Here is a 54599-nt window from a genome sequence, read left to right on the forward strand (position 1 = left end):
TGGCCCTCGGCCATGACCTGCTGACCCACGTCGATACGGCGCAGCCCGCTCGCCCCGGCCCAGGAGGACTCCCGCCACGGCTGGAGCTCGCGCTCCTTGTCGCGCTGATACGCCAGCGGGTCGTCGCCGTTCGCCTTCACGGTGTCCCGCCCGGGAACGACGATCAGCGTGAAGTCGCCGCCGGTGTAACGGACTTGACCGACGTCGTTGATGGGTCGGCGCTGCCAGGTCCTGTCGACGGCCGTCTGGAATCCCTCGGGGTCCTTACGCAGCGTATAGCCGTTCGGCAGGTTCCCGGCCGGCGCGGAGGTCTGGGGCTGCTGAGCGCCGGGGCTGGTGGTGCGGGTCGTGGACGGGGTGGTCGAGGGCGGGGTGTCCGGGCCCGTACGGTCCGGGCTCGGACCGGCCGCCGACGGACGCCCGCCGCCCTTGCCCTGGGGCTGGTTCTGCTGTTGCTCGGACTTCGGCATGAACAGGACGGCGTACGCGATCGCGGCGACCAGGAGAAGCAGTATCAGCAGCAGGAGGGTGCGGCCGAGCGACCGCGGCCCGCGCCGCTCCCGGTCGCCCCGGGCCTTCTTGTGGCGGTGGCGGCCGTGCACCACTTCGGCCGAGCCCGCGCGGCGTTTGCGCACGAGCTCGCCCCGGCGGCGTACGACCGGCAGCCGGGTGCCGTCCACGGGGCTCGACGGGACCGGCACGACGTCCATTCCAGCCTCGGGCTCGGGCGCGGACCGTACGAGCGAACGCAGCCAGCCGCGCAACTCCTCGAAGTCCGGGCGCTCCGTGGGGTCCTGGCGCAGCAGTGACTCGACGACGGGGCGCAGCGGCCCGCACTCCTCGGCGAACGCCGGCGGCTCCGCGCATACGAGCTGGACCAGCTCGACCGCGCTCTCCTCGGGGTAGGGGGCGTGGCCCTGCACCGCCCGGTAGAGCAGCGCGCCCAGAGCCCAGAGATCGGTGGCGGGGCCGACGGGGGCCGCCAACTGCCAGTTCTCGTGGACGGGTCCGGCCTGCTCGGGGGCCCACCGCTCGGTGACGGCCCCGACGACGGCGATACGCGCCTGCCGGGCACGCTCGGCGGCGAGCGGCGTTGCGGGGCCGCGGTAGGCGGGGGTGCTGCCGCTCGCGACGATCTCGTCCCACCGCCCGGTGGGCGCGGGGGCACCGGCAACGACGGGCTGCCGCTGGGCGTCGGCCCGCAGGGCTTCGCGCCCGGCACCGCCGTGGTTCCAACTCGTTGTGCTGCTTGTGTTGTTGCTTGTGTTGTTGCTTGTGGCGGGGGTGGTGCCGGTGCGGGCGCTGGGAAGCGCGGGCCGCGTGGCGGGCCGGGGGGCGTACGGGTCGCCGGCGGCGCGGTCGCGGGCGGCGCGGGGCTTACCGTCCGGGCCCACCTGACGGGCGCCGTACGGCAGTTCAGGCGTTGGCCGATGACCGGCGGGCCCGCCACCGGCCGGGAGGGGGCGTGGGCCGTCGTTTCCCGGGAACGGCCCGTCGTGCCACGTCCCCGCCAGCCGGGCGTGGCCGGGTCCGGGCGGCCCGCCCTGGTGCCAGCCGCCCTCGATCTCGTCCTCGTCGATCTCGTCGTCTTCGGTGTCGTCCACATTGAGGACCGGGCCCAACTCGCCCGGCCCCCTGGCCCACCAGTCCGGGTCGAAGCCCGCCTGCACCGGACGGTCCCCCGTGTCGCCGGAGCCGTCGCCCTGGCGCTGGTCCTCGCTGACGCGGGCCGCGGCCCGGGCACCGGCGCGGTACGCCGCGATCGCGCCCGCCCTGGCTGCCCGGACGTCCGGCACGCCGGTCGCTGCACCGGTTCCGGCGCCGGGCAGCGCGGGCGGGGCGGCGGGGGCGGCCGGCAGCTCGGGCTCCCCCGACGGGCCTTCGTACACCGACGGGTCGTACTCCAACGGGCCTTCGTACACCGACGGGTCGTACCCCAACGGGCCTTCGTACTCCGGCGGCTCTTCCGCGTGTTCGTCCGGCGGGCCCGGCACCGGGGCGTACCCGCACAGTGCCTCCTCCGCCGCGCCCGAGGCCAGCCCGGTCAGCACCACGCGCCCGTCGTCGCAGACGAGCACCGTACGGACGGTGATGTTCCGGTGGGTCCAGCCGTGCGCATGCAGCACGCGCAGCGCGGTGAGCACGTCGGAGGCGACCTCGGCCGCCCGGTAGGGACTGAGCGGCTTTTCCGCGAGAAGCGCCGCCAGCGGTCGCGCCGCGACACGTTCGCTCACTATCCAGAGCGAACCGCCTTCCGCGAAGACGTCGAAGACCTGGTCCAGGCGCGGGTGGTCGGGGATCTGCGCGGCCGTCTGGGCGGCCTCGACGGCCCGCCGCACCGCCGGGTCCGTGGGCCTGCGCGTCGTACGCCCCTGAGTCTGCCGCGGTACCGCAGCGCCTGCCAGGCCGTCCGCGTCGACGACCTCCGCGTCCACGACCTCCGGCAACGGCACCTGCCGCACCAGGACTTCCTGCCCGCTATAGGTGTCGAAGGCGCGGGTCTCGACCAGTTCGTACTCGTCGGAGGGCGGCAGGGGCAGACGGTAGCGGTCGGCGAGCACCCTTCCCGCATAGTCGTCCACAACGCCTCCCCACGAGCGTGCTGTCCCCAGGCCGGTCCGTCCCGGAGGTGTCGCAGCCGAGCCGTGGCAAACCGTCAATTCCGGTCATTTGACGGCCCCTTACGGCCTCATACGACCCCTTGCGGCTGCCTACCGTCCGCGAGCTCTCACGATACGTGGCCTTGCTCAGTCCTTGGGCTTGAATGTGGCGAACGCCGTCTTGCGCAACGTCTCGCACTCCGTGCTCTGCCACTCGCTCGCCTTGCACGTGATCATGATCGAGTAGCCACGCTCGGCGTCCACCTTGAAGCCCCTGTTGAGGACCCGTACCCGCTGACCGCCCTGATTGCGCTCGAACTGCCAGTCGGCGACCGTCGGATAGCCGTTGTAGGCGACCTTCCTGATCCCCAGGTGCTTGTAGCCGCTGCTGCTGGCGCGGGTCCCGGCCACCGCGGCGGTCCAGGCGGCGGCCGCGTCGTCCCTGGGGCTGCCGTTGAAGTCGACCTGAATGCGCGGGAACCCGCCGTTCCCGCTGAAGATCCCGCCGGAGTTCTGGCCGGCGATGCCGGTCAGCTTGAAGCCCTTGGGCATCGCCATCGTGAAGTGGAACTGGTCGTTGGAGACCAGGGCGTACCCGGCCGGCATCCCGTCACCGCCCGCCGCGGGCTCATTCGTCTTGGGCCCGCCGGACGGTTGCCCACTGCCCGCACTCCCTCCGCTCCCTCCGCTCCCGTTGGCAGAGTCGTCGGTCCCGGTGTCCTTGCCCTTGTCCGGACCGGCGCCCGTGTCCTTGCCGCTTCCGCCGTTCGCAGCTCCGGCCGAAGCGGTCTTGTCGTCCTTGGTCTTACCCTGGCTGCCCTTGTCGTTGTCGCCCAGGGTCAGGAAGAGCACCGTGGTCAGCACGGCGAGCGCGGCGACAATCGCGATGATCACCAGGGTGCGGCGGGGCACCACATCGGTGAGCGGCGCCCGCACCGGCGCGGGTCGCGCGGCGGGCGTCTGCGACGCGGGCCGAGGCTTCGGTTCGGGCTTCGCAGCCGCCGCGGCATTCCGTACGGAGCGCAGCGCAGCGCGCACCCGGTCGGCGGCCGGATCCTTCGGCTTCGCCTGCGGCGGTGCGGGGGGAAGCGGCGGCAGCGGTATGGCGCGTGTTGCATCCGGCGCCGGTTCGGGCTCGACGGGCCGCTCCGGCTCCTCGGGCGCGTAGAGGACGTTGGTGAGCAACGCCCGCGCGCCCGCGTCGTCCAGCCGCTGATCGGGATCCTTGACGAGCAGGCCGTAGATGACCTCCTCCAGCGGGCCCGCGTTCTTCGGCGGGTCGAGCGGCTCGGTCATCACTGCGGTCAGCGTCGCGATGGCGGAACCCTTGTCGTACGGCGGGCTGCCCTCGACGCTCGCGTACAACAACCCGCCCAGCGACCACAGGTCCGCGGCAGGGCCGGGCTTGTGACCGCGGGCGCGCTCCGGCGAGATGTACGAGGGGGCGCCGACGAGCATGCCGGTCGAGGTGATCGACGGGTCGCCCTCGACCTGCGCGATGCCGAAGTCCGTGAGCACGACGCGCCCGTCCTCGGCGATCAGCACGTTGGACGGCTTCACATCGCGGTGCAGGATGCCCTCGCGGTGCGCGGAGCGCAGTACGTCGAGGATCGCGAGCCCGACCTCGGCGGCCCGCCTCGGCGTCAGCGTCCCGTCCTCGCGCACGGCTTCGGCGAGCGACTTGCCCTCGACGAGCTCCATGACGATCCACGGGCGGTCGTCCTCGTCGACGACGTCGTACACCGTCACCGCGCTGGTGTTGCGGATCCGGGCGATCGCCTTGGCCTCGCGCAGCGTACGCGTGATGAGCCGGCGCTTTTCTTCCTCGTCGATGCTGTTGGGGAAGCGGAGCTCCTTCACCGCGACCGTACGGCCGAGGGTCTCGTCGACGGCCCGCCAGACGGTGCCCATGCCGCCGCGACCGAGCACGCCTCCGAGCCGGTACCGCCCTGCGAGCAGCCGTCCGTCGGTCTCCGGCCCGGAACTGCGCCCCGCCGCGCCCGCCTTGACGGCACCCTGCCCGGCCCCTCGCCCGGCGCCTGCCCCGGCCCCGGACGCGACGCCGCCCGCTGAGCCGCTGTCAGCGGCCTTCGCAGACACCGGACCCGCAGCCCCGCCCGACTTCCCGCCCGTCTTCTCAGCCCCAGCTCCGGCCTCGGACCGGACACCGGACCCGCGCTCGGGGTCGCCTCCGGAACCAGCGTCGGCCTTGGACCCGGCCCCGGCCTTGGCCCCGGCTCCGGCCTCGGCGCCCGGGGCGGCAACCCCTTCGGCCTCACCCCCGGCCCCGCCTCCCGAACCAGAATCCGCGTCTCGCTCAGCGCCCTCCGCGGACTGCTTACCGGACCCGGCCCCCAACTCCTGCGACGTGGGCTCCTTGCGCTCCTTGGGCTCCTCGGCCGATTCCCGCTGGGGCTCCCGCGACTGCTCCGCCTCCGACATGCGTCCCCTCTGCGATCCCTGATCTTCGCCCGCGCCTGCCGCTTCCCGCGCGATGCGGAACCCGCCCTGGCAGAGCTTCCATTGTCCCTTACTCCGGAACGGGCGTTTCTCCCGGGTCCGCCGTCCGCCGGCGGGTCCGGGAGGTTGGGACCACCCACAATGCCACTACTCGGGGTAAAGCTCACCGCCTCACTGGTCGCAACCCTGCCCAGCCACGCGGATTCGGACCGGCGTCAGGAGCAGAGGAGGACCAGGACCCGGCCGGGACCAGGGCCAGACCGGCGCGGGGATCAGAGCGGGGCCGGGCGCCGGGATCAGAGCGGCACGATGTCCGGCGCCCCCAGCCGCGCCGCGTCCGCCGTCAGGTCGTCCGGCTGCCGTTGCGACTCGCGCTCCGCCTCCACCCGCTTCTCGTAGTGCTCAACTTCCTTCTCTATCTGCTCCTTCTCCCAGCCGAGCACCGGCGCCATCAACTCCGCGCACTCGCGCGCACAGCGCGTCCCCCGGTCGAACGTCTCGATCGAGATCCGGGTCCGCCGCGTCAGTACGTCATCGAGGTGTCGCGCCCCTTCGTGCGACGCCGCATACACGATCTCGGCCCGCAGATAGTCCTCCGCACCCCCGAGCGGCTCGCCGAGCTTCGGGTCGTCGGCGATCAGCGCCAGCACCTCCTCGATCATCGAGCCGTACCGGTTCAACAGATGCTCCACGCGCACCACATGAAGCCCCGTCCGTTCCGCGATCCTCGCCCGTGCGTTCCACAGCGCGGCGTAGCCCTCGGCGCCGACCAGTGGCACGTCCTCCGTGACGCAGTCCGCGACTCGCTGGTCGAGCCCGTGCACCGCCTCGTCCACCGCGTCCTTCGCCATCACCCGGTACGTCGTGTACTTGCCGCCGGCCACGACCACCAGGCCCGGCACGGGATGCGCCACCGTGTGCTCGCGCGACAGTTTGCTGGTCGCTTCCGACTCCCCGGCGAGCAGCGGCCGCAGCCCCGCGTACACCCCCTCGACGTCGTCCCGTGTCAGCGGGACGGCCAGCACGGAGTTGACGTGCTCCAGCAGATAGTCGATGTCCGCGCTGGACGCCGCCGGATGGGCCTTGTCGAGGTCCCAGTCGGTGTCGGTCGTCCCGACGATCCAGTGCCGCCCCCAGGGGATGACGAACAGCACCGACTTCTCGGTCCGCAGGATCAGCCCGGTCGACGAGTGGATCCGGTCCTTGGGCACCACCAGATGGATGCCCTTGGAGGCGCGCACATGGAACTGCCCGCGCTCCCCGATCAGCGCCTGGGTGTCGTCCGTCCACACCCCGGTCGCATTGACGACCTGCTTGGCCCGGACTTCGTACTCCCCGCCGGCCTCCACGTCCTGCACCCGCGCGCCGACGACCCGCTCGCCCTCCCGAAGGAAGCCGATCACCCGGGCCCGGCTTGCGACCTGGGCGCCGTAGCTCGCGGCCGTCCGCACCAGCGTGGCCACATAGCGGGCGTCGTCCATCTGCGCGTCGTAGTACTGCAACGCTCCGACCAGCGAGTCCCTCTTCAGGCAGGGCGCGACCTGCAGTGCGTGCCGGCGCGACAGATGCCGGTGGACGGGCAGTCCTCGCCCGTGCCCCGACGACACCGACATCGCGTCGTACAGCGCGACGCCCGATCCGGCGTAGAGCCGCTCCCAGCCCTTGTGCTGCAGCGGATACAGGAACGGCACCGGCTTCACCAGATGCGGCGCCAACCGCTCCAGCAGCAGCCCGCGCTCCTTCAGCGCTTCCCGTACGAGTGCGAAGTCCAGCATTTCCAGATAGCGCAGCCCGCCGTGGATGAGCTTGCTCGATCTGCTCGAGGTGCCCGACGCCCAGTCACGGGCCTCGACCAGACCGGTGGAGAGTCCTCGCGTCACGGCGTCCAGCGCGGTCCCGGCTCCGACCACGCCCGCGCCCACCACCAGCACGTCCAGCTCACGCTCGGCCATCCTGGCGAGCGCCTCAGCACGCTTTTCGGGTCCCAGTGTCGCTGTCCTCACTGCTGCCTCCCGTCGCCCCCGTGTGTCCCCTGCGGTCGGGCTCACAACATCGATTCTGTCCGCAGTCGACGACTTCAGCCACCGCCTGTGGATAACACTCGGACAGCCACAAGCCTGCAATACGGCATATCGGTCATATTTACGCCTAGTCTGACATTGCGCTTGCTCGTTCTGCCCACAGGGCTTGCGCTCTCTGTCTCCTCCGGCTAAGGGAAGGACGGCCTACGCCATGCCCGCAGATCTCGCTGTCATCGGACTCGGTCATCTCGGCCTGCCCCTCGCCCAGGCCGCCGTAACCGCCGGCATCGAGACCATCGGCTACGACACCGACCCCCGCCATCTCACGGAACCGGCGGCGGGGCGCACCCCCGCCGACATCCGCCGCATGCTCTCCGGAGGCTTCAGGACCGTCACCGACCCGGCCGAGCTGGGCCGCGTACGGACCGCCGCCCTCTGCGCCCCCACCCCCCTCGGCGAGGACGGCAACCTCGACCTCACAGCACTCGCCGAGGCCGCCCGCGCGCTCGCCGCCCGGCTGCGCCCGCACACCACCGTGCTGCTCGAATCCGCCGTCCAGCCCGGCACCACGGAAACCTTCCTCCGCCCAATCCTCGAAGAAGGCTCCGGACTGCGGGCGGGCCGCGACTTCCATCTCGCCTACTCCCCCAGCCGCGTCGACCCGGGCAGCCGCACCCACGGCTACGCCAACACCCCCAAGGTCATCGGCGGCCTGACCCCCGCCTGCACCGAATCGGCCGCCGCCTTCTACGGCCGCCTCACCGACAAGGTGGTCCGCGCGCGCGGACCGCGCGAGGCCGAGACCGTCAAGGTCCTCGAGACGAACTTCCGCCACGTCAACATCGCCCTGGTCAACGAGATGGCAGTGCTCTGCCACGACCTGGGCGTCGACCTCTGGGACGTCATCCGCTGCGCCGAGACCAAGCCCTTCGGTTTCCAGGCCTTCCGCCCCGGCCCCGGCGTCGGCGGCCACGGCGTCCCTCTCGACCCCAACTGCCTTCCGCACACCGGACGCACCCCCGGCCACCCGCTGCGGATCGTCGGCCTCGCCCAGGAGATCAACACGCGGATGCCGCAGTACGTCATCCAGCGCTGCGCCACGCTCCTCAACGAACACGGCAAATCGGCCCGCGGCGCGCGCGTGCTGCTCCTCGGCATCACCTACAAGCCGGACCTCCCCGACCTCGAGAGCTCCCCCGCCACCGAGATCGCCCGCCGCCTCATGGACCTGGGCGCCACCGTCAGCTACCACGACCCGTACGTCCCCGACTGGCGCGTGCGCGAACTGCCCGTCCCCCGGGCGGACTCCCTCTACGAGGCCGCCGCCAGCGCGGATCTGACGGTGCTGCTCCAGCACCACCGCACGTACGACCTCCAGGGTCTGGCGGTCAAGGCCCAACTCCTGCTCGACACAAGGGGAGCCACCCCGGCCGGCGCCGCACACCGCCTCTGAGCGAACACAACAGCCCGATAACTCGCTGCGGCACTGTCGGACCCGACTGCTAGTCTCCGGGATCTCCGCTCGCACGCTCGTGCGATGCATTTGTCCCTGGGGGAATTTCCACATGAGCCAGCCTGTCCCACCGCCGACCGGCAACCCGTTCGCCGGCGCCGACGCCCCGTACGCCCCGGCCCCGCCGCCGGCCCCCGTCCGTGACAACGTCGGGCTCGGCATCCTCGCCGCCTTCGCCGCCGCGCTGGTCGCCGCGGGCGCGTACGGCGGCATAGGCGGTGCCATCGAGCGCGAGATCGGCTTCGCGGCCGTCGGCGTCGGCTTCCTGGTCGGCTTCGCCGCCGCCAAGGTCGGCGGTCGCAACCCCGTGCTGCCCATCGTCAGCGCGGTGCTCGCGCTGGGCGCCGTCTACCTGGGCCAGCTGGTCGCCATCGCGGTCATCTTCACAAAGCTGGGCGACCTCTCGTTCACCCAGTACTTCTTCGACAACTTCAGCGACCTGACGAAGGTGTGGAAGGAAGCGGCGGACCTCATGTCCTACGTGTTCCTCGCTGTCGGCGCGGCCGCCGCGTTCGCGGGCGCCAAGAAGGCCAACGGCTGATCCAGCACGCGAAGGGGCCCCGCACCACCCGGTGCGGGGCCCCTTTCGTACGCAGCGGCGTCAGCGGCGGTGCTGCGAGTCCGCCACCGTCACCTCGACCCGCTGGAACTCCTTGAGCTCGCTGTAGCCCGTCGTCGCCATCGCCCGGCGCAGCGCGCCGAAGAAGTTCATCGACCCGTCCGGGCTGTGCGAGGGACCGGTGAGGACCTCCTCGGTCGTGCCCACGATGCCCAGGTCCACCAGCTTGCCTCGCGGCACGTCCTCATGGACCGCCTCCATGCCCCAGTGGTGGCCGCGCCCCGGGGCGTCCGTCGCGCGGGCCAGCGGGGAGCCGATCATCACCGCGTCCGCGCCGCACGCGATCGCCTTCGGGAGGTCGCCCGACCAGCCCACACCGCCGTCCGCGATGACGTGAACGTACCGGCCGCCGGACTCGTCCATGTAGTCACGGCGGGCCGCGGCCACATCCGCGACAGCCGTCGCCATCGGGACCTGGATGCCCAGGACGTTGCGCGTGGTGTGCGCGGCGCCGCCGCCGAAGCCGACCAGCACGCCCGCCGCGCCCGTACGCATCAGGTGCAGCGCTGCCGTGTAGGTGGCACAGCCGCCCACGATGACCGGCACATCGAGCTCGTAGATGAACTGCTTCAGGTTCAGCGGCTCCGCGGCGCCCGAGACGTGCTCGGCCGAGACGGTGGTGCCGCGGATGACGAAGATGTCGACGCCCGCGTCCACGACGGCCTTCGAGAACTGCGCGGTGCGCTGCGGCGAGAGCGCGGCGGCGGTCACCACACCCGAGTCGCGCACCTCCTTGATCCGCTGCCCGATCAGGTCCTCCTGGATCGGAGCCGCGTAGATCTCCTGCAGACGGCGGGTCGCGGCGCCCTCGTCGAGACCGGCGATCTCCTCGAGCAGCGGCTGCGGGTCCTCGTACCGGGTCCACAGACCCTCGAGGTTCAGTACGCCCAGACCGCCCAGCTCACCGATGCGGATCGCGGTCTGCGGGGAGACCACCGAGTCCATCGGAGCGGCCAGGAAGGGCAGCTCGAAGCGGTAGGCGTCGATCTGCCAGGCGATCGAGACCTCCTTCGGGTCCCGGGTGCGCCGGCTCGGTACGACGGCGATGTCATCGAACGCGTACGCCCGGCGGCCGCGCTTGCCGCGCCCGATCTCGATCTCAGTCACGTTGTGTGGCCTTTCCGTTCTTCTCGGCGCTACTGTCTGCCGCTTCCAGTATCCCCGACACACATGTCAGGGGCGGCCCCGGGAACCGGGACCGCCCCTGGCCACGCGTGGACTACTTCCTGCTGTAGTTCGGCGCCTCGACCGTCATCTGGATGTCGTGCGGATGGCTCTCCTTGAGCCCCGCCGACGTGATCCGTACGAATCGGCCGCGGTCCTGCAGCTCCGGCACCGTCCGGCCACCGACGTAGAACATCGACTGCCGCAGACCGCCGGTCAGTTGGTGCACCACCGCGGAGAGCGGGCCGCGGTAGGGCACCTGGCCCTCGATGCCCTCGGGCACCAGCTTCTCGTCGGAGGCGACGCCCTCCTGGAAGTAGCGGTCCTTGGAGAAGGAGCGCTGCTCGCCACGGGACTGCATCGCGCCGAGTGAACCCATGCCGCGGTAGGACTTGAACTGCTTGCCGTTGATGAAGAGCAGCTCGCCCGGCGACTCCTCGCAGCCCGCGAGCAGCGAGCCGAGCATCACCGTGTCCGCGCCCGCGACCAGCGCCTTCGCGATGTCGCCGGAGTACTGCAGACCGCCGTCGCCGATCACCGGGACGCCGGCCTCCTTGGCGGCGAGCGAGGCCTCGTAGATCGCCGTGACCTGCGGAACGCCGATGCCGGCGACAACGCGGGTCGTACAGATGGAGCCCGGTCCGACGCCGACCTTGATGCCGTCGACTCCGGCGTCGATCAGCGCCTGCGCGCCGTCGCGCGTGGCGATATTGCCGCCGATCACATCGACGCCCGAGGCGTTCGACTTGATCTTGGCGACCATGTCTCCGACCAGCCGGGAGTGGCCGTGTGCGGTGTCGACGACGATGAAGTCGACACCCGCCTCGATCAGCGCCTGGGCCCGCTCGAAGGCGTCGCCCGCCACACCGACGGCCGCGCCGACGAGCAGCCGCCCCTCGTTGTCCTTGGCGGCCATCGGGTACTTCTCGGCTTTGACGAAGTCCTTGACCGTGATCAGGCCCTTGAGCACACCGGCCTCGTCGACCAGCGGAAGCTTCTCGATCTTGTGCCGGCGCAGCAGCTCCATGGCGTCCACGCCGGAGATCCCGACCTTGCCGGTGACCAGCGGCATCGGGGTCATGACCTCGCGCACCTGGCGGCTGCGGTCCGACTCGAAGGCCATGTCGCGGTTGGTGACGATGCCGAGCAGCTTGCCCCCGCGGTCGGTCACCGGGACACCGCTGATGCGGAACTTCGCACACAGCCGGTCGGCGTCGGCGAGCGTCGCGTCCGGGTTCACCGTGATCGGGTCGGTGACCATGCCGGACTCGGAGCGCTTGACCAGATCGACCTGGTTGGCCTGGTCGGCGATGGAGAGATTGCGGTGCAGGACGCCCGCGCCACCCTGCCGGGCCATGGCGATCGCCATCCTGGCCTCGGTGACCTTGTCCATGGCGGCGGACAACAGCGGGATGTTCACCCGTACGTTCTTCGAGATGTACGAGGCGGTGTCGATCTGGTCGGGCGCCATGTCCGACGAGCCCGGCAGCAGCAGCACATCGTCGTAGGTCAGCCCGAGTGTCGCGAATTTCTCGGGCACTCCGTCGACGTTGGTCATGACACCTTCCCCAAATGGCCTTGATCGGTGCGGATGTCCATGCTAACGGGCTTCACACCCGTCTCATTCCACGATCAAGATCACTGGCCAGGTTTGTGCGTTCGTACGTACGCGGCTCGCCGTGCGCATCACTGCCCGGCCAGCGCGCGCAGACGGCTGAGCGCCCGGTGCTGCGCGACCCGTACCGCGCCGGGGGACATGCCCAGCATCTGCCCGGTCTCCTCCGCGGTCAGCCCCACCGCGACCCGCAGAACCAGCAGCTCGCGCTGGTTCTCCGGGAGGTTGGCGAGGAGCTTCTTGGCCCACTCGGCATCCGAGCTGAGCAGCGCGCGCTCCTCGGGGCCGAGGGAGTCGTCGGGGCGCTCCGGCATCTCGTCGGACGGCACGGCGGTCGATCCCGGGTGCCGCATGGCGGCTCGCTGCAGATCGGCGACCTTGTGCGACGCGATGGCGAAGACGAATGCCTCGAAGGGCCTTCCGGTGTCCTTGTACCGCGGCAGCGCCATCAGCACGGCGACACAGACCTCCTGCGCGAGGTCCTCCACGAAGTGACGCGCGTCGCCCGGCAGCCGGCTGAGCCGGGCGCGGCAGTAGCGCAGCGCGAGCGGATGGACATGCGCGAGGAGATCGTGCGTAGCCTGCTCGTCGCCGTCGACGGCAAGATGAACGAGCGCACCGATGGCCCCTTGGGCAGTCGCAGCCTCGTCCTCGCGCATCGGTCCATGGTGCCTTGACGGCTGAGACTCCGTGGCACCGCGTCCAATGTTGTGCACCGAAGCGTTATGAGTAGGTGCGCCGGAACTCATCTCCTGCGCCCTCCCCTTCCGCTCGACCGACTCGTCCCCGAGGTCCTCCACCCCTCAAGGATGCGGCATCGCGAGGGAAACGGATGCCGATTGGCTTCCATCACCCCGCCCACCCGACGGCGGGCGGGGTTCGTCCTACCCCCGCGGCAAAGCACTCGAGGGACCTAGCGGACCAGGCCCCAGCGGAATCCGAGCGCCACGGCGTGCGCCCGGTCCGAGGCGCCCAGTTTCTTGAAAAGACGCCTGGCGTGCGTCTTCACCGTGTCCTCCGAGAGGAAGAGCTCACGGCCGATCTCGGCGTTCGACCGTCCGTGGCTCATGCCTTCGAGCACCTGGATCTCTCGCGCGGTGAGCGTGGGCGCCGCGCCCATCTCGGCCGAGCGCAGCCGCCGCGGGGCGAGCCGCCAGGTCGGATCGGCGAGCGCCTGGGTGACGGTCGCGCGCAGCTCTGCGCGCGAGGCGTCCTTGTGCAGATAGCCGCGGGCGCCGGCGGCGACCGCGAGCGCGACGCCGTCCAGATCCTCGGCGACGGTGAGCATGATGATCCGGGCGCCGGGGTCCGCGGACAGTAGTCGGCGGACCGTCTCGACGCCGCCCAGACCGGGCATGCGTACGTCCATCAGAATCAGGTCCGAGCGGTCGGCGCCCCAGCGGCGGAGGACTTCCTCGCCGTTGGCCGCGGTCGTCACGCGCTCGACGCCGGGCACGGTCGCAACCGCCCGACGAAGCGCCTCTCGGGCAAGCGGGGAGTCGTCGCAGACGAGGACGGATGTCATGGCCGCCCTCCGCAGCTGATGCGCGTCACCTTGAGCCTCCAGGCTGGGTACGTTTCGTCACCTGTGCGGTTGAACGCTGTCGGACATGTGCCCGACCGCTTCTTCTTTCAACCGCTTCCGCACTCTCAACGACGGTCACTCGAAAGAGTTACGGGTGGGACTGCCGCCTTCAGCACTCTATGTGAGGGGCCGTGCGCGGAGCAGAGCACCGCAGGTCACGAGTCCTTCACCCGGAAGCTATGCCCCATTTAGCGCCTTTTCTTCCCTTTTTGTGGCGTATGTGGCTAGATTCGCAATGAGTCATATTTACATCTACTAAGACAGTAGATGTACGGTCGTGAGGCACGTGCGGGTGCCGGATCGGCTCGTACCCCGCTCGTGTTCGACCTGACCTGTATCCACTCAGCACGGTTTCAAGGGGACATGCGCTATGGCAGATTTCTCCCGCCTTCCCGGACCCAACGCCGATTTGTGGGACTGGCAGCTCCTCGCAGCCTGCCGTGGGGTGGACAGCTCTCTCTTCTTCCACCCCGAGGGTGAGCGGGGCGCTGCACGAAGTGCGCGCGAGAACTCGGCGAAAGAGGTCTGCATGAGGTGCCCAGTACGCGCGGAGTGCGCGGCTCACGCGCTGGCGGTGCGGGAGCCGTACGGCGTGTGGGGCGGACTGACGGAGGACGAGCGCGAGGAGCTGATGGGGCGCGCGCGGCATCGACTGATTCCCGCAACCAGCGCGGGAGGCACGCCGCGGAGCTGATCCGCGAGGTTCGGGAGATTTCGAAGAAACGTTCCTGCACCACCCCCGCCCGATCCCGGACAGGGGTGGTCGGGTTTTAGCGGTGCGCCGCCAGGGTCAGCTGTTCGAGCGTGGCCGCGACCGCGGGGACCTGGGCCAGGTCCGGGAGCGTGAGCGCGACGATCTCGCGGTGCAAGGACGGCTCGACGGTCACGGTGCGCGCACCCTTGGGCCGCACCGACTCCATCGCGAGCTCGGGCAGCACCGCCACGCCGAGACCCGCTCCCACCAGGCCGATCACGGCCGGATAGTCGTCGGTGGCGAAGTCGATGCGGGGGGTGAACCCGGCTTCCTCGCAGACCTCGACCAGCTGGCGGCGACAGCGGGGGCAACCCGCGATCCAGGGCTCGTCGGCGAGATCGCCGATGGTCACCGTTGCCGAATCGGCGAGCCGGTGGCCCTCGGGGACCAGCCCGACGAGGCGGTCGGTGAGCAACGGGCGGACGATCAGGTCGTCCCACTCCGCGGCCGTCGCGCCGTACCGAAAGGCCAGCGCCACATCGCAGTCGCCCTCGCGCAGCATCTCCACCGAGCGCGGCGGCTCGGCATCGACGAGGGAGACCCGGGTGCCCGGGTGGGCCGCCCGCAGAGCGGCGAGCGCGGCCGGCACGAGGGTGGAACTGCCGCTGGGGAACGACACGAGCCGGACCCGGCCGGCCCGCAGACCGGCGATGGCGGCGATCTCCTCCTCGGCCGCGGTCAGCCCGGCGAGGATGCCCGACGCATGGCGTACAAGTGCCGCTCCCGCCTGGGTCAGGCGCATTTCACGGCCCGTACGGATCAACAGCGGGGTGCCCGCCGAGGTCTCCAGTGCCTTCATCTGCTGGCTGACGGCGGGCTGGGTGCAGCCCAGCCGGCGCGCGGCGGCGGAGAACGAGCCGGTGGCGGCTACGGCACGCAGAACTCGGAGATGACGGGCTTCGATCACGCTCCGAATATAAGGGGCCCTTGGGGGGAACCCTGATTATTGGGTAGTTCGTTTGAGAGCCGGGGGGTTAGCGTGCTGTCCATGAAGCTTCTGACCGTGAATGTGGGCCGGGCCAAGACCGTCGGGTACACCGACGCACCGGGCGGCGCGACCGGCATCGACAAGAGGCCGGCCGCCGGGGCCGTACGGGTGACGGACCCGGGCCCCAAGGGCGAAGGGGCCAGCGGTTTGGCCGGGGACGCGGTCTGCGATCTGCGTCATCACGGCGGCACCGACCAGGCGGTGTACGCCTTCGCGCGAGAGGATCTCGACTTCTGGGAGCGGGAGTTGGGCCGCCCCCTCGCCAACGGCGCGTTCGGGGAGAACCTCACGACGAGCGGGCTCGATGTGAGCGGGGCCAGGATCGGCGAGCGCTGGCGGATAGGCGGCGAGCTGGTGCTGGAGGTGACGAGCGGCCGCGTTCCGTGTCGTACATTCGCGAGCTGGCTGGGCGAGAAGGGGTGGGTCAGGCGCTTTACGCAGCAGGGCGCGCCCGGCGCGTATCTGCGCGTCATCGAGCCCGGCGAGATCCGCGCGGGCGACGCGATCGAGATCGTGCACCGGCCGGACCACGAGGTGACGGTCGATCTGTCGTTCCGGGCGGACACCACCGAGCGGACGCTGCTGCCCCAGGTGCTCGCGGCGGGCGACGCGCTCCACCCCGAGCAGCTCAAGGACGCCCGGGAGTACGTGGCGAAGTACGGCGCGTAGGGGAAATCTCTTAGGCGGTAAGGGCTTTGATTCGTGGGGCGGCTGGGGGCCGTCCCCGATGTCCCCCCGAGCGGCTCACAGGACGCTCGTTGTATGTCTCGGCTCAAGCACGTTCTCAACGGCAAGGGCACGAAGATGGACCGGATCGAGAGACGGTCACCCGGGGCACCGCCGAAACCTGGACCGTACGCAATGAGCACGGGACTCCGCACAACTTCCATGTGCACGATGTGCAGTTCCGAGTGCTGGAGGTGGACGGCAAGCAGCCGCCTCCGGAGCTGCGCGGCGCCAAGGACACGGTGTTCGTGCCGCCGCACAAGACGGTCAAGCTCGCGATGCGCTTCGACGGGCCCGGTGCGTGCACCGCGCTCACACACGGGGCACTAACGTGCCGCCTATGACGACTGCACTGATTACGGGAGCGACCGCGGGGATCGGCGCCGCGTTCGCCCGGCGGCTGGCCGCCGAGGGACACAACCTGGTGCTGGTGGCCCGCGACACCAAGCGGTTGCAGGAGCAGGCCACCGAGCTGCACGACCGACACGGCATCGAGGCGGAAGTGCTGACCGCCGACCTGTCGCAGGACGACGGGATCGGGGCGGTCGCGAAGCGGCTTTCCGACCCGAAGAGCCCGGTGGATCTCCTGATCAACAACGCCGGGTTCGGGAACAAGGGGCGCTATCTCGAAGTGTCCATGGCCGACGAGCTGACGATGCTGAAGGTGCACTGCGAGGCGGTGCTGCGGCTCACCTCGGCGGCTGCGGAGTCGATGCGCGAACGCGGGCGGGGCGGGGTGGTGAATGTGGCGTCGGTGGCCGCGTTCGTGCCGCGCGGGACGTACGGCGCTTCGAAGGCGTGGGTCGTGCAGTTCACCCAGGGAGCGGCCCGGGATCTGGCGGGGTCGGGGGTGCGACTGATGGCGCTGTGCCCCGGTTTCGTACGCACGGAGTTCCACCAGCGGGCCGGGATGGGGACGGACAACATCCCCGGGTGGATGTGGCTGGACGCGGACAAGCTGGTGTCGGCGGCGCTGGCGGACCTGGCCCGTGGGAAGTCGCTGTCGATCCCGGACCCGCGGTACAAAGCTCTGATGGGTGTGGTGAAGCTGGCGCCGCGCGGGCTGCTCGGCGGCATGACGTCCAGGACAGGCCGGAAGTACGGTCCGCAGTAAGGGCATTGCGGCTGCCGTCGGGGGCCGGGTGGTGTGACCGGTCTGCCCTGCGACTTCGGCAGCAGCGGCGAGGGCAAGGGTGTGGATGGGTGCGGACGGGTGCGGGCTCTGGTTCAGCGAGGCTCGCCTTCGTCTCCCCGCAGCGCCGCTGGAAGGCCGGCCTGACCGCCGGCAGCCTCAGTGACCTCAAGCGACATACGAGGAGCTCGGTTTCCACCATGCACCACGCCACTGACAATCGCCCCGCGGACAACCCCGGCGAGCGCCCCGACCAGCCAGGCGCGGAGCGTCCCGCACTGCTGCTCGCCATGGGCCCGGGCATCGCCGAGCGCCTGTTCGCCGACCGTCACCGCGACCGCCTCACCGCACTCGCCCGCACCGACCCGCAGCTGATCGCCCACGACCTCGCCGCCCCGACGTTCCCGGTCGCCGCCGCGCTCGCCGCCGCCGAAGTCCTGCTGACCTGCTGGGGCGCACCCCCGCTCACCGCCGAAGTCCTCGCCGGCGCACCCCGGCTGCGTGCCGTCGTGCACGCCGCGGGATCCGTCAAGCACCACATCACCGACGCCTGCTGGGCCCGCGGCATCGCGGTGACCTCGGCCGCCACGGCAAACGCCCTGCCCGTCGCCGAGTACACGCTCGCCGCGATCCTCTTCGCCGGCAAGCACGTCCTGCGCTCGGCCCAGCGCTACGAGCGGCTGCGCACCGACCACGACTTGTGCGAGTTCGACGACGCCGGCAACTACCGCCGGACGGTGGGCATAGTGGGCGCGTCCCGGATCGGCCGCCGGGTGATCGAACTGCTGCGCCCCTTCGACGTGCAGGTGCTGCTGTACGACCCGTACGTCACCGACGCCGAAGCGGCGGAACTGGGCGTCGTACGCACCGAGCTGGACGAGCTCTGCCGCCTCAGCAGCATCGTCACGGTCCACGCTCCGCAGCTGGCGTCCACTCGCCACATGATCGACGCGCGCCGGCTCGCGCTGCTGCCGGACGGCGCGACCCTGATCAACACCTCGCGCGGCTCGCTGATCGACGAGAACGCGCTGCTGCCGGAGCTGGTTTCTGGCCGGCTGCACGCCGTACTCGATGTTACCGACCCCGAACTCCCCGCCGCCGACTCGCCGTTGTACTCCCTGCCGAACGTCCTCATGACCCCGCACATCGCCGGTTCGCTGGGCAATGAGCTCCACCGGATGGCGGACCAGGCCCTCGACGAGCTGGAGCGCTACACCCAGGGTCTGCCCTTCGCGGACCCGGTCCATCCCGAGGCGCTGAATCACTCGGCCTGAGCACTGAGTCCGGACCAGCTCACCCTGAACCCTCAAAAGCCACATACATCACTAAAATGGATGCATCCCACCCCAGCCCGGGAGGCACCATGAAATTCGTACAGATAATCGACTGCAAGACCGAGCGGTTCGACGACGTGGACCGCCTCATGGACCAGTGGGTCGAACAGACCCGGGGCAAGCGGACCGCCACCCACAGCCTCGTCGGCAAGGACCGCGCCGACGGGTCGCACCTCGTCGAGATCGTCGAATTTCCGTCGTACGAAGAGGCGATGAAGAACTCCAAGCTGCCGGAGACGGACCGGATCTTCCGGGAGATGGTGGCACTCTGCGACGGGATGCCCACCTTCACCGACCTCGATGTGGTCCGCGACGAACAGTTGAACCAGTCAACCTCTCGCCGCTTCTTCCACGAGATCGCGACCGGGGGCAACCTCGACGCCATCGACGAAGTGTTCGCGGCCGACTACGCCGACCACGACATCATGAAGGAAGAGGACACCCTGGTCGGGTCCGACGTCATCCGCGGCGATGTCAGCGGATGGCGCGCGGCCTTCGACTTCACCTTCAGCCTGGACAGGCAGATCTGCGAGGGCGACGACGTCGCGACGCTGTGGACCTGGACCGGCACCCATCAGGGCGACTTCATGGGCATCGCACCCACGGGCAAGCAGTGCACCATGACCGGCACCACGATCTTCCGGTTCAAGGACGGCAAGATCCAGGAAGGCTGGTGGCACTTCGACATCCTCGGCCTGATGCGGCAGCTCGGCGCGACGGGTCAGTAGAACGGGTCGGAAGCACGGGGTCAGTGAAGGGGCCGGAAAAGCGCCCGGCCGGACACCTGACCGGACGCCCGCCCCGACGACGAAGGCCCCCGTCCCCGCCGAGCGGCGGGAGCGGGGGCCTTCACACGTCGTGCGACGTCAGTGGCTGTGACCGTGGCCGTGGCCGTGGCCCGCGTCGGCCTCTTCCTCGGCCGGCTTCTCGACGACCAGGGTCTCGGTCGTGAGCAGCAGCGAGGCGATGGACGCGGCGTTCTCCAGCGCCGAGCGCGTGACCTTGACCGGGTCGATGACGCCGGCCTTCACCAGGTCGCCGTACTCGCCGGTCGCGGCGTTGAAGCCCTGGCCCGCATCCAGCTCCGCCACCTTGGAGGTGATGACGTAGCCCTCGAGGCCGGCGTTCTCGGCGATCCAGCGCAGCGGCTCGACGACGGCGCGGCGGACGACCGCGACACCGGTGGCCTCGTCGCCGTCCTTGCCGAGGTTGCCCTCGAGGATCTTGGCGGCGTGGACGAGCGCGGAGCCACCACCGGAGACGATGCCCTCCTCGACCGCGGCGCGGGTCGCGGAGATGGCGTCCTCGAGACGGTGCTTCTTCTCCTTCAGCTCCACCTCGGTGGCGGCGCCGACCTTGATCACGCACACGCCGCCGGCCAGCTTCGCGAGGCGCTCCTGAAGCTTCTCGCGGTCCCAGTCGGAGTCCGTGGACTCGATCTCGGCCTTGATCTGGTTGATACGGCCAACGACATCCTCGTGGTTGCCGCCACCGTCGACGATGACCGTGTCGTCCTTGGAGACGGTCACGCGGCGGGCGGTGCCCAGCACGTCGAGACCGGCCTGGTCGAGCTTGAGGCCGACCTCCTCGGCGATGACGGTGGCACCCGTGAGGGCGGCCATGTCACCGAGCATCGCCTTGCGGCGGTCGCCGAAGCCGGGGGCCTTGACGGCCACCGCGTTGAAGGTGCCGCGGATCTTGTTCACGACCAGGGTCGACAGGGCCTCGCCCTCGACGTCCTCGGCGATGATCAGCAGCGGCTTGGAGCCACCGGCCTGGATGACCTTCTCCAGCAGCGGCAGCAGGTCCTGGATGGAGGCGATCTTGCCCTGGTGGATCAGGATGTACGGGTCGTCGAGGACGGCCTCCATACGCTCCTGGTCGCTCACCATGTACGGGGAGAGGTAGCCCTTGTCGAAGGCCATGCCCTCGGTGAAGTCGAGCTCCAGGCCGAAGGCGTTGGACTCCTCGACGGTGATGACACCGTCCTTGCCGACCTTGTCCATCGCCTCGGCGATGAGCTGGCCGACCTGCTGGTCCTGCGCGGAGAGCGCGGCGACGGCGGCGATGTCGGCCTTGTCCTCGATCGGGCGGGCGGTGGCGAGGAGCTCCTCGGACACTGCCTTGACCGCGGCGTCGATGCCCTTCTTCAGGGCGGCCGGGGACGCGCCGGCTGCGACGTTGCGCAGGCCCTCGCGGACCAGCGCCTGGGCCAGCACGGTGGCGGTGGTGGTGCCGTCACCCGCGATGTCGTTGGTCTTGGTCGCCACCTCCTTCACCAGCTGGGCGCCGAGGTTCTCGTACGGGTCATCGAGCTCGACCTCACGGGCGATCGTGACACCGTCGTTGGTGATGGTGGGGGCGCCGAACTTCTTGTCGATGACGACGTTGCGGCCGCGGGGGCCGATCGTCACCTTCACCGTGTCGGCAAGCTTGTTGACGCCGCGCTCGAGGGCGCGACGGGCGTCCTCGTCGAACTTCAGGATCTTCGCCATGGGAGCTTCTCTGTCCTCTCAAACGAACTGCGCCCCTGACCGCCCGGCTACATCAGTGCGGGGGCCAGGGGCGCAGATCAAACAACTTCGGGTGCGGAGTCCTCTGGGGATGCCCCCCAGACCCCCGACCTACTTCTCGATGATCGCGAGTACGTCGCGAGCCGAGAGGACGAGGTACTCCTCGCCGTTGTACTTGACTTCGGTGCCGCCGTACTTGCTGTACAGCACGACGTCGCCGGTCTTGACGTCGAGCGGCAGACGCTCGCCGTTCTCGAAGCGACCCGGGCCCACTGCGAGGACGACGCCCTCCTGGGGCTTCTCCTTCGCGGTGTCCGGGATGACCAGGCCAGAGGCCGTGGTCTGCTCGGCGTCGAGCGGCTGGACCACAATGCGGTCCTCGAGCGGCTTGATGGCAACCTTGGAGCTGGCGGTCGTCACGATCCGACCTCCCCCTTCGGAGATCTCACGGGGTTAACTGTCTGAGGTGGCGACCAGGTGGATCCGTCGTCGCGGGTGCCGGACCTGCCCGTCGCTGTGTTGGCACTCTCCAGTGGGGAGTGCCAGACCTGAGACTATGACTGCGATTAGCACTCGGTCAAGCGGAGTGCCAATTCAACGGCGCGCGCCGCTCTGATCCCGGTACGGAAAACGTCGCGCCCGACCCATTGGTTCCGCCATCGCTCAACGGCGTACGCCCACTGGTTCCGTACGCCCAGACCCCGGGGGCACCAGGGTTCAGACGTAGTCCTCCAGGCGCGCCACCGCGTACCCCTGCTCCTGAATACGGCGCAGCAACCGTGCCGCCGTTCGTGCGTCCGCCCGCACGATCTCGCCGGGCCGCAGCTGTTCGCCCTCCGCGTACTCCCGCCCCAGGACCATCGCGCGGACCCCGCAGTCGGCCGCCGCCCGCAGCGTGTCCTCGTTGTACGCGCCCTGCGGCGGGCGGAAGAGGCGGACCTGACGCCGTCCGCAGATCTCGGCGCGCTGCCCCTCGTACGAGAGCGTGCGCAGGTCCGGTTGCCCGGCCGCGCGGAACACGCTGACCGGCAGCTTCAGTTCGCCCGTCATCCGTACGAACTGCGGATCGCGCGCCGCGCGCTCGTCGAAGGTGAGGAAGACGACCTTGTCGCGGATGGGCACCCGGTCCACCACGGACGGCTCCGAGAGGCGGCGTGCGGGCGGCTTCGGCGCGGCGGCCAGCGGCCGCGCCAGCCCCCACCGCCGATGGGCGGCGCCCGGAGCACCCGCGCCCGGCGTGACCTGTTGGGCGGCCTTGCGCCCGAGCCGCTCGATCGGGTCAACCGACTGCGCGCATCCCGCGGCGAGAAACGCACCGGCCGCCAGCACTCCGGCCAGCAGCCGGTGCGCCTGCGTCATACGTAGTCCTCCAGCTTTGCCACGGCGTAGCCCCTGCCGGTGATCGTCTTCATGACATTCCGGATCATGTCGGGCATGCTGCCCTTCCAGTCCGCGGGGCCGCGGAAGTGGGTGAGGATGATGTCGCCGGGGTGCAGGTCCTGGTCCCACTCCCGCCACTCCATGTGATCGGGAAACGCCTCCGCGGCCCACAGGGGCACGGCCTTCACCCCGCACGACTGGGCGGCGCGCAGGGTCTCCTTGTTGTAGTTGCCGTACGGCGGGCGGAAGAGCGGAGGCCGCTTGCCGTACCGCTTCTCGATCTCGGCCTGCTGGCCGCAGATCTCCCGCTCCTGCTCGGCGTAGGAAAGGCCGGGCAGATAGCGGTGGTTGAGGGTGTGGTTGTGCAGCGAGACGCCGCTGTCCTGCATCTCTTTGAAGTAGCCGTAGTTGTCGCTGATGACGTAGTCGCTGAGGAAGGCGCTGTACGGGATCTGGAGCTCGCTCATCATCTGGAGCAGGGCGGGGTCCTTCTCCGAACCGTCGTCGATCGTCAGGAAGACGATCTTCTCCTTGACCGGCACGGTAGTGAAGACGGGTGGCAAGGACTCGCCGTCTTCGACCTCGAAGCCCTTACGGGTGGTGATCTCAGGCTTGGCGTCGGGGGGCTGGGGCGCGGCGAGCGGGGTCTCGTCCAGGCCCCACTTCTTGGCGGCGACGGCCCGTTCGGCCTGAGTGCGCTCGACCTCCTCCATGTACGTGGAGAGCGCGCCGGCCGCGCCGGGCTCCTGGCCCGGGGCGGGGCGCGCGCCGCCGGAAGGTTTCGGGGACTCGGCCGCACATGCGGCGCCAAGGGCGGCGACGAGGAGCACGGCCAGGACTGCACGACTCCGTCGCGCCCGTTTTTTCTCATTTTGTGTTACTAGCTGCATGGCGCTGGATCTTGTCAGCACGGACCCGTACGGCCCGGCCGACACCGCCACCGCGGGCGCACCATCCCCCGCCTGGCCCACAATGGGCCGGGTGAACGACCTGGATCCCCTCGCCTCCTTTGCCGCACTGCTCACCGAGGAGGGGCGGGCGCTGTTGGACTCCCTGGACGCCTACGACCCGGCGCAGGAGCTGGCCACGGCCACCCGGCTGCGCCGCGAGCACCCGGCGGCGCTGGTGTCGGCGGCGCTGGGGCAGGCGCGGCTCCGGCAGCGGGCGGTCGCGAAGTTCGGGGCCGAGGACGCGCGGCGGATGTTCTTCACGCCGAACGGCGTCGAGCAGGCGACCCGCCGCTCCGTCGCCTCCTACCGCGCCGAGCGCTTCGCCGGTCTCGGCGTACGCAGCGTGGCGGACCTGTGCAGCGGGATCGGCGGCGACGCGATCGCACTCGCCCGGGCCGGGATCCGGGTACTTGCGGTGGACCGGGACCCGCTGACGGCGGTGGTCGCACGTGCGAACGCCGACGCGCTGGGGCTGGCGGAGCTGATCGAGGTCCGCTGCGCGGATGTCACGGAGGTCGACACGGCCGCGTACGACGCGGTGTTCGTGGACCCGGCCCGGCGGGGCGGCCGCGGCCGCATTTTCGACCCGGAGGCGTACTCCCCGCCCCTGTCCTGGGCGATCGGCGCGGCCCGCACCCGCCCGCACGCCGCGCTCAAGATCGCGCCCGGCATCCCGCACGAGGCCGTCCCCGAGGACGCCGAGGCGGAGTGGATCTCGGACGGCGGCGACGTGAAGGAGGCGGTGCTCTGGTTCGGTACGCGACCGGGCGCGATTGCCGCGACGCTGCTGCCGGGCCCGCGCTCGCTCACCGGCGCCGGCCTGCCCGACCCGGCGGTGCGGGAGGTGGGCCGCTTCCTGTACGAGCCGGACGGCGCGGTCATCCGCGCGCATCTGGTCGCCGAGGTCGCCGAGCAGCTGGACGGCGGGCTGATCGACGAGACGATCGCGTACATCACGGCGGACGAGCTGCGGGCGACCCCGTACGCGACGGCGTACGAGATCACCGATGAACTCCCCTTCAACCTGAAGAGGTTGAAGGCGCTGCTGCGGGAGCGGGGGGTTGGCATCCTGACGGTGAAGAAGCGCGGCTCGGCGGTGGAACCGGAAGAGCTGCGCCGCAAGGTGAAGCCGCAGGGGCCGAACGCGGCGACGGTGTTTCTGACGAGGGTGGCGGGTGCGCCGACGATGCTGATCGGGCGGCCTGCGTAACTCAGGCCGTATCCACCTTCCGTCTGCAACTGCTCTGCTGGGCATTGTGGACCGCGCTCAGCGGTGCGCGCCGTCCCCCACGACCGTCGGCGACCCCGCCCCCACCAGCCGTACCGCCCACCGGTAGTGGCTCACCGCCTTCGCGACACCGATCAGGCCCGTCAGCCAGAGGATGAAACCCAGGCCCATCATCAAAGCGACGTCCGCATACGTCTCCCGCCCGGGCTCCGCCGTCGCCGGAATCACGAAGCACATCCACAGCCCCAGCGCGCCCAGCAGAAGCGACGGTACGAACCAGAGCAGGCTCTGCCCAGGCGCCCGCAAACCTGCGTCGCGCAGGGGGTCACGCTCCAACGACGACCACTGGACGAGCCGTTCACGCACCAGCTTGTCGCGACGGATGCCGAACCCGATCGCGACCCCGGTCGGGATCATGCACGCGGCACCGATGCACGCGAAGATCCCGCCGAACAGGTGGCTGAGCGGGTCGATGCTCTCCTCGAAGGCCGCCAGCGCGGCGCTGATCAGGCTCCACCCCGCCGCGAAGCCCGCCACAGTCAGCCACAGCAGCAGCAGTCGTGGCACCCCGATGCTCAGCCGGGCCAACTCGCCCATCGCCCGCGCCCGGTCGGCGAGCAGAGCCTCACGGTCGGGCCAGGCCCGTATCTCGACGGGCGGCGGAGGGGGAGGGATCGGGTTGCGACGGGACATGCTTACGAGGCTATCGCCAGGTCGGTCGGCGAACTCATCGAGCTCCTCGCACTTCGGGCTAGGACTCGGACGCGGAGCCGGACGGAGAGTCGGACGCGGAGTCGGGCTCGGACGCGGGCTCGGGCTCGGGCTCGCAGTCGGGTTCTGGTTCGGTGCGTGAGGCCCTTTCCAGCAGCAACTCCTTCTCCCGTGCGTTACGGGTCAGGGACGCCGCCCGTTCGAACTCCGCCCGCGCTTCCGCCCGTCGGCCCAGCCGCGCCAGCAGATCCCCGCGCACGCTCGGCAGCAAGTGGTACTCCTTCAGCGCGGGCTCATTGGCCAGCGCGTCCACCAACTCCAGGCCCGCCGCCGGGCCTTCGGCCATCGAGACCGCGACCGCACGGTTCAGCTCCACGACCGGGGACGGGGTGAGTGCGGCGAGCTGCCGGTACAGCGTCGCGATCGCCACCCAGTCCGTCTCCTCGTACGTCACCGCCTGCGCATGGCAGGCGGCGATTGCGGCCTGGAGGGCGTACGGTCCGTTGCCCGCCCGCTGCAGCGCTGCGAAACCGCGCCGGATCAGCAGCTGGTTCCAGCGGGTCCGGTTCTGGTCGGCGAGCAGTACCGGCTCTCCGTCGGGTCCGGTCCTGGCGGCCGTGCGCGACGCCTGGATCTCCATCAGCGCGACCAGGCCGTGGACTTCGGGCTCCTTGGGCATCAGGCCCGCCAGCACGCGGCCGAGCCGCAGTGCGTCCTCGCACAGTGCCGGGCGCTGCCAGTCGTCGCCCGCGGTCGCGGAGTAGCCCTCGTTGAAGACGAGGTAGATGACTTCCAGCACCGACGAGAGGCGTTCGGCGCGCTCCGAGCCGTACGGCACTTCGAAGGGAACGCCCGCCTTGGCGAGCGCGCGTTTCGCGCGGACGATGCGCTGGGCGACGGTCGGCTCCGCGGCAAGGAAGGCACGCGCGATCTCCTCCGTCGTAAGACCGCCCAGCAGCCGCAGCGTGAGCGCGATCCGCGCATCGGTGGAGAGCACCGGATGGCAGGCGGTGAAGATCAGCCGCAGCAGGTCGTCGTCGATGTCGTCACCGGCAGCCGGGTCCGACGGCTCCGGCGGCGGTACGTCCTCCAGGGCGCGCCCGACCTCCGCCAGCTTGCGTGCGTACGTCTCCCGACGGCGTACGAGATCAATCGCGCGGTGCTTGGCGGTGGCCATGAGCCAGGCGCCCGGCTTCTCCGGAACGCCTGACTCCGGCCACTGCTCCAGCGCGGCGACCAGAGCGTCCTGCGCGAGCTCCTCGGCGATGCCCACGTCCCTCACGATGCGTGTGACACCGGCGATGATCCGCGCCGACTCGATTCTGAATACCGCCTCCACCGCGTTTGCTGCCGTCACGGGCACTCATGAGAGCACTCCCGCAGCCCGGCGGCAAACGTTTCATCCCTCGGCGATCTCGCGGATCTCGGAGGTGATGTTCCAGTGCTCCTCGTGGACCTGCAGGAAGCGCTTGGTCCATTCGAGGACCTCGGCCTTGTCCTTGGCCTGGATGATCGCGTACCCGCCGACGACCTCCTTGCTCTCGGTGAAGGGGCCGTCGATGACGGTCAGCTTTCCGCCGGACCAGGTGACGCGGGTGCCCTGCGAGGTCGGAGTGAGCCCGTTGGTGTCGAGCAGGACTCCGGCCTTGGTCATCTCCTCGATCAGCTTGCCCATCCGCTCCATGAGCTCGGGGCTCGGGCCCCCGGCGGGCATCTCGTTCTCATTGACGCGGACCATGGTCAGGTAGCGCGGCATGGTGACTCCTCGTACTGGACAGCGGGGCCGTTCCCCGCCTCTCACCCCTGCGTCGAACGGAAGACGGCTGGATCGACATCCGCCGGAAGATTTCTCGGCCGATTCTCCGGAGAATTGTCCGGAGAACTTTCCGGAGTGGCCACCGGACGGCTCAACCCAGCTCAGGACGGCTCAGGAGGGCCAGGAGGCTCAGGACGGCAGGGTCTCCAGCGACTCGAACCGCCAGCGGTGCACCGCCCGTGTGATCAACTCGGCGTCCGGCTCCGGGATTTCGGGCAGATCGGCACCGTAGACCGCATCCCACCAGGTGATCACCAGCACCCGGTCGCCAGGAGCCCGGAACGTCTCGCGGCGCACCGGCTCATGCGCCAGCTCCTGGGCCCGCGCCCATTCGAGCAGCTCGGCGCCCCGGCCCTGCACGGCCCGGGCCTCCCACATCAACGCGACCGTCATGAGTAGAGGTTGTCCTTGCTGATCTCGTGCACGTGATCGTGATCGTGGGTGGGGGCGTGGGCACTTCCCGGCACATGCGGATCCGTCACCGGAAGCGACGAGTCCGCCGACAGCTCCCAGTCGGAGGCCGGCCGGTTCCGCGCCACCATCTCCGCCCCGAGCGCCGCCACCATCGCGCCATTGTCCGTGCACAGCCCCGGCCGCGGTACCCGCAGCCGGATCCCCGCCCGTTCGCAGCGTTCCTGGGCCAGCGCCCGCAGCCGCGAATTGGCAGCCACGCCGCCGCCGATCATCAGGTGGTCGACGCCCTGGTCCTGGCAGGCGCGCACCGCCTTGCGGGTGAGCACATCGACGACCGCCTCCTGGAACGATGCCGCCACATCCCGTACGGGCACCTCCTCGCCCGCCGCCCGCTTGGCCTCGATCCAGCGGGCGACCGAGGTCTTGAGCCCCGAGAAGGAGAAGTCGTATGCCGGGTCGCGCGAGCCGGTGAGGCCGCGCGGGAACGCGATCGCCGCCGGGTCGCCCTCCCTCGCCAGCCGGTCGATCACCGGACCGCCCGGGAAGCCCAGGTCAAGGACGCGCGCGATCTTGTCGAAGGCCTCGCCCGCCGCGTCGTCGATCGTGGCGCCCATCGGCCGTACGTCAGATGTGATGTCCGGCGCGAGCAGCAGGGACGAGTGGCCACCGCTCACCAGCAGCGCCATCGTCGGCTCGGGCAGCGGTCCGTGCTCCAGCTGGTCGACGCAGATGTGCGAGGCCAGGTGGTTCACCCCGTACAGCGGCTTGTTCAGCGCGTATGCGTACGCTTTCGCGGCCGAGACCCCGACCAGCAGCGCGCCGGCCAGGCCCGGCCCCGCCGTCACCGCGATCCCGTCCAGATCGCGTGCCGAGACGCCCGCGTCCTTCAGGGCGCGCTCGATGGTCGGAACCATCGCCTCCAGATGCGCGCGTGACGCGATCTCGGGCACCACGCCGCCGAACCGGGCGTGCGTGTCCACGCTGGAGGCGATGGCGTCCGCGAGGAGGGTCGTACCGCGGACGACGCCGACGCCGGTCTCGTCGCAGGAGGTCTCGATGCCCAGTACGAGCGGTTCGTCAGCCATCAGTTAAGTCTCTGTTCCTTGTACGTGGAGCCGCATGACGAGGGCGTCGACATTGCCCGGCTGGTAGTAGCCGCGGCGGAATCCGATGGGCTCGAAGCCGAAGCGCTCGTACAGCTTCTGGGCCCTGGTGTTGTCCACGCGCACTTCGAGGAGCACCTCGTCGCACTCGAAGGCGGTGGCGTGCTGCAGCAGGTCGGTCAGGAGCCGGGAGCCGAGTCCCGTTCCCCACTGGTCGCGGGCGACGGCGATCGTCTGTACGTCTCCGAGACCGCCGGCCGCCGCGAGGCCCGCGTACCCGACGATCTTCCCGTCCGCCTCCGCCACCACATAGCGGCGGGTGGCGCGCGGGCCACGCGCATGGGCGAGTTCGGACCAGAACATCCCGGCCGACCAGGCGTCCTCCGGGAACAGCGCGTGCTCGAGCGCGAGCACATGTTCCAGGTCCCACCAGCGCATCTCACGCAGCACAGCAGTGGGTCGTCCGGATGGCCGTTCGGCCGGTCGTCCGGTCAGGCGTTCGGCCGGTTGTCCGGTCAGTCGTCCGGTCGGTCGTTCGGTCGGTCGTTCGGTCGGTCGTTCGGTCACTTCGGCGTGACCACCTTGTAGTTCTTCGGCACCTGGGCGTCCGGCCGGCGCAGATACAGCGGCAGCGGCGGCAAGAAGTCGTCCCCGGCGGCCAGTTTCTCGGCGGCCAGCGCGGCGAGCGCCCCGGCCGAGACATGCTCGGGCCCGCGGGCGTCCGGAAACGTCTCGGGGTAGAGCAGCGCACCGGCACCGACCGCGGGCAGACCCGCGACCTGCTCGGCGATGTCGGCGGGCCGGTCGACGGCGGGCTCGCTCACGCGGCCGCGGGCGGATTCGTACCGCGCCCAGTACACCTCCTTGCGGCGTGCGTCCGTCGCCACCACGAACGGCTCCTCCAGACCGGAGGCGTACGCCAGCCCGTCCAGCGTGCACAGCCCGTACACCGGAACGCCCAGCGCCGAGCCGAAGGTCGAGGCCGTGACCAGTCCGACGCGCAGCCCGGTGTACGGACCGGGGCCGACTCCGGCCACCACGGCGGTGACGGCGTCGAGCTTCACCCCGGCCTCGGCCAGGACGCGGTCGATGGCGGGCAGCAGCAGTTCTCCATGCCGGCGGGCGTCGACGCGACTGGACTCGGCGACGACGGAATTGCCGTCGTGGAGGGCGGCGGTGACGGCGGGCGTGGCGGTATCAACGGCGAGCAAGAGCACGCAAACAGCCTACGGCTCCGGCACCCGGGCACGGTGCCGTGTCCGAGGGTGCGGCTGCTGCTACCGTCACCACGGAGACGTACTTTCGAAAGGTGGGAACGGTGTCACGGAGCAGCTCGGGACTCGTGGCCGGGCTCACGGCGGCAGCTCTGGCCGCCGTCGGTTTCCTCGCCTACCAGGCGTCGGCGAGCGCCCCCGACCAGCTCGGCAAGGCCAACACCCCCAGTGCGGTCCCGTCCGCGAATGCCTCCGGCGACCCCAAGCACAAGTCCAAGAACCCGCTGGCGCTGCCCGCGAAGTCGGGCGCCGGCGAGCGCGTCGTGTACTCGCTGTCCGAACGGCGCGTGTGGCTGGTGGGCGAGAACGGGAAGCTGACGCGGACCTTCGGGGTCATGCCGTCGACGGTCAGCCCGCCGCCCGGTGTGTACGCGGTGACCTCACGGTCCGGCAGCGTCCCCGGGTCGGACGGGGTGCGGATCGAGCATGTGGTGCGCTTCGCGAGCGTCGACGATGTGTCGGTCGGCTTCAGCGCCGCGGTCAACGGGTCGATGGCGAGCCCGAACCCGCAGAAGAAGACCGGCGGCGTGCGGATGAAGCGGGCGGACGGCGACGCGATGTGGGAGTTCGCGTCGATCGGCTCGAAGGTCGTCGTCGTCCCGTAGCCGGCAGCCAGTAGCCCTTGGCTCGTGTCCCTTGGCTCGTGTCCCTTGGCTCGTGTCCCTTGGCTCGTGTCCCTTGGCTCGTGTCCCTTGGCTCGTAGCTCCCAGGACTACGCGGCGTCGCGCCGGGTTTCACGCTCCTCGGAACGCCGTTCCTCACGGGGCGGAGTGGAGACCGCACTGGCCGCCGCGCACGACGCCAGAAGATCGCGCATCGACAGGGGCGGCGGCGTCAGCGCCCGCGGCCGCACCTGCGGCTGCTGCCGTGGCTGGGATTCGCGCTCGGATGCCGACATGGACGCCTCCTGGGCTCCGGGGGCAGTCGTGGTTAGGCAGACCTAACCTGCTCGATACCATGTGAACACGCCCGGCACTGCCCGCGCAACATTTTGCCGACGTCTTGTCGGAACGTACACACCTACGGCATACACACACGCCGGTGCAGTACGGCTCAGGCCCCCATCGCCGTCAGGTCGACCGTCGCCCAGCGCGCGCCGAAGCCCGTCAGGGTGACCTCGCGGCGGTCGTCGTCCGTGTCGCCGACCTTCCGGTGGATCAGCACCTGCAGCCGGTCGTCCGAGAGGTCCTCGACCTTGCCGACGCCCCACTCCACGACCACCACCGATTCGGGCAGCGAGACGTCGAGATCGAGGTCCTCCATCTCGTCGAGGCCGCCGCCCAGCCGGTACGCGTCCACATGCACAAGGGCAGGGCCGCCGGTCAGCGAGGGGTGGACGCGGGCGATGACGAAGGTCGGGGATGTGACGGCGCCGCGGACCCCGAGGCCCTCGCCCAGGCCGCGGGTCAGCGTCGTCTTGCCCGCGCCGAGCTCACCGGTGAGCATGACCAGGTCGCCGGGGCGCAGCAGCTTCGCGAGCCGGCGACCCAACTCCTGCATCTGCTCAGGAGACTCGACGCAGAGACGGGCGGCGCTGGTGGCGTGAGCGTCGCCGGTCGAATCGTTGGCGCCGGTCGAGTCGTTGGCGCCGGTCGAGTCGTCGGCGCCGGTCGAGTCGTCGGCGCTGATGGCGTGGGTGGCGCTCTCAGCCGCCGGGCTGTGCGGTGCTTCCATACGGGCCAACGTTAGCCGGTGCCGGGACCGCGCCGACCCGGGCCAGCAGGTCGGCCAGTCGGTCCGTGACGGCCTCCGGGTGCTCCAGCATCACCAGATGCCCGCCGTCCGGCACGATCACCAGCTCCGAGTCCGGCAGCATGTCCGCGATCGCCTCGCTGTGCGAGCTCGGGGTCACCAGATCCTTGTCACCCGCCAGGACGAGCACCGGCACCTCGCGGAAGATGTCGAGCGCCTCGGCCTTGTCGTGCTCCACGAACGCCGGGTAGAACTCCGCGACCACATCGATCGGCGTGCCCTCGATCATCCGCTCCGCGAACCGGGCCACCGCCGGGTCCACGTCCCTGGACGAGAACGAGTACCGCTTGATGAGGCCTGCGAAGAGGTCGGCGGTGGCGCGGCGGCCCCGCTCGACCAGTTCGGCCTGCGAGCCGAGCGCCTTGAGCACGCCCGGGAGCACCCGGCGCACCGCGTTCACGCCCGCGACCGGCAGGCCGTAGTTGACCTCGCCGAGCCTGCCCGCCGAGGTGCCGATGAAGGCGACTCCGGAGACCCGCTCCCGTACCAGCTCGGGGAAATGGTGGGCGAGCGCCATCACCGTCATCCCGCCCATGGAGTGCCCGACCAGCACCAGCGGGCCCTCGGGCGCGGCCGCGTCGATCACCGCCTTGAGGTCGCGGCCCAGCTGGTCGATGGCGACCGGCACGCCGTCCGGTCCGGACTGGGCCGCTCCCCTTGCCGACCGGCCGTGGCTGCGCTGGTCCCAGTACACGGTGCGCACCAGGCCGCGCAGGGCCGCGCGCTGGAAGTGCCAGGAGTCCTGGCTCAGGCAGTAGCCATGGCTGAAGACGACGGTGACGGGGGCGGGCGCCTTGCGGCCGAAGAGCCTGCGGCGGCGCGGGGCACCCGCTTCCGGGTCCACCTCGTCGGCCTCGTAGTACAGCTCGGTGCCGTCGTCGGCGATCGCCTTGCCGGGCAGGCCGCGCAGAGCTCCGTACGGCCCCGACGCGTCCAGCGCGAGCCGCGCTTTCTTGCGCATGCCGCGGCCGACCGTGAGGCGCTCGAGCGCGACGCCCGCGGCCGCGCCTGCGGCGACCACGCCTATCGCGGCGCCTGCGATGCCCGCCCGGCGCCAGTTGCCCGTCGTGGCAGCCGTCGCCGCGGCGGCCACGACGGGCCCCGTGCTGGTCTCGCTCACCGTGCCGCTCCTACTCGTCGGGGTCGTCGTTCAGGAAGACGCGCGGAACTCGCGTTCCGATGCGGGTGACGATCTCGTACGCGATGGTGTCCGCCGCCTGCGCCCAGTCCTCGGCGCTCGGCTCGCCCCGGTCGCCCGGTCCGAACAGCAGAGCTTCGGCGCCTTCCTGGATCTTCTGCCCGCCAAGATCGACTACGAACTGGTCCATGGCCACCCGGCCGGCCACCCGTCGCCACTCGCCGCCGACCAGGACCGGCCCGCGGCCGGAGGCATGGCGCGGGATGCCGTCCGCGTAGCCGAGGGGGATGAGGCCGAGCGTCGTCTCTTCCGCCGTGACGTAGTGATGTCCGTAGCTGACGCCATGGCCTGCCGGGACCTGCTTGACCAGCGCGACGGAGGCGGCGAGCGTCATCACGGGCCGCAGCCCGAAGTCCGCGGGCGTGCCGAGCTCGGGGCTGGGCGACACGCCGTAGATCGCGATGCCCGTCCGTACGAGGTCGAAGTGCGTCTCCGGGAGGGTCAGCGTCGCCGGGGAGTTGGCGATGTGCCGCACCTCGGGCTCGATGCCCGCCTTCTCGGCGTACGCCAGCATCTGGCGGAACACGTCCAGCTGGGCGGCGATGGACGGGTGCCCGGGCTCGTCGGCGCAGGCGAGGTGCGACCACAGCCCGGTGACCTGGACGGTGCCCTGGGCCTCGGCGGCGAGCGCGGCGGCGACGAGCTCGGGCCAGTCGGCGGGCTGGCAGCCGTTGCGCCCGAGCCCGGTGTCGGCCTTGAGCTGGATCCGCGCCGGCCGGCCGGCCTCGCGGGCGGCGGCGGTGACCTCCCTGAGGGCCCACAGGCCGCTCACGGACATGTCGAGATCGGCCTCGATGCCCTCCCGCCAGGGCCCGCCGGGCGTCCACAGCCAGCACATGACCCTGCTCCGGATGCCTGCCGCGCGCAGGGCGAGGGCCTCATGCGGCGTGGCGGTCCCGAGCCAGGTCGCCCCGGCCGCGAGCGCGGCCTTGGCGCAGGGCACCATGCCGTGTCCGTACGCGTCCGACTTCACCACGGCCATGAGGGCAGCACGCGGCGCGCGGGCACGCAGCGCACGCACATTGGCGCGCAGGGCCGCGAGGTCGATCTCGGCGCGGGCTCTCAGGGGCTGTGGCTGACTCATCGGGCCCAGTGTCTCAGAGGGGTACGACAGCAGTCGTACAACCGGTGCGGGGTTCAACAAGTCTGCGCCTGTGCGGTTGATCACGGTTTCGGGGAACGGGGGCTGTTTCGGGGCCCGGGGGGTCGCGGTACCGGGGGTGGTTTCGGGGAACGGAGGGCTGGTTTCCGGCGATGACGCGGCTCCCCAGCCCGTCAGTTCGGCCCGCCGTGACTCCCGCCCGTCAGTTCAGCCCGCAGTGACTCCGCCGCCCGTCAGTTCAGCGCGCCGTGACTCCCGCCCGTCAGTTCAGCCCGCAGTGACTCCGCCGCCCGTCAGTTCAGCGCGCCGTCACTCCAGCCCCGTCACTCCTGTACGTCGCGCCACGCCGACCGCAGCGCCCCCGCCACCTCGTACGCCGTGATCGGCGCGCCGTCCGTGATCGCGTGGCGGGCCGCCAGGCCGTGCAGATACGCCGCCGCCGAGCCCGCGTCCCGCGGGTCGAGGCCCGCCGAGAGCAGCGCGCCCGCCAGGCCGGACAGGACGTCGCCGCTGCCGGCCGTCGCGAGCCAGGGTGTGCCCATGGGGTTCGCCCGGACCGGGGAACGGCCGTCGTCCGGGGCCGCGACCAGTGTCGTCGAGCCCTTGAGCAGCACCGTCGCTCCGTAGCGCGAGGCCAGTTCCCGCACGGACGCGAGCCGCGTGGACTCCACCTCCTCGCGCGGTACGCCCAGCAGCGCGGCCGCCTCCCCCGCGTGCGGGGTCAACAGCGTGGGCGCGCCGCGGTCCCGCAGCGTCGAGGCGTCGAGCGGCCGCAGGCCGTCGGCGTCGACCAGGACCGGTACGTCGGATTCCAGTACCTCCTGTACGACATCCAGACCGTCGCCGAGCCCCGGGCCGACGACCCACGCCTGCACCCGGCCCGCCTTCGACGGGGGTCCGCTGTGGACCAGGGCCTCCGGGAACCGGGCGATCACGGCCTCGGCCGCCGGCCCGACGTACCGCACCGCCCCCGCGCCGCCGCGCAGCGCTCCCGCGACCGCGAGCACCGCCGCGCCCGGGTAGCGCGCGGACCCGGCGACGACGCCCACGACGCCCCGCCGGTACTTGTCGCTCTCCACGGCCGGCACCGGCAGCAGCCGTGCCACATCCGCGTGCTGGAGCGCCTCGAGGTCCGGCACGGACGGCAGATGCGCCTCCAGACCGATGTCGACGAGCCGCACCGTCCCCGCGTACTCCTTCGCCGGGTCGATCAGCAGCCCCGGCTTGTACGTACCGAAGGTCACCGTCGCATCCGCGCGCAGCGCCTCGCCCGGCACCTCCCCGGTGTCCGCCTCCACCCCGCTCGGCAGATCCACCGCGACGACGACCGCGTCGGACCCTCGCGCGGCCCGCGCCACCGGCAGCGCGTCAGGACGCAGCCCGCCGTGCCCGCCGATCCCGGTGATGCCGTCCAGTACCAGGTCCGCCGCGGCCAGCACCTCGAAAGGGTCGTCCGCGACCCGAGCGCCCGCGCCGAGCAGGGCAGCGAGGCCGCCCTCATGGATGCGCGCCCCCAGCTGGACCGCCGAGACCCCGGCTCCCCGACGCGCCAGCCGCGCCCCCGCGTACAGCGCGTCGCCGCCGTTGTCCCCGCTCCCGACGAGCAGCACCACCCGCGCGCCGTACACCCGGCACAGCAGATCCGCACAGGCCGCGGCGAGTCCGGCAGCGGCCCGTTGCATGAGCGCGCCCTGCGGCAGGCGCGCCATCAGTTCGGCCTCGGCGGCCCGTACGGTCTCCACGCTGTAAGCGGTACGCATACGGTCAACCCTCCGCGATCACCACCGCCGACGCCACCCCCGCGTCGTGACTGAGCGACACATGCCAGGACCGCACACCGAGCTCGGCCGCCCGCGCCGCCACGGTCCCGCGTACCCGCAGCCGCGGTTGCCCCGTGTCCTCGACGTACACCTCGGCGTCGGTCCAGTACAGCCCGCCGGGCGCGCCGAGCGCCTTGGCGACCGCTTCCTTGGCGGCGAACCGAGCCGCCAAGGAGGCGTATCCCCGCCGTTCACCGCTCGGCAGCAGCAACTCCCGCTCCAGGAACAGCCGTCCGGCCATGCCCGGCGTCCGCCGCATCGTCGCGGCGAACCGGTCGATCTCGGCGACGTCGATCCCCACCCCGATGATCATTCGACGGTGACGGACTTCGCGAGGTTCCGCGGCTGGTCGACCTCGTTGCCGCGCGCCGTCGCCAGCTCGCAGGCGAAGACCTGCAACGGCACGGTCGACACCAGGGGTTGCAGCAGCGTCGGCGTGGCAGGGATCCGGATCAGGTGGTCCGCGTACGGCACGACCGACTCGTCCCCCTCCTCCGCGATCACGATCGTCCGCGCTCCGCGCGCCCTGATCTCCTGGATATTGGAGACGATCTTGTCGTGCAGCACGGAACGCCCACGGGGCGACGGCACGACGACCACCACCGGCAGATCCTCCTCGATCAGCGCGATCGGCCCGTGCTTGAGCTCGCCCGCCGCGAAGCCCTCCGCGTGCATGTACGCCAGTTCCTTGAGCTTCAGCGCGCCCTCCAGTGCCACCGGGTAGCCCACATGCCGTCCCAGGAACAGCACCGTGTTCTTGTCGGCGAGCGAGCGTGCCAGTTCCCGTACCGGCTCCATCGTCTCCAGGACCCGCTCGACGGCCCCCGAGATCTGCGCCAAGTCCCGGATGACGGCCTGGATTTCGTCACCCCACTTGGTGCCGCGCACCTGCCCCAGATACAGCGCCACCAGGTAACAGGCCACCAGCTGCGTCAGAAAGGCCTTGGTCGACGCGACCGCGACCTCGGGACCCGCGTGCGTGTAGAGCACGGCGTCGGACTCACGTGGGATCGTCGAGCCGTTCGTATTGCAGATGGCCAGCACCTTCGCGCCCTGCTCGCGCGCGTGCCGCAGAGCCATCAGGGTGTCCATGGTCTCGCCGGACTGGGAGATCGCGATCACCAGCGTCCGCTGGTCCAGGATCGGGTCCCGGTAGCGGAACTCGCTCGCCAGCTCCACCTCGCACGGGATGCGGGTCCAGTGCTCGATGGCGTACTTGGCGATCAGCCCGGCGTGGAAGGCGGTGCCGCATGCCACGATGACGACCTTGTCCGCCTCCCGCAGCACGGACACCGGGATCCGGATCTCGTCGAGCGTCAGCGACCCGGCGGCGTCGATCCGCCCCAGCAACGTATCGGCGACAGCCTTGGGCTGCTCGGCGATCTCCTTGAGCATGAAGTAGTCATAGCCCCCCTTTTCGGCCGCGGAAGCGTCCCAGTCCACGTGGTACGTCCGCACCTGAGCGGGCGCACCGTCGAAGTCGGTGACCGTCACGCCGTCCCGGCGGAGCTCCACCACCTGGTCCTGCCCCAGCTCGATCGCGGACCGCGTGTGGGCGATGAACGCGGCCACGTCCGACGCGAGGAAGGACTCACCTTCCCCAACGCCCACCACCAGTGGTGAGTTCCGCCGCGCACCGACCACCACATCCGGCTCGTCCGCGTGCACGGCGACCAGCGTGAAGGCGCCCTGCAGCTGCCGGCACACCTGCCGCATCGACTCGGCCAGGTCCCCGCACGACGAGAACGACTCCGCGAGCAGATGCCCGACGACCTCGGTGTCTGTCTCCGACGCCAGCTCGTGCCCGCGCGCCTCCAACTCGGTCCGCAACGCCGCGAAGTTCTCGATGATCCCGTTGTGTACGACGGCGACGCGCCCCGCGTTGTCCAGATGGGGGTGGGCGTTGGCGTCGGTCGGCCCGCCGTGCGTGGCCCACCGGGTGTGCCCGATGCCGGTGGTCCCGGCCGGCAGCGGCCGGTCCACCAACTCCTTCTCCAGGTTGACGAGCTTGCCCGCCTTCTTCGCCGCGGCCAGCCCGCCGTCGGCGAGTACCGCCACACCGGCCGAGTCGTAGCCCCGGTATTCGAGCCGCTTGAGGCCCGCGACGACCACATCAAGCGCCGACTGTCCGCCGACGTAACCCACGATTCCGCACATGGCCGCAGCCTACGACCCCCGCCCGTCACGGCCCAGGCAGCAAGGCGCCCACTGGCGCGGTCACGCCTTCGCCCGGTAGGCCCGCGTCGCCGGCCGGTCGAGGTCGGGGCCCACTCCTTCCGCGACCATGACGTACGCCACTGACATTCCGCCCTCGTCGCCTGCGGCCCCGCACCCCGGCGCGTGACCGATCCCACCCGCCACAGCGCCCATGAAGCCGCGACAATGACCGTGTGATCTCTTCGCCGCCACGAAGCGCCCACCGCCGGGCCGAACCCGCGTCGACGCCGTACGTCGACCTGACCCGCGCGGAGTGGAGCGCCCTGCGCGACAAAACGCCGCTCCCCCTCACCGCCGAGGAGGTCGAGCGGCTGCGCGGTCTCGGCGATGTCATCGACCTCGACGAGGTACGGGACGTCTACCTCCCGCTGTCCCGTCTGCTCAATCTGTACGTACAGGCCACCGCCGGTCTGCGCGGCGCGCTCAACACCTTCCTGGGCGACGCCGGCAATGGCCACGGCGAGCAGCGCGGCACCCCCTTCGTCATAGGAGTCGCCGGCTCCGTCGCGGTCGGCAAGTCCACCGTCGCCCGTCTGCTCCAGGCGCTGCTGGCCCGCTGGCCCGAGCACCCGCGGGTCGAGCTCGTCACCACCGACGGCTTCCTGCTCCCCATGAAGGAGCTCCAGGACCGCGGCCTGACGTCGCGCAAGGGTTTCCCCGAGTCGTACGACCGGCGCGCCCTGACCCGTTTCGTCGCCGACATCAAGGCGGGCAAGGACGAGGTCACCGCCCCGGTCTACTCCCACCTGATCTACGACATCGTGCCGGGCGAGCTCCTCACGGTCCGCCGCCCCGACATCCTGATCGTCGAGGGCCTCAACGTCCTCCAGCCGGCCCTGCCCGGCAAGGACGGCCGCACGCGAGTCGGCCTCGCCGACTACTTCGACTTCAGTGTCTACGTCGACGCCCGCTCCGAGGACATCGAGACCTGGTACCTCAACCGGTTCCGCAAGCTGCGCGAGACGGCGTTCCAGAACCCGTTCTCGTACTTCCGGAAGTACACCCAGGTCTCCGAGGAGGAGGCGCTGGACTACGCCCGTACGATGTGGCGCACGATCAACAAACCCAATCTGCTGGAGAACGTGGCTCCGACGCGCGGCCGTGCCACGCTGGTGCTGCGCAAGGGCCCGGACCACAAGGTCCAGCGCCTGTCCCTGCGCAAGCTCTGACGCGTACTCCGACGCAACTTGCGAAGCCGACTCCGAGGAGCCGCCGGCGTGCTGCACCTGCGCCTGATCACCCCGGCCGACCGCACCGCCGAAGTGGTCCAGCTGATCGAGAAGACCGTCGGCACGACGCACCTCGCGGTCGTCCCCGGCGCCGCCCGCAATCCCCCCGGCGACCTGGTGATGTGCGATGTCGCGCGCGAGGCGGGCGACGAACTGATCGGCGGTCTGCGCGAGCTCGGCATCGACGAGTCCGGCTCGATCGCCGTCGAGAACATCGATCTGTCACTGTCCAGGCGTGCCGACACGGCGGAGGAAGAGGCTCCGGGCGAGGGCGTGGACGCGGTGCTGTGGGAGCACCTGACGGACGCGACGCACGAGGAGTCGACGCTCTCGGTCACGTACATCGCGTTCCTGGCGCTGGCGACGATGATCGCGGCCTGCGGCGTGGTGCTCGACAACGCGATCCTGATCGTGGGCGCGATGGCGGTGGGCCCGGAGTTCGGCCCACTGGCGGGCTTCTGCACGGCGCTGGTGCAGCGCGCCCCGCGGCTGGCGTGGCGCTCGTTCCTCGCGCTGATCGTGGGCTTCGCGGCGGCGATGCTCGTGACGGTGGTCTTCAGCTACTTCATGGACTGGGTGAACCTGTTCGAGCAGGAGATGCTCGCGGCCGAACGTCCCAACACCAACTTCATCTACCGCCCGGACTGGTTCTCGTTCGTGGTCGCGGTCCTGGCGGGCTCGGCCGGCATGCTCTCGCTGACGTCGGCGAAGTCGGGTGCGCTGGTGGGCGTGGCGATCTCGGTCACTACCGTCCCGGCGGCGGCGAACGCGGCGGTGGCTTTCAGTTATCAGGAGTACAAGCAGGCGTGGGGCTCGACGGAGCGACTGCTGCTGAATCTGCTGGGCATTGTGCTGGCGGGCACGCTGACGCTGCTCCTGCAGAAGTATTTCTGGGCGAGGCAGCGGGCGCGTACGGCGGCCAAGTCGCCGCTCTGATACGCGGACATACGCGACATACGCGGCGCACACGATACGCCGCCCGGTCCCGTCGGGGGCCGGGCGGCGTATCGCCTTGCCCGATCAGGTCAGCCGAGCGCGGACTTCACCGCGTCGGCCAGCCGCCCGGCGACCGAGCGGGCCTGCTCGATGTCGGCGGCCTCCACCATCACCCGTACGAGCGGCTCCGTACCCGACGGGCGCAGCAGTACGCGGCCGGTGGCGCCCAGTTCGCGCTCCGCCTCTGCGACGGCGCCCGCGAGCTCCGCGGAGGTGTTGACCCGCGACTTGTCCACGTCCGGCACATTGATGAGCACCTGCGGCAGCCGGTCCATGACCGCCGCGAGATCCGCCAGCGAGCGGCCCGTCGCGGCGACGCGCGACGCCAGCATCAGGCCGGTGAGCGTGCCGTCTCCGGTCGTCGCGTGGTCGAGCACGATGACATGCCCGGACTGCTCGCCGCCCAGCGCGTACCCCTCGGCCTTCATCGACTCCAGGACGTACCGGTCGCCGACCGCGGTCTGCACCAGCTGTACGCCCTCGCGCTCCATCGCCAGCTTGAAGCCGAGGTTGGACATGACGGTGGCGACGACGGTGTCCTTGCGCAGCGTCCCGGCCTCGCGCATCGCGAGGGCGAGCACAGCCAGGATCTGGTCCCCGTCGACTTCCTGCCCCGCGCCGTCGACGGCCAGGCAGCGGTCAGCGTCGCCGTCGTGCGCGATGCCGAAGTCCGCGCCGTGCTCGACGACTGCGGCCTTGAGCAGGCCCAAGTGGGTGGACCCACAGCCGTCGTTGATGTTGAGCCCGTCCGGGGCGGTGCCGATGGTGACGACCTCGGCCCCGGCCCGCGCGAAGGCCTCGGGCGAGACGCGGGCGGCCGCGCCGTGCGCCTCGTCGAGGACGACCTTCAGCCCGTCGAGCCGGTTCGGCAGGACGGCGATGAGGTGCGCGACGTACTTGTCGAAGCCCTCTTCGTAGTCCGTCACGCGTCCGACGCCGGCGCCGGTCGGCCGCTCCCACGGCTCACCGGTCCGGTGCTGCTCGTACACCGTCTCGATACGGTCCTCGAGCTCGTCGGCGAGCTTGTGCCCGCCGCGCGCGAAGAACTTGATGCCGTTGTCCGGCATGGCGTTGTGGCTCGCGGAGAGCATCACGCCGAGGTCGGCGCCCAGCGCGCCGGTGAGGTGCGCCACCGCGGGGGTGGGCAGCACACCGACGCGCAGGACGTCCACGCCCGCGCTTGCGAGACCCGCCACGACGGCGGCCTCCAGAAACTCTCCCGACGCACGCGGATCACGTCCGACCACGGCGGTCGGCCGATGTCCCTCAAAGGTCCCCGCCTCAGCGAGCACATGCGCCGCAGCGACCGACAGGCCGAGCGCGAGCTCCGCCGTCAGATCCGCATTGGCGACACCGCGCACGCCATCCGTGCCGAAGAGTCGTCCCACAGCTGTCCTCCGAAATGCTCCGAAAATGCAAGCCTCTGAGCGCCATAGCCCGTTATACGCCCGAGGTTGTCGATAAACGAACGCCCCGGCAGCACGGAGTGCCGCCGGGGCGAACGAAAGCCGTACAGGCCAGCGTGCGATTTAGCGCTTGCTGTACTGCGGGGCCTTACGGGCCTTCTTGAGACCGGCCTTCTTGCGCTCGACCGCACGGTCGTCGCGGGAGAGGAACCCGGCCTTCTTCAGCGTGGCGCGGTTGTTGTCCACGTCCGCCTCGTTCAGCGCGCGGGCCACGCCGAGGCGCAGGGCGCCGGCCTGACCGGAGACGCCGCCACCCGAGATGCGGGCGATGACGTCGTAGCGGTTGTCGAGCTCGAGCACCTTGAAGGGCTCGTTGACTTCCTGCTGGTGCACCTTGTTGGGGAAGTACTCCTCAAGGGTGCGACCGTTGATCTTCCACTTGCCGGTGCCCGGAACGATCCGGACGCGGGCGATGGCGTTCTTGCGACGGCCCAGGCCGGCAGCCGGCTGGGGGTCGCCGAAGCGGGACGCCAGCGACTCGCTGGTGTACTCGCCCTCGACGGGAACCTCCGACTCGAAGGTGGTCACCTCGGCGAAGGTCTCTTCAGCCTCGGTGCCCGCCACGTCGTCGGCGGTGGTCTCTGCAGTGGTCTCGGCCACGATTCTCCTCAGATCTTTCTGTACGTCTTAGGGGGTGGCCGGAACTACTGCGCGACCTGGGTGATCTCGAACGGGACCGGCTGCTGGGCAGCGTGCGGGTGGTTCTCGCCCGCGTAGATCTTCAGCTTCGAGAGCATCTGACGACCCAGGGTGTTCTTGGGGATCATGCCCTTGATGGCCTTCTCCACAGCCTTCTCCGGGCTCTTGGCCAGCAGCTCGTCGTAGCGGACGGAGCGCAGACCACCCGGGTACCCGGAGTGGCGGTACGCCATCTTCTGGGTCTTCTTGTTGCCGGAGAGGTGAACCTTCTCGGCGTTGATGATGATGACGAAGTCGCCCATGTCCATGTGGGGGGCGTAAATCGGCTTGTGCTTGCCCCGGAGGAGGTTCGCTGCCGTAGTCGCCAGACGGCCCAGGACAATGTCCTGCGCGTCGATGATGTGCCACTGGCGCGTGACATCGCCGGGCTTGGGGCTGTACGTACGCACGGTCGTAGCCTTCGCTTCTTCAGTGATGGGGCCTCCCCAAGCCCCAGGGCTTAGGGGAAGGGTCCTGACAGGGCCACCCGGACGATCACGACAGCCCTGGCGGCGCTACGGGGACGCAACCCGAGTGCCTGCCGCTGGTCATCGGCCCGGTGGACCGGCGTAAGGGCCCCTCACGTGAGATAGAGCAAGCCAATACGCATAACGAACCAGAAGAATACCCGCGCTGACCCGGGCGGGTCAAAACAGGTGACGGGCAGCGGTCAGGGCGCGGCCCCAGCAGGTCCCAGCGCCCTGGCCGGATACCCGGCCTCGTCAGCCCCGAGCCCCACGGCAATCGTCGCAGTCCCGACGGGCAGCCGCTCTGCGATCGCCACGCCGGCCAGCAGCCGCTTGTCACCCGGCCCGTCCAGCTCCGGGGGCAGCCCGGAGACGTCGAGATCACCGGTCGCCGCCCGCACCAGCTGCTCATCGCGGAGCCCGCGCCGCCGTCGCGGTACGGCGCCCGGCCCATCGCCGGATGGAAGGGTCGCCCCGGCGAGAACACGTCCGAGGCGGCGGTGGCAGGCTCGCCCCGCGCCTGCTCGGGCGCGGCGGGGACGGAGCGGGATCAGCCCGCCGCAGGCGGCCCGCCGACCGCCGCCCGAGGTCACCGCACCCGATCGACCCTCCGCTCGTCCCACACCGGCTCCGCCGTCTCCCGCACCACACCGTCCGACCCGAACACCAGATACCGGTCGAAGGCCCGCGCGAACCACCGGTCGTGCGTCACCGCCAGCACCGTCCCCTCGTACGCCTCCAGCCCCTCCTGCAGCGCCTGTGCCGACTCCAGGTCCAGGTTGTCCGTCGGCTCGTCCAGCAGCAGCGCTGTCGTCCCCTCCAGCTCCAGCAGCAGGATCTGGAACCGCGCCTGCTGCCCGCCCGACAGCTTCTCGAAGGGCTGGTCGCCCTGGCGCTCCAGCTCGTACCGGCGCAGCACGCTCATCGCACCGCCCCGGTCCTTCGCATGCTCCGTCCACAGGATGTCGACCAGCGTCCGCCCCAGCAGCTCCGGATGCGCATGCGTCTGCGCGAAGTGCCCGGGCACCACCCGCGCCCCCAGCTTCCACGTCCCCGCGTGGGAGACAGCGTCCCCCGCCAGCAGCCGCAGGAAGTGCGACTTCCCTGACCCGTTCGAGCCGAGCACGGCGACCCGCTCCCCGTAGAAGACCTCCAGGTCGAACGGTTTCATCAGGCCGGTCAGCTCGAGACCGGCACACGTCAGCGCCCGCACCCCGGTCCGGCCGCCCCGCAGCCGCATCCGGATCTCCTGCTCGCGCGGCGGCTCCGGCGGCGGCCCAGCCTCCTCGAACTTCTTGAAGCGCGTCTGCATCGCCCGGTACCTCGACGCCATGTCCGGGCTGATCGCCGCCTGCTGCCGCAACCGCAGCACCAGCGCCTTCAGCCGCGCATGCTCCTCGTCCCAGCGCCGCTTCAGCTCCTCGAAGCGCGCGAAGCGCTCCTTGCGCGCCTCGTGGTACGTACCGAAGCCGCCGCCGTGCACCCATACGTCCGACCCCGCCGGACTCGGCTCCACGCTCACGATCCGCTCCGCCGCCCGCGACAGCAGTTCCCGGTCGTGGGAGACGAAGAGGACCGTCTTACGGGTCTCCTTCAGCCGCTCCTCCAGCCACCGCTTGCCGGGCACGTCCAGATAGTTGTCCGGCTCGTCCAGCAGCAGCACCTCGTCCGGTCCCCGCAGCAGCGCCTCGAGCACCAGCCGCTTCTGCTCACCGCCGCTCAGAGTCCGTACGAGCCGCCACTGCGCCTTCTCGTACGAGACGCCCAGCGCGGCCGACGTGCACATGTCCCAGACGGTCTCGGCCTCGTACCCCCGCGCCTCCGCCCAGTCGCTCAGCGCCTGCGCGTACTTCATCTGCGCGGCCTCGTCGTCCACCGTCATGATCAGGTGCTCCGCGGCGTCGACCGCCCGCGCGGCCTCGCGGATCCGCGGCTGCGCCACCGACACCAGCAGATCCCGTACGGTCCGCTCGTCCCGCACCGATCCGACGAACTGCCGCATCACGCCGAGCCCGCCGCTGACCGACACCGTGCCGCCGTGCGGCTGCAGCTCCCCCGCCATGAGCCGCAGCAGCGTCGTCTTGCCCGCGCCGTTGGCGCCGACCATGGCGACCACCGCGCCCTCGCCCACCCGGAACGAGGCATCGCCGAGAAGCACCCGTCCGTCCGGTAGGTAGTACTCCAGATGCGCCGCCTCGAGATGTCCCATGCGCCGATTCTCGCCGCCGACGTCCCCCTCGCCCAACAGGTTTAGGATGCGCGGCATGAGCTTTGGGCAGGGGGGACCTCAGTGGGGGTCCGGCGGACAGAATCAGAACCCGTACGGGGGGCAAGACCCTTACACCTCCGGGCCGGGCGCCCGCGACCCGTTCGGCCTGCGCGCGAGCGCGCAGACGGACACACCGGACTGGGCCGCGCTGGCTGACGCGTCCGCCACCCGCGCCCGCCGCAGGCGGTGGCTGCTGGTCGGCGGCGGCGCACTCGCGACCGCCCTGATAGCCGGCGTCGTGGCGACCGGGATCGTCTCCTCCAACAGCGGTGGGGGCAACCGGGCCGGGGACAAGAACGCGAGCGAGCTGCCCGCAGCCCCCGACCTGCCCAGCGACACCACCCAGCCCGAACCGTCCTTCTCCTCGGTCGCGCCGCTGCCGCCGCCGAACCCGAAGGACTTCATCTCCGACGAGAAGAAGGACACGGCTCCGCTCAGCGCGGAGATCCTCTTCCCGGGCAAGAAGCTGACGATGGGCGACCGGATCTACGCCAAGGGCGCCACCGCCCGCACCGGCACCTGCCCCTCCGCGACCCAGGGCGCGCTCGGCTCGGTGCTCGAGAAGAACGGCTGCGACCAGGTCTTCCGCGCCACGTACAGCAAGGACGGCATCGCCGTCACCGTGGGCGTCGCGGTCTTCGGCACCGAGGCCGAGGCCAAGAAGGCGGCCCAGCAGGCGCAGGGCAATATCGCCCCGCTCGCAGGCGCCGGGGTCGGGGGCTTCTGCAAGGGCGGCCCGGTCTGCCGGTTCACCGCCAACTCCTACGGCCGCTACGCCTACTTCACCGCCACCGGCTACACCAAGGCCAAGTCCGTCACCAAGGGCGACACCAAGGCCTTCCAGACGGGCGATGACCTCGCTGAGTTCACGTTCCGTCAGATCGTGCGCCGCGGCGAGGCCCAGGCCTCAGCAGCAGCCACCGCTCCCGCCGGACAGTGACCCCGGCAGTGACCGCTTGTTGCGGGCCTCCCGGTTCCGGGCGGCCAGCAACTCGTCGGCGGGGTAACCGACTTCCTCCAGCGTGAGGCCGTGCGGCCGCACCACATGGACGGCCGAGTCCCGCACCCCGGCGGCCAGCACCTTCGACGGCCACTCCACCGGCCGGTGCCCGTCCCCCACGAACAGCAGCGCGCCGACCAGCGAGCGCACCATGTTGTGGCAGAAGGCGTCGGCTTTCACGGTCGCGGTGGCGATCCCCGCCTCGTCCCGCTCCCAGGCGAGCTGCTGCAGCGTACGAATGGTGGTGGCGCCCTCGCGCTTCTTGCAGTACGCCGCGAAGTCGTGCTCCCCGACCAGCCCGGCCGCGGCCGCGTTCATGGCGTCGACGTCCAACGGCCAGTCGTGCCAAAGCACATGACTCCGCAACAGCGGGTCGACACCCCCGGGGTTGTCGGTCACCCGGTACGCGTACCGCCGCCAGATCGCCGAGAAGCGCGCGTTGAACCCCGCGGGGGCCTCCTCGACCTTCCAGACACGCACATCGTGCGAGAGCCGCCCCGCCAGCCGCCGCAGCAACTTGTCCTGGTGCTCGGCCCAGACGCCCTGCGGCAGGTCGACGTGCGCGACCTGCCCGCGCGCGTGCACCCCGGCATCGGTGCGCCCGGCGACGGTCAGTTCGTACGTCTGCGAGGACCGCGTCACCGTACGCAGCGCGTCCTCGATCTCCCCCTGGACGGTCCGTCGCCCAGCGGCCTGCTTGGCCCACCCGGAGAAGTCCCTGCCGTCGTACGACAGATCCAGCCGCACCCGGACGTACCCCGGTTCCACCTCATCGCTCACGGAAAAGATCCTCTCGAAGCGGAACGGGCCCGCACCCCCGAAGGGATACGGGCCCGTCCGTCAGCCTTCAGAACGCTCAGGCGTCCTTGGACTCGTCCGCCGCAGCGGCGTCGCCCTCGGGCTTGGCGTCCTCGACGACCTCGTCCTTCTTGAGGGCGTCTTCCTTGACCGCGCGCTTGGCAGCGGCCTCGGCCTCGGCAACGGTCGCCTTCTTCGCGATCTCACCCTCGACCAGCTCGATCACAGCCATCGGGGCGTTGTCGCCACGACGGTTGCCGATCTTGGTGATCCGGGTGTAGCCGCCCGGGCGCTCGGCGTAACGCGGAGCGATCTCGGTGAAGAGCGTGTGGACGACGCCCTTGTCCGTGATCGACTGCAGCACCAGGCGACGGTTGTGGATGTCGCCCTTCTTCGCCTTGGTGATCAGGCGCTCGGCGACCGGACGCAGGCGGCGGGCCTTGGCCTCGGTCGTGGTGATGCGGCCGTGCTCGAACAGCGACTTCGCGAGGTTCGCGAGAAGCAGACGCTCGTGCGCGGCGCTGCCGCCGAAACGGGCTCCCTTGGTGGGACGCGGCATGGTGTTTCTCCTTGTGATCTGCACCGGCCGTATCAGGTACCGGTGTCAGTTACCGGCGGGCGGCCGCCCACCGGAAGTATCAAATCAAGCCCGTCCGGCGGTTGAGGACAGAGTCCCAACCGCCGGACGCACGGCTCAGTACTGCTCGGTCTCCACGAACCCGGCGTCCGCGTCGTCGTCCGCGCCGAACGCGTCCGCGGCGGCCGTCGGGTCGAATCCGGGCGGGCTGTCCTTGAGCGCCAGGCCCATGCCGGCCAGCTTCGCCTTGACCTCGTCGATCGACTTCGCACCGAAGTTGCGGATGTCGAGCAGGTCGGCCTCGGAACGCGCCACGAGCTCACCCACGGAGTGGATGCCCTCGCGCTTGAGGCAGTTGTACGAACGAACGGTGAGCTCGAGCTCCTCGATCGGCAGCGCCAGGTCGGCAGCGAGCGCGGCGTCCGTCGGGGACGGGCCCATGTCGATGCCCTCGGCGTCGATGTTGAGCTCGCGCGCCAGACCGAACAGCTCGACCAGGGTCTTACCGGCCGAAGCCATGGCGTCACGCGGACGCATGGCCTGCTTGGTCTCGACGTCGACGATCAGCTTGTCGAAGTCGGTGCGCTGCTCGACACGGGTCGCCTCGACCTTGTACGTGACCTTGAGCACCGGCGAGTAGATGGAGTCGACCGGGATACGGCCGATCTCCTGGCCCACCTGCTTGTTCTGCACGGCGGAGACGTAGCCGCGACCGCGCTCGACGGTCAGCTCCATCTCCAGCTTGCCCTTGCCGTTCAGCGTCGCGAGAACGAGGTCCGGGTTGTGGACCTCCACGCCGGCCGGCGGGGCGATGTCAGCAGCGGTGACCAGGCCGGGACCCTGCTTGCGCAGGTACATCACGACCGGCTCGTCGTGCTCCGAGGAGACGACCAGCTGCTTGATGTTCAGGATGAGGTCGGTGACGTCCTCCTTGACGCCCGGCACGGTGGTGAACTCGTGCAGGACACCGTCGATCCGGATGCTGGTGACAGCAGCGCCGGGGATCGAGGAGAGGAGCGTACGGCGCAGGGAGTTACCGAGGGTGTAGCCGAAGCCCGGCTCCAGCGGCTCGATCACGAACCGTGAGCGGTACTCGTCGACGACCTCTTCGGTCAGCGAGGGACGCTGAGCGATAAGCATGAGAAATGCCTCCAGTCTTGGCACCCACTATTTGATGCCAACGGAACAAGGGTACGGGCGGCACGCCCCGGAAGGAACGTACCGCCCGAAACCACAGATGCGGTCACGCACCTGAGGTCAGACGCGCCTGCGCTTGGGGGGGCGGCAGCCGTTGTGCGGGGTGGGGGTGACGTCCTGGATCGAACCGACCTCGAGGCCCGTGGCCTGGAGGGAGCGGATCGCGGTCTCGCGGCCGGAGCCGGGACCCTTGACGAAGACGTCGACCTTGCGCATGCCGTGCTCCTGCGCGCGGCGGGCGGCCGACTCGGCGGCCATCTGCGCGGCGAAGGGGGTGGACTTGCGCGAGCCCTTGAAGCCGACGTGGCCGGCGGAGGCCCAGGAGATCACGTTGCCCGAGGGGTCCGTGATCGAGACGATCGTGTTGTTGAACGTGCTCTTGATGTGGGCGTGCCCATGAGCGACGTTCTTCTTTTCCTTGCGGCGCACCTTCTTGGCAGCGCCCTGACGACCCTTGGGGGGCATCTATTACTCCTACGGGAGGTGGTCGGTCCTACAGCGAAGACCGCTGATGAGCGTCCGGCTGAGGACTACTTCTTGCCCGGCTTCTTCTTACCGGCGATGGCGCGACGCGGGCCCTTGCGGGTACGAGCGTTCGTGCTGGTGCGCTGACCGTGGACCGGCAGGCCACGGCGGTGCCGCAGGCCCTGGTAGCAGCCGATCTCGATCTTGCGGCGAATGTCGGCCTGCACCTCGCGACGGAGGTCACCCTCGGTCTTGAGGTTCGCGTCCACGTACTCGCGGAGCTTGACCAGGTCCTCTTCGGGCAGATCACGAACGCGCGTGTTGGGGTCGACACCGGTGGCCGCAAGGGCTTCCTTGGACCGGGTACGCCCGATGCCGAAGACGTAGGTGAGGGCGATCTCGACGCGCTTCTCGCGCGGGAGGTCAACGCCGGAAAGGCGTGCCATTCATGGCTCCTGTTGTTTCGGAGGTCTTCCGCAGAGCCATTCCGTGGCCGCCGACCCTTACTGAGAAAGGAGGGTGGTACGGACCAGGTCCCCGGCCTCCACCGGGGGTATCGCCGACCGAAGCCAGGCGGGATCTGCGTATGTACTTGATTACTTGCGTCGCCCGAAGAACTGCGAGTGCGGAAGGTCGTGCGTCAGCCCTGGCGCTGCTTGTGGCGCAGGTTGTCGCAGATGACCATGACCCGGCCGTGACGGCGGATCACCTTGCACTTGTCGCAGATCTTCTTGACGCTCGGCTTGACCTTCATGGGATGTGAGGTTCTCCGGGTCAGTGCCGACACCCCACCGAATGGGGTGACGACAAGATCTACTTGTACCGGTAGACGATCCGGCCACGCGTCAGGTCGTACGGAGAGAGCTCCACGACGACCCGGTCGTCCGGGAGGATACGGATGTAGTGCATCCGCATCTTGCCGGAGATGTGCGCGAGGACCTTGTGACCGTTCTGGAGTTCCACCTTGAACATCGCGTTCGGGAGGGACTCGATCACGGTGCCCTCAATTTCGATGGCACCTTGCTTCTTGGCCACGCTTCGCCCTTCGAATCGGCTACCTTGATCGACTCGCGTGGCCGCATGGAGACACACGGGTACACAAGAGCCGACGCATCAGTCTACGACAGGGCACTGGAAAAGACGAATCCGGCAAGTGTGCCCACCCATGAAGATCCTTAAGCGGAGACAGGGTGCTCAGGCCAGCGGGTCCGGGGCCGCCGTGATGCCCATTTCCGCCAGCTTCGCCCTGCCGCAGTCCGGAGAGGTGAGGACCAGCGGGCCCTCCTCCGTCAGCGCCACCGAGTGCTCCCAGTGCGAGGACCAGGTGCCATCCGTAGTGATGACCGTCCACTCGTCCTGGAGCACCTCGGTGTGCGGGGTGCCGAGTGAGACCATCGGCTCGATCGCCAGGCAGAAGCCCGGGACCAGCTTCGGGCCCTTGCCGCGCTTGCGCGTGACGTAGTTCAGCAGGTGCGGGTCCATGTGCATCTCGGTGCCGATGCCGTGGCCGCCGTACTCCTCGATGATCCCGTACCGGCCGCCGCCCGGCTTCGGCTGGCGGCGGATGTACGTCTCGATCGCACGCGAGACGTCGACCAGCCGGTTGCCGTTCTTCATCGCGGCGATGCCGGCCCACATCGACTCCTCGGTGACCCGGGAGAGCTCCACCAGCTCCGGAGCGTGACCGTTGCCGACGAATGCCGTGAAGGCCGCGTCGCCGTGCCAGCCGTCGATGATCGCGCCGGCGTCGACCGAGATGACGTCGCCGTCCTTGAGGACGGTCTTCTCGTCCGGGATGCCGTGGACGACGACCTCGTTCACCGACGTGCAGATGGTCGCGGGGAACCCGCCGTACCCCAGGAAGTTCGACTTCGCGCCGTGGTCGGCGATCACCTTGCGGGCGACCTCGTCCAGATCCTTGGTGGTGGCGCCGGGCACCGCCGCCTCGCGGGTCGCCGCGTGGATCGCGGCGACGACCAACCCCGCCTCGCGCATCTTCGCGATCTGCTCCGGGGTCTTGATCTGCACCATGGCCTTGCCTTCCACATCTGACGTGTCTCTGCTCAACAGTACGGCCGCGGCGCCCATCGGACACCGCGGCCGTACTGAAGGTACTGCTGGGGTACTGCGGGGTACTGCTCAGTCCTCGCGTCAGTCCTCGCGGGACTTCTGGAGCGCGTCCATCGCCCGCTGGGTCACCTCGTTGACCTTGCCCAGCGCGGAGATCGTGACCACCAGGTTCTGCGCCCGGTAGTAGTCGATGATCGGCTCGGTCTGCGTGTGGTAGACCTCGAGCCGCCTGCGCACCGTCTCCTCTGAGTCGTCGTCACGCTGGTACAGCTCGCCGCCGCAGATGTCGCAGACGCCCTCGGTCTTCGCCGGGGAGTACGTCACATGGAAGACGTGGCTCGAGTCGTTGCGGCAGATGCGGCGGCCCGCGATCCGCTTCACGACCTCGTCCTCGGGGACCTCCAGGTCGAGCACCGCGTCCAGCGTCATGCCCTCGGCCTTCAGCATCGCGTCGAGCGCCTCGGCCTGCGAGACATTGCGCGGGAAGCCGTCGAGCAGGAAGCCGTTCGCGGCGTCCGGCTGTTCCATCCGGTCCTTGGCCATCGCGATGGTGACCTCGTCGGGCACCAGCTCTCCCGCGTCCATGTAGGCCTTGGCCTGCAGGCCGAGCTCCGTGCCCTGGCTGATGTTGGCGCGGAAGAGGTCGCCCGTGGAGATGTGCGGGATCGCCAGGTTCTTGGCAAGGTACGCAGCCTGCGTTCCCTTGCCGGCACCAGGCGGTCCGACGAGGACGATTCGCATCAGCGGAGGAACCCTTCGTAATTACGCTGCTGGAGCTGGCTCTCGATCTGCTTCACGGTCTCCAGACCCACACCCACGATGATGAGGATGCTCGTCCCGCCGAACGGGAAGTTCTGGTTCGCGCCGCCGAAGCCTGCCAACGCCATCGTCGGGACAAGAGCAATCAGACCCAGGTACAGCGAGCCCGGCCAAGTGATCCTGTTGAGCACGTAGCTCAGATACTCGGCAGTAGGTCGACCAGCCCGGATACCCGGGATGAAGCCACCATACTTCTTCATGTTGTCAGCGACTTCCTCGGGGTTGAACGAGATCGCCACATAGAAGAAGGCGAAGAACACGATCAACAGGAAGTACGTGGCGATGTAGTACGGGTGATCGCCCTTGACGAAGTGCTGTTCGATCCAGGTCTTCCAGCCCGACGTGCCACTGCTGAACTGAGCGACCAGCGCCGGGATGTAGAGCAGCGAAGAGGCGAAGATGACGGGAATCACACCCGCCTGGTTCACCTTGAGCGGGATGTATGTGGACGTACCGCCGTACGACCGCCGCCCGATCATCCGCTTCGCGTACTGCACCGGGATACGGCGCTGAGCCTGCTCGACGAAGACGACCAGGGCGACCATCACGAAGCCGATCAGGATGACCGTGCTGAACTCGATCCAGCCCTTGGCGAGCTTGCCGCTCTCCTTGATGGCCCACAGGGCGCCCGGGAAGCCGGCGGCGATCGAGATGAACATCAGGATGGACATGCCGTTGCCGATGCCGCGGTCGGTGATGAGCTCACCGAGCCACATGACGGCAGCGGTGCCCGCGGTCATGGTGACGACCATGAGGATGGTCGTGAAGATCGAGCGGTCCGGAACGATCTGGTCGGCGACTGTGCAGCCGCTGAAGAGCGCGCCGCTGCGGGCCGTTGCCACCAGGCCGGTGCCCTGCAGCACGGCGAGGGCGACAGTCAGGTATCGCGTGTACTGCGTGATCTTCGCGGTGCCGGCCGAACCCTCCTTCTTGAGGGCCTCCAGCCGCGGAATGACCACGGTCAGCAGCTGCAGGATGATGCTCGCCGTGATGTACGGCATGATGCCCAGCGCAAAGATGGTGATCTGCAGCAGCGCCCCGCCACTGAACATGTTCACCAGGCCGAACAGGCTGTTGTTGCCCTTCTGGGCCGCGTCCACACAGATCTGTACGTTCTGGTAGCTGACGCCTGGGACCGGAATATGGGACCCCAGCCGGTACAGCACGATGATGGCGAGCGTGAAGAGCAGCTTCTTGCGCAGGTCGGGCGTCTTGAACGCCCGGGCGAACGCGGTGAGCACGGTGCCTCCTGCGACCCCCGCGCTACTGCGTCAGAGGTGACGGTATTGAGGATCGACGAATACGTAATAGGCAATCCGCACGATCTTAGTCGGACAGACCGCACGGCCGGGGGCAGAACCCCCTTTGTTCACAGCAACAGTGCACGCCACCTTACCGGCGGAAGTGCCCCCCTAGGAACGACCAACCGGGGATGCCCCATTTGAGAGGCATCCCCGGTCGATTTTCAGCTTTCAGCCATCGAACTCGTCTCAGACGAGCTCGGTGACGGTGCCGCCGGCAGCGGCAATCTTCTCCTTGGCGGAACCGGAGACGGCGTCAACCGAAACCTGCAGCGCCACGGAGATCTCGCCCTGGCCAAGGACCTTGACGAGGCTGTTCTTGCGAACCGCACCCTTGTCGACCAGATCGGCCACCGTGACCTCGCCACCCTGCGGGTAGAGCGCGGCCAGCTTGTCCAGGTTCACGACCTGGTACTCGGTACGGAACGGGTTCTTGAAGCCCTTGAGCTTCGGGAGACGCATGTGGAGGGGCATCTGCCCACCCTCGAAGCGCTCCGGAACCTGGTAACGGGCCTTGGTGCCCTTGGTACCACGACCTGCGGTCTTACCCTTGGACGCCTCACCACGACCCACACGGGTCTTGGCGGTCTTGGCGCCCGGGGCGGGCCGGAGGTTGTGGACCTTCAGCGGGTTGTTCTCCGCCATGTCAGTCGACCTCCTCTACCGTGACGAGGTGGCGGACGGTGTGCACCATGCCGCGGAACTCGGGACGGTCCTCCTTGACAACCACGTCGTTCAGGCGCTTGAGCCCGAGCGAACGCAGGGTGTCGCGGTGGTTCTGCTTGCTGCCGATGTACGACTTCGTCTGCGTGATCTTGAGACGGGACATTACGCACCCGCTCCCGCACGTGCACGAAGCAGAGCCGCGGGGGCGACGTCCTCGAGGGGCAGACCACGGCGAGCCGCGATCTCCTCGGGACGCTGCAGACCCTTGAGGGCCGCCACGGTCGCGTGCACGATGTTGATCGCGTTGGACGAGCCGAGCGACTTCGACAGGATGTCGTGGACGCCGGCGCACTCGAGCACCGCACGCACCGGGCCACCGGCGATAACGCCGGTACCGGGGGAAGCAGGCTTGAGCAGGACGACGCCCGCGGCCTTCTCGCCCGTGATCGGGTGCGGGATGGTGCCCTGGATACGCGGAACCTTGAAGAAGTTCTTCTTGGCCTCTTCAACGCCCTTGGCGATGGCCGCGGGAACTTCCTTGGCCTTGCCGTATCCGACACCTACGGTGCCGTCACCGTCGCCCACCACGACCAGCGCGGTGAAGCTGAAGCG

57 protein-coding genes (2 of these 57 only partly in view) are annotated in these 54599 nt (G+C 70.0%); 13 read left to right on the plus strand and 44 right to left on the minus strand.

The features are described from left to right. From ACFYWY_RS07100 to ACFYWY_RS07110, 3 genes are all read right to left on the minus strand, one after another. Positions 1–2582, minus strand: the 5' portion of a protein-coding gene (locus ACFYWY_RS07100) for a protein kinase (RefSeq protein WP_389180979.1). Its footprint begins 166 nt before the window's first position; 2582 of the gene's 2748 nt are visible here — the first part of the coding sequence; its start codon is at positions 2580–2582; its stop codon lies off the left edge, out of view. Between the two features lie 165 nt (positions 2583–2747). After that, on the minus strand, positions 2748–5042 hold the full coding sequence (locus ACFYWY_RS07105; protein WP_389180982.1) for a serine/threonine-protein kinase: 2295 nt from the start codon (positions 5040–5042) through the stop codon (positions 2748–2750). A gap of 314 nt (positions 5043–5356) precedes the next feature. Further along, positions 5357–7063: a glycerol-3-phosphate dehydrogenase/oxidase gene (locus tag ACFYWY_RS07110; protein WP_389180985.1), complete on the minus strand. Its 1707-nt coding sequence runs from the start codon at positions 7061–7063 to the stop codon at positions 5357–5359. 229 nt (positions 7064–7292) lie between these two features. On the opposite strand from ACFYWY_RS07110, the gene ACFYWY_RS07115 reads away from it, so the two are divergent. Beyond that, a complete protein-coding gene (locus ACFYWY_RS07115; RefSeq protein ID WP_389180988.1) occupies positions 7293–8534 on the plus strand; it encodes a nucleotide sugar dehydrogenase in 1242 nt (413 codons plus the stop codon). Between the two features lie 112 nt (positions 8535–8646). Continuing rightward, positions 8647–9135: a hypothetical protein gene (locus ACFYWY_RS07120; RefSeq protein ID WP_389180991.1), complete on the plus strand. Its 489-nt coding sequence runs from the start codon at positions 8647–8649 to the stop codon at positions 9133–9135. Positions 9136–9195: 60 nt separating this feature from the next. Here the strand turns inward: ACFYWY_RS07120 and ACFYWY_RS07125 are convergent, their stop codons facing one another. The 4 genes from ACFYWY_RS07125 to ACFYWY_RS07140 all read right to left on the minus strand — a co-directional run bounded on the left by ACFYWY_RS07125 (position 9196) and on the right by ACFYWY_RS07140 (position 13517). After that, positions 9196–10320, minus strand: a complete 1125-nt coding sequence (locus ACFYWY_RS07125) for a GuaB3 family IMP dehydrogenase-related protein (protein WP_389180994.1) — start codon at positions 10318–10320, stop codon at positions 9196–9198. 112 nt (positions 10321–10432) lie between these two features. Then, a complete protein-coding gene (gene guaB, locus ACFYWY_RS07130) occupies positions 10433–11935 on the minus strand; it encodes an IMP dehydrogenase (protein WP_389180997.1) in 1503 nt (500 codons plus the stop codon). A 128-nt stretch (positions 11936–12063) separates the two neighbouring features. After that, positions 12064–12651: a sigma-70 family RNA polymerase sigma factor gene (locus tag ACFYWY_RS07135; RefSeq protein WP_389181000.1), complete on the minus strand. Its 588-nt coding sequence runs from the start codon at positions 12649–12651 to the stop codon at positions 12064–12066. A gap of 254 nt (positions 12652–12905) precedes the next feature. Continuing rightward, positions 12906–13517 (minus strand): response regulator transcription factor, encoded by a 612-nt coding sequence (locus ACFYWY_RS07140; RefSeq protein ID WP_003948568.1) that lies wholly within the window; start codon positions 13515–13517, stop codon positions 12906–12908. A gap of 430 nt (positions 13518–13947) precedes the next feature. Here ACFYWY_RS07140 and ACFYWY_RS07145 point away from each other — a divergent pair, with 430 nt between their 5' ends. Then, the gene (locus ACFYWY_RS07145) at positions 13948–14271 is read left to right on the plus strand and encodes a WhiB family transcriptional regulator (RefSeq protein ID WP_389181003.1); all 324 of its coding nucleotides are present in this window, start codon (positions 13948–13950) and stop codon (positions 14269–14271) included. A gap of 76 nt (positions 14272–14347) precedes the next feature. Here ACFYWY_RS07145 and ACFYWY_RS07150 read toward each other — a convergent pair whose 3' ends face one another. After that, positions 14348–15238, minus strand: coding sequence for a LysR family transcriptional regulator (locus ACFYWY_RS07150; protein WP_389181007.1), 891 nt, complete (start codon positions 15236–15238; stop codon positions 14348–14350). Positions 15239–15319: 81 nt separating this feature from the next. Between ACFYWY_RS07150 and ACFYWY_RS07155 the strand changes: the two genes are divergently transcribed. The 5 genes from ACFYWY_RS07155 (at position 15320) to ACFYWY_RS07175 (ending at position 19239) form a co-directional block, all read left to right on the plus strand. Continuing rightward, positions 15320–15988: an MOSC domain-containing protein gene (locus ACFYWY_RS07155; RefSeq protein WP_389181009.1), complete on the plus strand. Its 669-nt coding sequence runs from the start codon at positions 15320–15322 to the stop codon at positions 15986–15988. 89 nt (positions 15989–16077) lie between these two features. Further along, entirely contained in the window at positions 16078–16389 is a 312-nt protein-coding gene (locus tag ACFYWY_RS07160; protein ID WP_389181011.1) for a multicopper oxidase domain-containing protein, read from the plus strand. Next, complete coding sequence (locus ACFYWY_RS07165; protein WP_389181013.1) at positions 16386–17159, plus strand: SDR family NAD(P)-dependent oxidoreductase; 774 nt, start codon at positions 16386–16388, stop codon at positions 17157–17159. Before ACFYWY_RS07160 ends, ACFYWY_RS07165 begins: the two co-directional genes overlap by 4 nt. Positions 17160–17377: 218 nt before the next feature. Further along, complete coding sequence (locus ACFYWY_RS07170) at positions 17378–18451, plus strand: hydroxyacid dehydrogenase (protein WP_389181016.1); 1074 nt, start codon at positions 17378–17380, stop codon at positions 18449–18451. Positions 18452–18540: 89 nt separating this feature from the next. Next, complete coding sequence (locus tag ACFYWY_RS07175) at positions 18541–19239, plus strand: ester cyclase (protein WP_389181019.1); 699 nt, start codon at positions 18541–18543, stop codon at positions 19237–19239. Positions 19240–19377: 138 nt separating this feature from the next. Here the strand turns inward: ACFYWY_RS07175 and groL are convergent, their stop codons facing one another. From groL to ACFYWY_RS07195, 4 genes are all read right to left on the minus strand, one after another. Next, on the minus strand, positions 19378–21006 hold the full coding sequence (gene groL, locus ACFYWY_RS07180; RefSeq protein WP_389181022.1) for a chaperonin GroEL: 1629 nt from the start codon (positions 21004–21006) through the stop codon (positions 19378–19380). 129 nt (positions 21007–21135) lie between these two features. Next, positions 21136–21444: a co-chaperone GroES gene (gene groES / locus ACFYWY_RS07185; protein ID WP_003948573.1), complete on the minus strand. Its 309-nt coding sequence runs from the start codon at positions 21442–21444 to the stop codon at positions 21136–21138. Positions 21445–21741: 297 nt separating this feature from the next. Beyond that, positions 21742–22383 carry a polysaccharide deacetylase family protein gene (locus tag ACFYWY_RS07190; RefSeq protein WP_389181025.1) on the minus strand — a complete coding sequence of 214 codons (642 nt, stop codon included), beginning with the start codon at positions 22381–22383 and terminating at the stop codon, positions 21742–21744. Next, a complete protein-coding gene (locus tag ACFYWY_RS07195; RefSeq protein WP_389181028.1) occupies positions 22380–23294 on the minus strand; it encodes a polysaccharide deacetylase family protein in 915 nt (304 codons plus the stop codon). The genes ACFYWY_RS07190 and ACFYWY_RS07195 overlap by 4 nt, the downstream gene beginning before the upstream one ends. Before the next feature lie 82 nt (positions 23295–23376). Here ACFYWY_RS07195 and ACFYWY_RS07200 point away from each other — a divergent pair, with 82 nt between their 5' ends. Beyond that, positions 23377–24564: an SAM-dependent methyltransferase gene (locus ACFYWY_RS07200; RefSeq protein ID WP_389181523.1), complete on the plus strand. Its 1188-nt coding sequence runs from the start codon at positions 23377–23379 to the stop codon at positions 24562–24564. Positions 24565–24621: 57 nt separating this feature from the next. Here ACFYWY_RS07200 and ACFYWY_RS07205 read toward each other — a convergent pair whose 3' ends face one another. From ACFYWY_RS07205 to tsaB, 7 genes are all read right to left on the minus strand, one after another. Then, on the minus strand, positions 24622–25275 hold the full coding sequence (locus tag ACFYWY_RS07205) for a hypothetical protein (protein WP_389181031.1): 654 nt from the start codon (positions 25273–25275) through the stop codon (positions 24622–24624). A 58-nt stretch (positions 25276–25333) separates the two neighbouring features. Beyond that, positions 25334–26650 (minus strand): RNA polymerase sigma factor, encoded by a 1317-nt coding sequence (locus tag ACFYWY_RS07210; RefSeq protein ID WP_389181034.1) that lies wholly within the window; start codon positions 26648–26650, stop codon positions 25334–25336. 42 nt (positions 26651–26692) lie between these two features. Continuing rightward, positions 26693–27049 carry a YciI family protein gene (locus tag ACFYWY_RS07215; RefSeq protein WP_389181037.1) on the minus strand — a complete coding sequence of 119 codons (357 nt, stop codon included), beginning with the start codon at positions 27047–27049 and terminating at the stop codon, positions 26693–26695. 189 nt (positions 27050–27238) lie between these two features. Next, positions 27239–27502 carry a hypothetical protein gene (locus ACFYWY_RS07220; protein WP_389181040.1) on the minus strand — a complete coding sequence of 88 codons (264 nt, stop codon included), beginning with the start codon at positions 27500–27502 and terminating at the stop codon, positions 27239–27241. Further along, positions 27499–28608, minus strand: coding sequence for a tRNA (adenosine(37)-N6)-threonylcarbamoyltransferase complex transferase subunit TsaD (gene tsaD, locus ACFYWY_RS07225; RefSeq protein WP_389181043.1), 1110 nt, complete (start codon positions 28606–28608; stop codon positions 27499–27501). Before tsaD ends, ACFYWY_RS07220 begins: the two co-directional genes overlap by 4 nt. Positions 28609–28611: 3 nt before the next feature. Beyond that, positions 28612–29064, minus strand: coding sequence for a ribosomal protein S18-alanine N-acetyltransferase (gene rimI, locus ACFYWY_RS07230; protein WP_389181526.1), 453 nt, complete (start codon positions 29062–29064; stop codon positions 28612–28614). A 125-nt stretch (positions 29065–29189) separates the two neighbouring features. Further along, on the minus strand, positions 29190–29843 hold the full coding sequence (gene tsaB, locus ACFYWY_RS07235; RefSeq protein WP_389181046.1) for a tRNA (adenosine(37)-N6)-threonylcarbamoyltransferase complex dimerization subunit type 1 TsaB: 654 nt from the start codon (positions 29841–29843) through the stop codon (positions 29190–29192). 125 nt (positions 29844–29968) lie between these two features. Here tsaB and ACFYWY_RS07240 point away from each other — a divergent pair, with 125 nt between their 5' ends. Continuing rightward, positions 29969–30505: a L,D-transpeptidase gene (locus ACFYWY_RS07240; RefSeq protein WP_389181529.1), complete on the plus strand. Its 537-nt coding sequence runs from the start codon at positions 29969–29971 to the stop codon at positions 30503–30505. A 107-nt stretch (positions 30506–30612) separates the two neighbouring features. On the opposite strand, the gene ACFYWY_RS07245 is transcribed toward ACFYWY_RS07240, so the two are convergent. The 7 genes from ACFYWY_RS07245 to glmS all read right to left on the minus strand — a co-directional run bounded on the left by ACFYWY_RS07245 (position 30613) and on the right by glmS (position 37929). Next, positions 30613–30798: a hypothetical protein gene (locus tag ACFYWY_RS07245; protein WP_389181049.1), complete on the minus strand. Its 186-nt coding sequence runs from the start codon at positions 30796–30798 to the stop codon at positions 30613–30615. A 155-nt stretch (positions 30799–30953) separates the two neighbouring features. Then, positions 30954–31574 carry a tRNA (adenosine(37)-N6)-threonylcarbamoyltransferase complex ATPase subunit type 1 TsaE gene (tsaE, locus tag ACFYWY_RS07250; RefSeq protein ID WP_389181052.1) on the minus strand — a complete coding sequence of 207 codons (621 nt, stop codon included), beginning with the start codon at positions 31572–31574 and terminating at the stop codon, positions 30954–30956. After that, positions 31546–32772 carry an alpha/beta fold hydrolase gene (locus tag ACFYWY_RS07255; protein WP_389181055.1) on the minus strand — a complete coding sequence of 409 codons (1227 nt, stop codon included), beginning with the start codon at positions 32770–32772 and terminating at the stop codon, positions 31546–31548. The genes tsaE and ACFYWY_RS07255 overlap by 29 nt, the downstream gene beginning before the upstream one ends. A gap of 10 nt (positions 32773–32782) precedes the next feature. Then, positions 32783–33934 carry an alanine racemase gene (gene alr / locus ACFYWY_RS07260; protein ID WP_389181058.1) on the minus strand — a complete coding sequence of 384 codons (1152 nt, stop codon included), beginning with the start codon at positions 33932–33934 and terminating at the stop codon, positions 32783–32785. A 341-nt stretch (positions 33935–34275) separates the two neighbouring features. Beyond that, positions 34276–35712 (minus strand): NAD(P)H-hydrate dehydratase, encoded by a 1437-nt coding sequence (locus ACFYWY_RS07265; RefSeq protein ID WP_389181061.1) that lies wholly within the window; start codon positions 35710–35712, stop codon positions 34276–34278. Positions 35713–35716: 4 nt separating this feature from the next. Beyond that, a complete protein-coding gene (locus ACFYWY_RS07270; RefSeq protein ID WP_389181064.1) occupies positions 35717–36085 on the minus strand; it encodes a holo-ACP synthase in 369 nt (122 codons plus the stop codon). Next, positions 36082–37929 (minus strand): glutamine--fructose-6-phosphate transaminase (isomerizing), encoded by a 1848-nt coding sequence (gene glmS, locus ACFYWY_RS07275; RefSeq protein ID WP_389181067.1) that lies wholly within the window; start codon positions 37927–37929, stop codon positions 36082–36084. The genes ACFYWY_RS07270 and glmS overlap by 4 nt, the downstream gene beginning before the upstream one ends. Before the next feature lie 233 nt (positions 37930–38162). On the opposite strand from glmS, the gene coaA reads away from it, so the two are divergent. Both coaA and ACFYWY_RS07285 read left to right on the plus strand, forming a co-directional pair. Next, positions 38163–39158 (plus strand): type I pantothenate kinase, encoded by a 996-nt coding sequence (gene coaA, locus ACFYWY_RS07280; RefSeq protein ID WP_389181069.1) that lies wholly within the window; start codon positions 38163–38165, stop codon positions 39156–39158. Between the two features lie 48 nt (positions 39159–39206). Further along, positions 39207–40154 (plus strand): DUF389 domain-containing protein, encoded by a 948-nt coding sequence (locus ACFYWY_RS07285; RefSeq protein ID WP_389181072.1) that lies wholly within the window; start codon positions 39207–39209, stop codon positions 40152–40154. 89 nt (positions 40155–40243) lie between these two features. Here the strand turns inward: ACFYWY_RS07285 and glmM are convergent, their stop codons facing one another. The 5 genes from glmM to ACFYWY_RS07310 form a co-directional block, all read right to left on the minus strand. After that, positions 40244–41602 carry a phosphoglucosamine mutase gene (gene glmM, locus ACFYWY_RS07290; protein ID WP_389181075.1) on the minus strand — a complete coding sequence of 453 codons (1359 nt, stop codon included), beginning with the start codon at positions 41600–41602 and terminating at the stop codon, positions 40244–40246. A gap of 141 nt (positions 41603–41743) precedes the next feature. After that, a complete protein-coding gene (gene rpsI, locus ACFYWY_RS07295) occupies positions 41744–42280 on the minus strand; it encodes a 30S ribosomal protein S9 (protein WP_389181078.1) in 537 nt (178 codons plus the stop codon). Positions 42281–42324: 44 nt separating this feature from the next. After that, positions 42325–42768 (minus strand): 50S ribosomal protein L13, encoded by a 444-nt coding sequence (gene rplM / locus ACFYWY_RS07300; protein WP_266381617.1) that lies wholly within the window; start codon positions 42766–42768, stop codon positions 42325–42327. Between the two features lie 260 nt (positions 42769–43028). Further along, on the minus strand, positions 43029–43226 hold the full coding sequence (locus tag ACFYWY_RS07305) for a hypothetical protein (RefSeq protein WP_389181081.1): 198 nt from the start codon (positions 43224–43226) through the stop codon (positions 43029–43031). Positions 43227–43414: 188 nt separating this feature from the next. Continuing rightward, positions 43415–45034, minus strand: a complete 1620-nt coding sequence (locus tag ACFYWY_RS07310) for an ABC-F family ATP-binding cassette domain-containing protein (RefSeq protein ID WP_389181084.1) — start codon at positions 45032–45034, stop codon at positions 43415–43417. 55 nt (positions 45035–45089) lie between these two features. Here ACFYWY_RS07310 and ACFYWY_RS07315 point away from each other — a divergent pair, with 55 nt between their 5' ends. Then, positions 45090–46034 carry a hypothetical protein gene (locus ACFYWY_RS07315; RefSeq protein ID WP_389181088.1) on the plus strand — a complete coding sequence of 315 codons (945 nt, stop codon included), beginning with the start codon at positions 45090–45092 and terminating at the stop codon, positions 46032–46034. Here ACFYWY_RS07315 and truA read toward each other — a convergent pair. The 13 genes from truA to rpsE form a co-directional block, all read right to left on the minus strand. After that, on the minus strand, positions 46002–46874 hold the full coding sequence (gene truA / locus ACFYWY_RS07320; RefSeq protein ID WP_389181091.1) for a tRNA pseudouridine(38-40) synthase TruA: 873 nt from the start codon (positions 46872–46874) through the stop codon (positions 46002–46004). The genes ACFYWY_RS07315 and truA overlap by 33 nt on opposite strands. A 76-nt stretch (positions 46875–46950) precedes the next feature. Next, positions 46951–47451 (minus strand): 50S ribosomal protein L17, encoded by a 501-nt coding sequence (rplQ, locus tag ACFYWY_RS07325; RefSeq protein ID WP_307661668.1) that lies wholly within the window; start codon positions 47449–47451, stop codon positions 46951–46953. Between the two features lie 135 nt (positions 47452–47586). After that, positions 47587–48609 carry a DNA-directed RNA polymerase subunit alpha gene (locus tag ACFYWY_RS07330; protein ID WP_003956430.1) on the minus strand — a complete coding sequence of 341 codons (1023 nt, stop codon included), beginning with the start codon at positions 48607–48609 and terminating at the stop codon, positions 47587–47589. A gap of 117 nt (positions 48610–48726) precedes the next feature. After that, entirely contained in the window at positions 48727–49131 is a 405-nt protein-coding gene (gene rpsK, locus ACFYWY_RS07335) for a 30S ribosomal protein S11 (protein ID WP_003956432.1), read from the minus strand. 65 nt (positions 49132–49196) lie between these two features. Continuing rightward, positions 49197–49577, minus strand: a complete 381-nt coding sequence (gene rpsM / locus ACFYWY_RS07340) for a 30S ribosomal protein S13 (RefSeq protein WP_307661669.1) — start codon at positions 49575–49577, stop codon at positions 49197–49199. 194 nt (positions 49578–49771) lie between these two features. Next, positions 49772–49885, minus strand: coding sequence for a 50S ribosomal protein L36 (gene rpmJ / locus ACFYWY_RS07345; protein WP_003956441.1), 114 nt, complete (start codon positions 49883–49885; stop codon positions 49772–49774). A 59-nt stretch (positions 49886–49944) separates the two neighbouring features. Beyond that, on the minus strand, positions 49945–50166 hold the full coding sequence (gene infA, locus ACFYWY_RS07350; RefSeq protein ID WP_003956442.1) for a translation initiation factor IF-1: 222 nt from the start codon (positions 50164–50166) through the stop codon (positions 49945–49947). Between the two features lie 159 nt (positions 50167–50325). Then, positions 50326–51162 (minus strand): type I methionyl aminopeptidase, encoded by an 837-nt coding sequence (gene map / locus ACFYWY_RS07355; RefSeq protein WP_389181097.1) that lies wholly within the window; start codon positions 51160–51162, stop codon positions 50326–50328. A gap of 120 nt (positions 51163–51282) precedes the next feature. Continuing rightward, a complete protein-coding gene (locus ACFYWY_RS07360) occupies positions 51283–51942 on the minus strand; it encodes an adenylate kinase (RefSeq protein WP_389181100.1) in 660 nt (219 codons plus the stop codon). After that, on the minus strand, positions 51942–53261 hold the full coding sequence (secY, locus tag ACFYWY_RS07365) for a preprotein translocase subunit SecY (protein WP_389181103.1): 1320 nt from the start codon (positions 53259–53261) through the stop codon (positions 51942–51944). The genes ACFYWY_RS07360 and secY overlap by 1 nt, the downstream gene beginning before the upstream one ends. 249 nt (positions 53262–53510) lie before the next feature. Continuing rightward, entirely contained in the window at positions 53511–53966 is a 456-nt protein-coding gene (gene rplO / locus ACFYWY_RS07370) for a 50S ribosomal protein L15 (protein ID WP_389181106.1), read from the minus strand. A 1-nt stretch (position 53967) separates the two neighbouring features. Next, positions 53968–54150: a 50S ribosomal protein L30 gene (rpmD, locus tag ACFYWY_RS07375; RefSeq protein WP_389181109.1), complete on the minus strand. Its 183-nt coding sequence runs from the start codon at positions 54148–54150 to the stop codon at positions 53968–53970. Continuing rightward, positions 54150–54599, minus strand: the 3' portion of a protein-coding gene (rpsE, locus tag ACFYWY_RS07380; RefSeq protein WP_385309881.1) for a 30S ribosomal protein S5. The gene runs 153 nt beyond the window's last position; only the last 450 of its 603 coding nucleotides appear in the window; the start codon falls outside the window, past its right edge — the gene reads right to left on this strand; its stop codon occupies positions 54150–54152. The genes rpmD and rpsE overlap by 1 nt, the downstream gene beginning before the upstream one ends.

This window comes from Streptomyces sp. NPDC002870 (genome assembly GCF_042888505.1).
Classification (GTDB): domain Bacteria; phylum Actinomycetota; class Actinomycetes; order Streptomycetales; family Streptomycetaceae; genus Streptomyces.

Bases quoted from the DNA above. Each gene is read 5' to 3' on its own strand.
- ACFYWY_RS07105 (WP_389180982.1), bottom strand. From the start codon at position 5,042: ATGTCGGAGGCGGAGCAGTCGCGGGAGCCCCAGCGGGAATCGGCCGAG.
- ACFYWY_RS07115 (WP_389180988.1), top strand. From the start codon at position 7,293: ATGCCCGCAGATCTCGCTGTCATCGGACTCGGTCATCTCGGCCTGCCC.
- ACFYWY_RS07120 (WP_389180991.1), top strand. From the start codon at position 8,647: ATGAGCCAGCCTGTCCCACCGCCGACCGGCAACCCGTTCGCCGGCGCC.
- guaB (WP_389180997.1), bottom strand. From the start codon at position 11,935: ATGACCAACGTCGACGGAGTGCCCGAGAAATTCGCGACACTCGGGCTG.
- ACFYWY_RS07135 (WP_389181000.1), bottom strand. From the start codon at position 12,651: ATGCGCGAGGACGAGGCTGCGACTGCCCAAGGGGCCATCGGTGCGCTC.
- ACFYWY_RS07140 (WP_003948568.1), bottom strand. From the start codon at position 13,517: ATGACATCCGTCCTCGTCTGCGACGACTCCCCGCTTGCCCGAGAGGCG.
- ACFYWY_RS07145 (WP_389181003.1), top strand. From the start codon at position 13,948: ATGGCAGATTTCTCCCGCCTTCCCGGACCCAACGCCGATTTGTGGGAC.
- ACFYWY_RS07155 (WP_389181009.1), top strand. From the start codon at position 15,320: ATGAAGCTTCTGACCGTGAATGTGGGCCGGGCCAAGACCGTCGGGTAC.
- ACFYWY_RS07165 (WP_389181013.1), top strand. From the start codon at position 16,386: ATGACGACTGCACTGATTACGGGAGCGACCGCGGGGATCGGCGCCGCG.
- ACFYWY_RS07170 (WP_389181016.1), top strand. From the start codon at position 17,378: ATGCACCACGCCACTGACAATCGCCCCGCGGACAACCCCGGCGAGCGC.
- ACFYWY_RS07175 (WP_389181019.1), top strand. From the start codon at position 18,541: ATGAAATTCGTACAGATAATCGACTGCAAGACCGAGCGGTTCGACGAC.
- groL (WP_389181022.1), bottom strand. From the start codon at position 21,006: ATGGCGAAGATCCTGAAGTTCGACGAGGACGCCCGTCGCGCCCTCGAG.
- ACFYWY_RS07190 (WP_389181025.1), bottom strand. From the start codon at position 22,383: ATGACGCAGGCGCACCGGCTGCTGGCCGGAGTGCTGGCGGCCGGTGCG.
- ACFYWY_RS07195 (WP_389181028.1), bottom strand. From the start codon at position 23,294: ATGCAGCTAGTAACACAAAATGAGAAAAAACGGGCGCGACGGAGTCGT.
- ACFYWY_RS07200 (WP_389181523.1), top strand. From the start codon at position 23,377: ATGGGCCGGGTGAACGACCTGGATCCCCTCGCCTCCTTTGCCGCACTG.
- ACFYWY_RS07205 (WP_389181031.1), bottom strand. From the start codon at position 25,275: ATGTCCCGTCGCAACCCGATCCCTCCCCCTCCGCCGCCCGTCGAGATA.
- ACFYWY_RS07215 (WP_389181037.1), bottom strand. From the start codon at position 27,049: ATGCCGCGCTACCTGACCATGGTCCGCGTCAATGAGAACGAGATGCCC.
- ACFYWY_RS07220 (WP_389181040.1), bottom strand. From the start codon at position 27,502: ATGACGGTCGCGTTGATGTGGGAGGCCCGGGCCGTGCAGGGCCGGGGC.
- tsaD (WP_389181043.1), bottom strand. From the start codon at position 28,608: ATGGCTGACGAACCGCTCGTACTGGGCATCGAGACCTCCTGCGACGAG.
- rimI (WP_389181526.1), bottom strand. From the start codon at position 29,064: ATGCGCTGGTGGGACCTGGAACATGTGCTCGCGCTCGAGCACGCGCTG.
- ACFYWY_RS07245 (WP_389181049.1), bottom strand. From the start codon at position 30,798: ATGTCGGCATCCGAGCGCGAATCCCAGCCACGGCAGCAGCCGCAGGTG.
- tsaE (WP_389181052.1), bottom strand. From the start codon at position 31,574: ATGGAAGCACCGCACAGCCCGGCGGCTGAGAGCGCCACCCACGCCATC.
- alr (WP_389181058.1), bottom strand. From the start codon at position 33,934: ATGAGTCAGCCACAGCCCCTGAGAGCCCGCGCCGAGATCGACCTCGCG.
- ACFYWY_RS07265 (WP_389181061.1), bottom strand. From the start codon at position 35,712: ATGCGTACCGCTTACAGCGTGGAGACCGTACGGGCCGCCGAGGCCGAA.
- ACFYWY_RS07270 (WP_389181064.1), bottom strand. From the start codon at position 36,085: ATGATCATCGGGGTGGGGATCGACGTCGCCGAGATCGACCGGTTCGCC.
- glmS (WP_389181067.1), bottom strand. From the start codon at position 37,929: ATGTGCGGAATCGTGGGTTACGTCGGCGGACAGTCGGCGCTTGATGTG.
- ACFYWY_RS07310 (WP_389181084.1), bottom strand. From the start codon at position 45,034: ATGGGACATCTCGAGGCGGCGCATCTGGAGTACTACCTACCGGACGGA.
- ACFYWY_RS07315 (WP_389181088.1), top strand. From the start codon at position 45,090: ATGAGCTTTGGGCAGGGGGGACCTCAGTGGGGGTCCGGCGGACAGAAT.
- rplQ (WP_307661668.1), bottom strand. From the start codon at position 47,451: ATGCCGCGTCCCACCAAGGGAGCCCGTTTCGGCGGCAGCGCCGCGCAC.
- ACFYWY_RS07330 (WP_003956430.1), bottom strand. From the start codon at position 48,609: ATGCTTATCGCTCAGCGTCCCTCGCTGACCGAAGAGGTCGTCGACGAG.
- rpsK (WP_003956432.1), bottom strand. From the start codon at position 49,131: ATGCCCCCCAAGGGTCGTCAGGGCGCTGCCAAGAAGGTGCGCCGCAAG.
- rpsM (WP_307661669.1), bottom strand. From the start codon at position 49,577: ATGGCACGCCTTTCCGGCGTTGACCTCCCGCGCGAGAAGCGCGTCGAG.
- rpmJ (WP_003956441.1), bottom strand. From the start codon at position 49,885: ATGAAGGTCAAGCCGAGCGTCAAGAAGATCTGCGACAAGTGCAAGGTG.
- map (WP_389181097.1), bottom strand. From the start codon at position 51,162: ATGGTGCAGATCAAGACCCCGGAGCAGATCGCGAAGATGCGCGAGGCG.
- ACFYWY_RS07360 (WP_389181100.1), bottom strand. From the start codon at position 51,942: ATGCGAATCGTCCTCGTCGGACCGCCTGGTGCCGGCAAGGGAACGCAG.
- rplO (WP_389181106.1), bottom strand. From the start codon at position 53,966: ATGGCGGAGAACAACCCGCTGAAGGTCCACAACCTCCGGCCCGCCCCG.
- rpmD (WP_389181109.1), bottom strand. From the start codon at position 54,150: ATGTCCCGTCTCAAGATCACGCAGACGAAGTCGTACATCGGCAGCAAG.